This window comes from Proteus vulgaris (genome assembly GCF_023100685.1).
Taxonomy (GTDB): domain Bacteria; phylum Pseudomonadota; class Gammaproteobacteria; order Enterobacterales; family Enterobacteriaceae; genus Proteus.
In genome coordinates this window covers 1,557,129-1,611,461 of record NZ_CP090064.1, presented here as the reverse complement: position 1 = coordinate 1,611,461, position 54,333 = coordinate 1,557,129, and the positions used below count along the sequence as shown (strand labels likewise).

Below are 54,333 nucleotides of genomic sequence, written 5' to 3'. Positions count from 1 at the left end.
CTTGAACCGCATTATTCAATGGCATTTGTGCGACATGTTGCTCTAATTCACCTAATGAAGCTTTGAGTGTTTTTTCAGATTCACGCAATGCATTCAGTTCAGTTGCCATCTTATCTACTGCGGCTTTAGTTTCAGTGCTTAAACTACCAACTTTTTGGGCTTCTTTTAAGGCTTCTTCGGCTTTAGCATTAAATTTACCGTTGGCTTCTTCAATTTTTGCCGATAGATTTTTTAATAATTCATTTGTATCAGACATAATGTCTCCAATTAATTAGCTGTGGCGAAGGCATTTACCGCCTTTTCCAATTCAGAAAGAGTTTCAGGATTAATTTCAGAGGTAGCGCTTGGCGTACCGTGAGGATTGGAAGTAGCGCTCGGCATACTTCGTGTTAAAGCACTAATAAGTTTTCTACGCTCAGAGCGAGAGGTGTTCGCCTTAGCAAGTAACGCATCTAATTTACGAATGGCGGCTTGTGGGCTTTCATCACCATCATCAACGATATCTGCAGTAAGCAAATTATCAGCAAACCCTTTTTCAATCGCTTCGCTCGCACCAATATAGGTCTCGTCGTCCATCATCTGACTCACGACTTCATTAGATTGCCCACTACGTGCCACATAGATATCTGCCATCGACGTATCAAAAGGGGCGAGATCATTAGCTAATTTTGCAAAGTCATGCCGATTACCCACACCGACAGCCCAACAGTTATGGATCATCAAAAAGGCACCGCGACCCATTTGAACTTCATCACCAGCCATTGCAATAATGGACGCGGCGGAAGCAGCAATGCCTAAAATATTGACGGTCACTTTTCCACTGTGAGAGCGAAGTAGGTTATAAATGGCTAATCCTTCAAACATATCGCCACCTGGACTATTGATATTGACAACCACATCATTATTTCCAATGGCGCGAAGTGCGGCAGAAATACGTTTTGCAGTAACACCCTCTCCCCAATAATCTTCACCAATCACATCTAATATTGAGATGGTGTTATCTGTACTTGATGCACGAATACTGCTATTCCATTTATCCAATGCTTTAGATTTCAGCTCATAGCTAATCGATGCGCAGGGGCGATCCTCCAGCGCAACTGGCAAATGATTTTTTTTCATAAATTTACTCCTCAGAGTGAGGTTGGTTGGCTTGAGAATGTGGGGCTACGGGATTGCCGTCAGGAAATAACCAGTTGGTGATTTGCGCTTTAAGTTTTTCAGCTTCATTACTAGAGACTTCTCGTCCAAGCTGATCAAGGGGCGTTAAATTAAGCTGAACGGTATAAATATCACCACCCTCAATCGGCGGTAGATTCTCTAGCCTTCTCACATCATTTCGACTCATCCAGCCATTTTGTAATGCTGTTGTGTAGTAAGCAGAACGGCCTGCACTGTCAGCCCGTAATAAACCTTCAACAGAGAATTCAGCATAATAATCGTCGTCGCTATCAAGCAGGCATCGGTTGATTTCTTGTTCAATATTAACCAGTAGAGGTCTAAGTGTGTTAGTGAGGAATTGCATATTCATCCCCTCTACACTCGATGCCCAACTACTTTGCTTATCAGCATGCCCAACCATAAAGGGAGGAACCCGAAACCAACGGCAAATTTCCTCAATGCTATATCCTCGGCTTTGCAAAAGCTGAGCTGTTTCAGGATTCATTGTGACATTTTGAAAAGATAAATCTGCCTCAAGTATCATTACCTTTCCAGCATTTTTTGAGCCAGAAAAAGTCGTCAAATGTTTTCTTAAACGCTCTCGCTGATCTGGCTTTAATGCTGTTTTTGACGTGAGCAACCCACTGGTTTGTAACCCATTTTCGAAAACCTTTCCAGCAGCTTCATCCGTTGATAGTGCCGTGCCAATAACATCTCTCCCTACTTGAATAGGGATCATTCCACAAATACCATCCATACCAAACCCTCTGATATGCATTATATTTTTATCAGGAATAACTCTCTTGACTGATTTTGAATCAGTGTAAGTATATTCTAATCGTCCATTATCCAAGCGCTTTACTACCATATTTTGCGGTAGTAATGGGTTAAGGGAGACTAATTTAGATCCAATATATAACTTCTCAATAAAGGCGTTTCCTCTTAAGCATAAGCTGGCAACGACCATTAACATAAATCGAGAAGGTGTCATTTCTGAATTTGGTCTTCGGCACAACACAGTATAGGCAGGATGTTGTTTTGCTAGTTCTCGAGAGCCATCTCTATTTGCTTTATAGATTTTAAGCGGTAACGTTGAAATGGATTCACTAAGCAATCGAACACAAGACCAAACAGCTGACAACTGTAAGGCATTATCAGCCGTCACTGTCTTGCCACTACTACTCTTTCCTGACCACTCCCCCCAAAATGTACCGTCCGCTAAACTAATAGGGATGCCCATCCAATTAAGGATGGCGGACTTCACTCTCCCTGGTTTTTTTAATGTGCCCATCTAAATCCCCACTATAATTGGATCATCAAAGAATCCTTCAATATCTCCATCATCATCAACCTCACCTTCAGCAGTGCCAATCGCCATTGCAGAGGCCACTACTCCATCAATTCGACCGGTACTTTTCTTTTTAGCAAAAATACGATTTTCTTTTTGATCTGCCTCTAAAACGGCAGAAGCTGCATTCCACCTCAAACAAGGATTCGCATGAATGACTAATTTTTCATCATCTATGAGCCCTTCAAATAATTCGATTGAGTGAGGCATCCATAACCCTGAATCCTTAGCTTTGTAATATCCCTGCCCATGAGGAATGAGAGGTACTGTTACTGAAGCCTCGTCCAATTCAGGCTCGAGATATTTAATGCGATATTGGTCAAACCCAATTGCAAGTAAATTAACATGATGAGTTATTTCAGATAGACGCTCTGCAACAAATTCATATTTGACTGCTTTACCCGGTGTAGTATGAATAAACCCTTGCCTAACCCAAGCATCATAAGGAACCCTGTCAGTTTTAGCTCTTTCCAATAAAGTGTCTTTGGGTGTCCAAAATTCAACGTATAGGTGTTTGATGCGAGGAAAATAAAGCGCGAGCGCAGTTAAGTCTCGTGTTCCTGATAGGTCTAATCCGCCATAGCATTCTTCACCTTGTAGATCGTCCAAAGTAAAGAGTTTCTCTCTATTCATCCATGTATCACCATTGATCCACGGATTATCTGCATCTACCCATTGGCAAAAGTTAAGACGCCGAACAATACTTTCTTTTGCTGGCATGCCTTGGGCTTGTGTGACTTGCTCACGTAAATAGCGATCCGTGAAGGTATAACCTAGAGAAGGATTTGCTTTTCCCCAACACGATTCATCTTTAAACGGGTCGTCGCCTTCATCAAGAGAACAGATATAAGAAAAGAAACTGTCATCTTCAATGGTGCTTTCAGCAACTTTTCGTCCGTATTCATGGTAGTCATAGCACACGCTGGTTTTATCATGGCCACTGTTTGTGATCATGAATATCAGTGCCTGTCGCCTACCTTTTGTACCAGCACGCATCATTTCAACAGCAGTGTTATTTCGATGCTCATGAATTTCGTCGATAAGAGCGCAGTGTGGTCGAGGGCCTGATTGCCCATCATCAGAACTAATTGGCCTAAAGAATGAGCCTGTCTTTAAAAAAGCCAGATTCCACTCTTTGCCAGCACCGCCTGATTTAGTGATACGCTGACTAAGCGCAGGTGACTGATCAACCATTGCCACCGCATCACGAAACAAGATCATGGCTTGGTCTTTCTTTGTTGCTGCTGCATAAACTTCAGCACGAGGCTCACCATCAGCGACTAAGCAATAAAGACCAACACCACCAGCTAATGGAGACTTGCCTGAGCCTTTTCCTGACTCAACATACGCCATGCGAAATCGACGTGTACCATCTTCCATTTTCCACCCAAAGATGGAGCCGATAACAAAACATTGCCAAGGCAATAGGATAAATGGCTTCCCTTCATGCTCACCACCATTAAGCTTTAACACCTTTGCAAAGAATCCAATGGCTCTCTGTACAGCATCAACATCCCAGACTAAACCGCGCTTTTTAGCTTCATTTAGATCTTTGAGATGCCTTGCGCAAGAATTTCTGATATCAGGGCCAGCCAGTATCTTTCCACTATTAACGTCTTGAGCATATTGAGTTGCAGGATCAACCGAAGTATTGGTTGAGTGGGTCTTCCTCTTCTTCTCCACCATCTACTTTCACCTTTGAGCGAGATGCTGGTGTTAAACCAAACTCGACTAAATAACTTTTAAAACGCCGATCCGCATCAGCCAGCATGGCCACTGCAGGATTCGCTTTAATTAAAAAATCCCCTAATTGGGTTTTTGTTGTATATGTCCGACCTTCAATAGCAATGGTGTCTCGCAACTGAAGAATATCGGCATAAATATCACACAACCTTTCTAGCGCAAATACGTCAGCAATGGTAAGGACGCCCATTCCATCCAACAATAGCGTTAACTTTACCCATGCCATTTTCCCCCAATCCGTCAAATGTTCAGGTGGGCTTGGAATTTCACGTTTAGGTTGTGGTTCTTTATCGTTAAGTTTTCTTTTCCCCGGATTACCGGTGACCACCTTCAAGTGGGTCGGTTTCGGGCGCCTTCCTGCCATCGGAACCTCCCAGAAAAAAACTTTTCATTTCGCGGTTGTGCACACAAATGACGGGGCTAGGTAATCAAAACAAAAGGATTTGAACTTTTTACCCTCCCCTACCGTTATAATTACAATTGTTATTACTTATTTATTCCAATGAGAATTAGGATCAAGAGGAATGCCATCAGCATTACAGCCAACAACCTTGCCACTCTTTTCCATTCGCTGTTTTGTTGAGTTATGGTGAAGGTCACATAAGCTTTGAAAGTTTTTCTTATCCCAGAATAGGGCTTGTGCTTTTGTGATGAGAGCCTTATCACCAGATTGAATTGCATCTCTAAGACGATGCGGAGTAATGTGGTCAACTACCGTGGCAGCAGTAATACGTCCTTGTTCTTGGCACATAACACAAAGTGGATGTTCATTAAGAAATGCTAATCGCACCTTTGCCCATCGACCACCATAGACATTGCGTTTTTTCATTTTTTATCCCTGACTACACCACGTTCTGTTAGTTAACTCACTCACAGTTTGTGACCATGCTTGTTGCTGAGTTTCCATTACTCTTTTTAACTCATTGATAGCAACATCTTGTCGATCAATTTGCATTCCTAAATTTGTCAGTTGAGCCTTGGCATCCTGCTCTACCTTACCAATAGCAAGTACACCACTAAATACCGCATCACCTGACGCACTAAACTTAATTCTTGGTGAATTAATAACAGCATCTTTAATAAAGCAATCACCTAAGCCTGCAATAAATAAATCGTTACTTTGCTTTGGTTTAATGCTGATATTGATACCCATATCTTGCATCAGCTGTTTAATACGAATCAGTTGTTCTTCTAACTTATCTAACTCAGTTGTATCTACTGAGACTTTATAGATCAGCTCACCTATTTCTTTTTTAGGATGATTAATAGTTATCTTTTCAGGAGCCTTGCCACCTATTGAAAATTTTAAATTACCATTCGCAAAATAAGAGGCACTGTATGAGTTTGTCTTAATACAGACAGAACCATCATCATTAATTGTTATATTCATTTAACTTCTCCAATAAAAAAGCCACCAGCTATTAACTGATGGCTATCTATATAAACTCTATCAACGCCACTCAATGAATGATGTTTGTAGAATTAGATTATTATAATTACACCTACTAATTTAATAAAAAAACAATTCTTTGCAATAGATAATTACAGTATGTTATTTCATTGTAACCAAATGATTAATAAATAAATAATTCATTTTCATGATATTAGTTAGATCTACATCACTCTCAATAATTACTTTTAATGTTAATATATAAACTTATATTCTTACGTGAGGACGCTAATTTTTTGTTATAGATGTTTATTTCCCGCATGACCTTACATCAATAATAAAACCTCTCTGACACTCATTCAAACAAGGAGGTATTATGTATTTTTTATACACAATTATCGCTGTTATATTCTTAATTTCCCTCGCCACCACAAAATCTGACTCAAAGAATAAAAGAAAATAAAACTTATTAAAACAATAAGTTAAATAAATAATCATATCCAATATAGCTGAATATCTTGCGTTATTTTATTATTTTTATTCCTTTTGTAGTAAATTTCGAGACACCAACACACTAGCTGTAAAAATATTTTTTATCGCATCTTATTCACATTCACAGCATTATAAAAATAATGATATTCTGTTATAACTAGCTATTAGCCCTCACTTCACTGTGTTGGGCTTTTTTTAATTTACACACTCAGTTCTAATGTAATCTTGCAACCCTAGGATGACTTGCTCTGACTCTGCAATTCGCTCTCTGAGTAACCAATAATTTCTGATAGCGGTGTCAGTAGGTCTGGCGGTGATTGCATCATCCATGCCGGAGGTGGGATTACTGGTGCTCTTTGGACAGCTGGCTTTGATGTACACCCGCTCAGGATTACGCTCGCTAATATCACGTAAGCGACTAATTTCATTCTTTGCATTAGAAAGCTCCTGCTGATGATCACTATCGAGTTTATTTAACTTATCAATGCGTTCTTTATAGTTGCTATTAATATTAATTTGCTCAGACAAATCCTTGCTGAGTGATTCATTCTCGTTACTTAGCGTTTTTATTTTTGCATTTGATAAACTTAATGCCATTAATAGAGCACTTAAAAGTATGAGAAAAAACCATGGGATATATTTACTCATAGCAATAACCAAGCATCTTCATAGACCTTATCTGCATAAGGCTGATAGCCCAACTCAACGCCTACAATTGCTTTTGCTAAAGAGATAGCAACCTGTTTTGATTGAGTGTTTATCTTGTCATTAATACCAACACCAATCTCTTTTGATGCACGAGTGATATAACCAGTGGTATTGTTCTCAATTGGCGGTGCATACTTATTAATAATTGCTGATACTGAGTTCAAACCATATTTACGTTGATATGTTTGAGTTAGTTTATAAATTGCTCTGATGCCATACTCAGCCGACTCAAAGACACAGAATCGAGGGTTAGGCACTCCAGTTTCAATACCGACCAAACCTTTCCATTTATTACGTGGGTTATAGTCAATGTTGCCGGGGTTATTATTACGTTCACCGCGAGCCATCTTTGCCATGTCTAACACCTCTGAATATTTGCATTATGTTTCCGCGACTCAATAAAATGAGTATGCATAACGATAAATTGATACCGACCTCAAATGGGTCAGCATGAGAATAATCATCTGTTAAGATCCGCAATGGTACCGAACCCAATAAAATAATTAATATCCACGCAATGAATGACGCCCCAAATTTATATTGAGCACCATTACGTCGATAATTAATAAGTCGAATGACTGCGAGTAAACAAGAAAAGAAATTGATGTAAATCCAAAACATTGAGATGGTCATCTGCCACCCCCTCTGAATTTATCTATCAGATTATTAATAAACTTATTTATTCCGTCAGTCATTGCACCAGGTTTTGATATTGAGACCAAAACACCCACCAGTCCTGCTGACGAAAACATTGCCCCTACTGATTTATCAACATCACGGCCACCGGTTATATCGCTAAGAATACCCGACATAAAATCAGCACCATAAATACCAATAAGGAACGCAACCGCGAAATAAGTCCAACGCTTTAATAGACGAATATCATGAGCAGATAAAACAAAAATAACTGCTCCTGCAAACGCCCCAATAACAACGCCAGCATCCATACCAGCAAACAGGCCTACAATTGAAACGCCCGCTAGCGATGCTGTTGTAGTGCCCGTTAACGGCTCATTCATGTGTGTAGTCCTGTTATTTAGTTAAAAAGGTGCAGACACACAGCTCTTGTGTGAAGTGATTATTGTGTGATTGATACTGTGGTCTGCGTATTAGGAAAGGATAATTCTGGCGAAATTAACTCCGCCTAACTCATTTAGTTGTTCATAGAGAAATAGCTTCTTGCACGTTCTGTGCTGGTAGACTTTACTATCATATTTTTTAAATAATTTAGTTCCCCTCAAAAGAGAGAGAAAATAGATAATGTTTTGACCATGAAGAACAACATCAATATAACCATTTCCATGTTTAACGTATTCGCCAGATCCTGCCATTTGAAATATTTTTTTAGCCGAATTATATGTACTGGCTTTTTTCTCAGCCCTTTCAATAATCGCTTTTCTTCGCTCCTCGGCTACATACCGACCATTGATTGCTTTTAAATTATTAATCGTCATATAAGCCTCTAAACGAAATAATGTGAACCATCCGGAATTACCTGATAGTTGGATCACCACAATTCAGATGAGAATTTTTATTAAATATCAATAGGTTAATCGACATCCCCCTCATTATTAAGGAGTAACTAATTGTTAAGGATCACTAACCTAGATTTCATTGTATAATAATTGTTCTGTACAAAAATAAAGGTATTACAATGGCAAATAAAATATATCTACAAATAGACGATGAAATTGTCCAAGTACCTGACTGGAGCATTATAAAAAATAGAGAACATTATACTGAAGCACTTGACATAAAAGGAAAATCATTAGATAAAATAATAGGTTACTACGAACTTGATGAAAAAATATCTTGTGGTCTGAAAAATTGTAATACTCCTCATTTACGAGGGTATATTGTAAAAACCGATGCAGAAATAGAAACAAATATTGGTAATGCCTGTGGTAATAAATACTTTGATGTTATTTTTGGTGAAATGTCATCGGAGTTTTTAAATAAAGTCGAATATGAAAAATTAAAACAAAGTGCCCGACTAGCTAAACCAGAAATATTCACTTTGTGGAAGAAAATAAATGAATTAACTGTGGGTCCAAAAAACATTTTATGGGCAATACGTTTATTTAAAGATATATCCGACCCTAATATAATTGGAAGATCTGCTTATAATAGACTTCAAATTATGTATGGCAATAATGACAATAAAGTCTACTTAACCACGCTCACAACGGCTAAAGAAAAAGAGTTAGCCGAAGTTGCAGGCCGACGTATTGATGAAACAGTCGATATCGTTGTTGGGCAAATCAAGTATATAGATTTTTTATCAAAGGATGATAGCTTGGATTCTATCTTTTATTCTGAATTAAAAGCACCAGTATCGGAATTGGAATCCTGTGATCCCGAAAGAACATCAAGAACCAAACTAAAGAAAATAATGGTAAAAATAAACGCCATAAATACAAATATAACTAGATTGAAAGATAAACTGGAAATAGCGAGACTATTTTTCACAAACAAAAATTTATCACAATTACTTAAATGGATGGAAAAAGATGAGAATGTAAGTAATGCTGATATAGATCGGTATCAAACATTTTTGGAAAAGCTATAAATAAATAAGCCCCGCGCATTAGCGAGGCTTCAAATTCATTTACTGTGTTGCGTGTATAGCTTCGCACAGCATATATGAAAACTATAACTTTATCGGCAAAATAGTCAAGCTTTATTCAGAATAATGATACTCTCTATCAAATCTATCACACATCGGGCGATAGAGCATAAATTCAGCAACATTTAGCCATGCTTTAACTCTGTCTTGATATGTACGCAAACAATACCGACCATCTTTCTCACAAAGCTCTAATGCTATCTCATGTTTTGATTTTTTATAAACATAGTGCTGCTTAAGAATACTCAGCAATCCGGCATCTGCATTCATTACCTCACAAATAACCTTATCCATTTCACTACCTTCAGTATCAGAGCAAAACCACATACTGCTAAGTGTTTTTTTATCCTTAAACTCTTCTAGGAACATCAATAAAGTTTCTTTGGATAATCCTGATGTATACATTCTATTTATTGCATCTTTTAAAGATTTTTTTGTGATTGTTGGTTCTTCCAATAATTGATTAAACATGCTTGTAGCACTAGGAATCTTACTAAAAGCCGCCCATCTTCCCCACATTCTCAAACGCCCACGAATCCACACACTTTCCAGTGTACGTAATTTCAAATGCTCTTCACTTTTACCTACTGTTAATGGATAAATCATCTAATACTCCTCGTGCCGTACACACGTTAAATAAATGCACCGATACCTAATGAACGGTTTAAAAAATGAAATAACAATTCGATTTGATTACCGTGAGTGGCTTCCCATTGTTTTGGGTCACGATGTAACTCGTCATGATGAATGCGACATAATGGAATAGTGAACAAGTCGTGAGCTTTCATTCCCATTCCTCCCATACCATGACCGATGATGTGGTGCGGATCATCAGCCTGTTGCCCACACACGCAACACGGTTGAGTCTTTACCCATTGGAGCCAGTCGGGGCTTTCCCAACGTTGCATTTTAGGTTTAAGAAGAAATGACGCTGGTGGCTCAGGATCAACGACAACTTTAATAACCGGTTTTATCACATCTAAACGCTCATTCATTGCTGATAGCGCTGTCACGTTACTTGGAATGATGTCAGCTTCAGGAAAACCACCATGAACTCTGCGTTCTTCTTGTTTATCTGACCAATTTAAAATCTGGCGTAATATCGCTTCTGGCAATTCATCGACCAAGTTATGCATAACCGCAAATGAGAAAAAATCAGGTATTGTCAGCTGGTGGCCACTATCTAATCTCAAACGACTACGAATAGTATCTAACATCCAATTGATACGATTTTTATGAGCTAATTCAGCAATCCAACCCGAAGATGAATGGCGAATATGATTATCATGATGCCAGCAAGTGCGGATCACGCCAGCCTCGTGAAAGGTCGTCACTAATTCATGGTGATGATAATTGTCTTCATCGTTATCAATCTGACAGCATTTGATATTACTAATAACCCACGAATCCATCGGTGCAACCTTATCTATGGCGTGGATCACTTTTTTGCTATTAAGAAATTGAATGATGTGCTTATTGTTTAAAATTGGCTGTTCATCGCCAGTTAAAGCTCCTGAGGGCAACACATCTAAACTTTTCGGCACATCACTAATAATCACGCGATGGTACTTTTTAAATTGCTCGAGTAATTCCGCACCCGGCTTAAGTAATACAACACCAAGATCAGGCTGAATGTAGGGTGTTAACAGTAATTTCATTAGATGATATCCCCTACTTTATATTCAGCCCATAGCCCTGCGATCCACTTAACGCCTTTAGCAGTAAACCGTGATTGTGCAAATGCATGATTATTGGTTTGGTTAGTGCCTGTCTTTATCTCAAAGCGACCAAGATCTACATGGATTTGATAAGGCGTAAATGTATTATTCAAGCGATACATTATTTTCTTATCTATTAGAAAACAGCGAAAATCAGTTTCTTTCACCTGCAGTAATTTGCACACTTGGCGAAACGTCATAGAACCCGTGGATAAAACATAATTATCAACAAACTGAGCTTTAGGTGTAGCAATCGCCAATTCACTTTCCAGCTTTTGTTTTTCTTCTGCTAAGTCTGCAGCTAATCGCAATGCCTCTGGTAATGTTTGAGGAATGAGAGGTTGCATTTTTGACTCTAATTCCTGCCAGCGATCGACAATTTTCGCTGTGAACTGAGGTGATAATCGAGCCACCAGCACTAGTGAGTCTCTTTTATTAAAACGGTATTCAGTATATTGATTTCCGTTATGCTCAAAAGGGAACTCAGCCATTGGCTGGGTTAAAATTTGAGCAATAAAAAGCCTATCTGCAGAACGCTTAACATCTGAGTGATTACTGCCCGTTAAACTAGCAATCTCTCTACTCGACATAGTTAATTCGCGATTCATTGCAGGTAATGCTGAAACTTCCATTGTTCTTTGCATCATGCTATTTCTCTCCACGTTTTACTCGTGACCGTACATCACGTTATTAAATGAGCGGATAGTGATTTCTAACTTTCCACCCTTTACGACTTCCATTAGCATCACATCCATATGCTTCACTTGCTGATCATCTTCCCAAACACCCGCGTGTGTTAATGCATCAAACGGGGCCTTTAAAAAGTTATCGATGTCTCTACACTGTTTTGTTGGTGGATATAAGCGAACCAGGACAGAGACATTTTCTTTAATTGCTTTGGGTTTTCGTTTTAATTGCTCATACACAGACGCAATTGTGTTAATTCGAAACTTACGCCCTTTTTCACTGATCAGCGTTCTACCTTTAATGTTTCTCCAATATGAGTTAACGCTGGGTGGAAATGGCAATGTTAGGGTTAATTCAGGCATAAGTACCCCACAACCCAATCAGTAATGTCACAACGAACCAAAAACCAACAAACAGTGCGTATTTAGTTAGCATTGCTCACCTCTCTTTTATCCCAAGCCTTCAGAGCTTCATCCGCATTATTAGCAATAGGGCCTCTTGATCCACATTTCTGACAGCGAGTGAATGTATTGATCATCACTTGCATGACCTCTAGTTTTTTAGAGTTACAGAATGGACAGCTTTTATTGTTCATTATTGATTACCTCTTACAGCTCTCACTAATGAGTCATACGGCTCGGTTGGTAATTTACCCATTAATGAAAAATTAGAAGTGGCGCGTTTTACCCATTTAATGCTGGGAAAATCAAATACTTTAGCCTCTTGTTTCTTTAGTTTATTTAAGTAGTCTTGCTCTTTTTTTGCATCATTAATTCTCATCGTGTTTAACAACAAGGAAGCTGAAGCAGTAACTTGATATCGCGTGTATCGAGTTTTTTTGGGTGTTTTTATTTTTTTTATTCCACCTTGCTTGGATAAAATACCAAGTGCTGTTGCGACAACGCCTCTCTCTACATTCAAATCAAAACTAACGATTTTAGAATCAATAACTGATCCAGTATGGTAGCGTTGTAAGATCTTCTCTGTGATTTTCATGCAACACCTCTCGACACAAGCCATTTAGCCTGCTCAACAAATGTTTTACCGATTTGCTCCAGCTCACTACGTTGAATGTAATCAATGGCTTTACCATTCCACGTTTTATCAAACACCACGATAGCACCCGCAAAAAACGCACCCGTTGGCACTTGGTTTTCATCTGCTGGAACAAACCATTCCGGAACGTCAAAACCAATACGACCGCGAATAAAACAAATATGATCCGCTTCTTCACACCACCATGTTTCGCTTGTAGCCACTTTCAACAAGAAAACGTAGCGCCCGCCTTTTTCACGCATTGCTAACGCATGATTCATAATGTGGCGAACACCTGTAACAGCCTGTTTCTCATGATATGAACTACGAGAATAAGGAGGGTTGGCAAATGCTGAACCGCCAATTTCTTTGAGTTTTTCCGACCAGTCTTGGGTTAGCGAATTATCCTCAACTGTATAGAAATTAGGGCATTTGCTGTTTTGTGCATCAGTAAATAAATCTAGCGTGAACGGCCCATAGAGTGAATTGATACCCCAATACAGGTTTTCAGGTGTACGCCACTGATCGCCAATTTCTTTTAATTTATGGGCAGGTTGGCTTTTTAATTCCTGTAATTTCAGTGCGTAATCAATCATTGCTGAGCCTCCTGCGCGACTTGCTCTGTCGCCTGTTTCCAGATACCGCGGAATGAAGCTAAACCAGCAACTTCATTCATACGACCAAGACCATTTTTCTTTGCTTGCTCAACAGCTAATGCTTGAATACGACTCTCAGGCTTCCAACCGGATGTGAACATTTTTCTAAAAGTTTCATCGCGCTCAACTGTATTAATTTCTACCGAAACTTCACCGGGCTTTAACCAGCGACCATTCACACATTCAGGTCGTCCAGCATCACGCCATTTAATCGCCTTATCTTGATATTCAATACAGTTTTCAGGAATGAATAGCGTCTTAGGACGTAAGTAATCCTGCATCTTTGGATCTTTCTGCCATTTAGCTGTGAGATAATCGGTGATTAACATTAGGTCTTCAGAGGTAAATCCTTCTGCTAATCGAGCCCTGATATGACCTGTTGTGGTTTTACCTTCACGATATTTGGAATTTGTCGCCTTATTGAAATAATCTAAAATTAATTTTTCAGGCTGGCTGTCGGGTTCAGTAGGAACCTGACAAGAAGAGTTAGTCTCTGTTGTATTCTCTGAAGTAATCTCTGTTGTATTCTCTGTAAGATCAGGCCATTTTGACCCGTTCAGAACAGCGCATTTTGAACTGTTTGAAGGTTTCAATTTGCGCTTATCGATAAGGTCATTTTGAACTGTTCGATTAGATGAGTTATCACCGTTCGATTGGGTCATATTGACCTCATCGGTCAGCAAGTGGTGATCGTAATTAATCGCATAATAATTAGTACGGTCATGGTTAGATTTATTGATTTGCTCGATGCGTAAAACGCCCTGCTTTTTTAAATTAGTAAAAGCACGTTTAATCGTTGATTCAGAGAAAAAAGGAAATTGATTCTTCCACTCTTCGACGGTGTTATAAATCCAGCGCGAGCCGTCATATTCAACACCTGAAGTAGTTTCAGTTAGCCAATATTGAATTTGCTGTAACAGCATCGCCTCATTTAAACCAAGACGTACCGCTAATTCAGGAATAACGACTAAAGGGCGACTTTTTAGTAATAATAAACTCATCTTGCCACCTCATTACTTAACACGTGTGTACTTCTCTTTAAATCGTTGCAAGGGTTCACATTGCGGATCGTCACAACCATCAAGCATAAAAATGACTCGCTGTTTTTCTCTGTCATAACGAACAACATGAACAACGATACCCCTGTGATTTTTGTAGTAGCGATCAAGTTGGTTTGGGTTCTCATTGTTCATTGCCCCGCTCTCCACTTGAAAAATAAAAATCAGCCCATGCCTTTTTAAGCGATTGTCTATCTACCAAATATGCCGGTTTCTTGTAGTTGTCTGGTTGTTCGTCAGAGGCTATGATTTCTACATAGCGAAATGACTGACTACCCGAGACAGGTAAACAACGGAATTGCTTTTTAGGTATTAAATGCGCTAATCTACTCATGCTAATTTCTCTTCACACAATTGAAATTTGCAAACTGAAGCCAGAGGCCGTACACCTTTGGCTTCACCCTTTCTGGATATAGCCATCTTTAATTTCTCTTTTGATGTAACGAAACAAACGCATTCATAAATGTGCGGATCTGTGAAATTAATCCATCCAACATCATTTTTATCTTTTGCTCTTCTTCGTTATCAATAACGCCATCAGCTAAACTTTCTTTCATGTACAGAGCTAAGCGCCCTTGCATTACATCCACACCACTACGCAGTACAAACAATTCCGTTTCATCCAGTTCCGCAGGACTAATTCTGTCAACGAGTAAGCGATTTGATTCACGAGCGACAAATTCAGCAAATAAAACGGTCTTAGAAATATCTTGCATCGCTAACAGCTCGTTTAAATCAAACGAGCGACACCCATTTTTTTCGTAAAGCTTGTTATTGAATGAAGTCAGAGATATACCCAACGCCCCAGCCATAGCCTCACGTCCACCAGCTGTCATTTCACACATTTCTTTAACTACTTGTTTTATTGATTGATTACTCATTTCCTACCACCCTTGATGATTTCTTGTAGTTAACTGCTTTAAACGGTTTTGCTATTGTTTTAGTTGTATCTATTGAGCTAATAACTCACCTAATTCAGGAGAAATATCTTGAGCACGAACTTGGTGATTGGTCGCTTTTACAATTTTCACGACATACTTAGAGTCCATTCCACCGCCGTGGAGCCAGCGCCATACCGTTGGTTGAGACACCCCACATAAAGCAGCTAGCTTTTGTTGGCTTCCAACAATGCTTATTGCTTTTTCAATGGCTTTGTTTTTCATAAATAACCTCAAACGTATAAAAGATGGATAAATAATAGCAATGAGTATTAAAACATTCAATAGCAATTGCGATTTGATTTTCGATACTCAAACTTATAAATTTCGTGACATGAAAACGACAATTGCAGAACGCTTAAAATTAGCGATGAAAACAAGAGGAAATATGACGCAAGCTGCTTTAGCAGAAGCGTCAGGTGTTGCTCAACCAACAATTTGGAGATTGGTTAATGGCAATGCGAAAGGTTCTTCTAAATTAGTGGATATTGCTAATGCATTAGCTGTAAATATTGACTGGCTGGCTAATGGTGTGGGTGAAATGGAATCCCCTAATTCAACTCCACAGTTTAGGGCTGATAGATCACTAGAAATACCTGTGTGGGATGAAAATGGTTACACTGGAGAAGCAATATTGTCACCAGTAGGAAAGCCATTAAAAACATATAAAGCTTATATACTTAAAAAGAATAGCGGATGCTCAGAAGCTCCCGCTGGAAGCATTGCAATCGTTGATACTCAACTACAACCTGGTACTGATGATCTGGTAATTGCTCAAATAGGTAGCTCTTTCTCTGTTTATAAATTCCTTGAAGGTGGCGCTCAAGGTTTCCTTGCTGTTGATGATTCACGAGTTCCTTTAATTGACATTTCATCTAGTGTTTTTCTTGGGGTTATTGTTTTTCTTGTTCGTGATTTTAGAAGATAGTCTTCACACGCCATTCCGCTAACGACTATCTTCCTGTACGAGCCTGCTCCTACCCTTTCTAAAATTTCCACCATTCCATAATCCTTTAAGATACCATCACCACTGTTTATATATACAGTGGTTAACTATAATGCAAATATTCTTTATCAAAATCAAGCAATATTACCCTCAATAAAAATAATACTTTATGTTATTTTTCTCGTTATCAATACCTATATATCATTAAAAATCAATACGATAAATAAATTCACATTAAACGCTTAAAAAATAGCATTTGCTATTATTAATACTCATTGTTATATTTAATGCATACAGCAAATTGAGTTTCGCTTTCGGTGTTTAGAGGTGTACTTATGACAACTGAACCTTCAATCGTACTCCCGGATAATTTAAATGGTACCGATGCGGTTAAGTGGATGAGAGAAAAATTGCAGTCTATTGATCACTTATCTGAATTGTATGTAAGACGTGATGAGCTGGTGGCTCAACTTGAATGCGTTAAAAATGAAATAACGGAGTACACAAATAAAAGCGCTATTCAGATCCGATATAAATGATTTTTATGTGTGAAGAGAACGTGTGAAGAGAAACAATGGCTGGCTGAGTCTTAAACCATTAACGGGGGTGTGGTGATAATGTTCTGCTCAGTCAGCCATTTTTATAGAGTTAGTTTGAGGATTGGTGAATGCACAGGCTGATGTGCTAGGCATGAGGGTGACCAGGTTCCTAGGCTGGGTGTACCGATTGTGAGTATGTAGCTCAGTTGGTAGAGCGGTGAAAAAATCATGTGTCGCTGGTTCGATTCCAGTCATACAAGTAGGAGATAAGCACCTACCGCCAATCACTAAAACTAACTCAATAAGTAAGGGTACTGGCATTCATCCATGACAGTCCATATCAGGTATCCACTGTAGCTAGTGCCCTTTCTTATTGTGTGAAGTGATAACGTGAGGTTATAGAAATGAGCCAAGAAGATCGTAAGACAAATGTTCCCGACTTTCTTTCCGAATTGGACGCTGGCGTTTTTGAAAATAAAGTCTCTGCTGTTTTAAATGATGTGGCGTTAGGCGTTTTAAATAATGGTGGAAAAGGCAAAGTCACTATTGAATTAGATATTGCTCGCCTTAGTAATTCAATGGAAGAAAAACGAGTTGAAATAACTCATAAACTTAAATTCTCTGCACCAACACCACGCGGGAAACGAGCTGAAGAAGACACCACCAAAACACCAATGTACGTGGGTAAAGGTGGTAAGTTGACAATTATGCAAGAAGACCAAGGTCAATTATTTTCTTTGCAAGGTCAGCCTGACGGGAAATTAAAATCCGTTAATTAGTTTCCTTATTTTTAATTAAACCAATCCATTTAATTTAATGCTTTTAAATAAGTAGGAGTTTATTCATGTCTCAATTAGACGGTACAGCTATTTCGCAAATTCAAAATATGGCAGTGGCTTCATTAAGTCTCGAAGCAATAGAGAAGTCTCTTTGCCCTGCCATTGTTCTTCCGAACGACTTTAAAGTGAGTAGTTTGGAAAATTTACAAGAAGGTCGCTTCCGTTTTCGCGGTGAAATGAAAACAACCAGCATTAGTGACTTTGTTAAATATTCAATCAAAAATGCAGTTGAAGAAGGCGTTAGTTGCTTTATTGATGCTGATGAAATGAGTGCCGAAACTATTTTTAATATCGGCACAATTGGCGAACCTGGTCATGCTGATAACACAGCACTTGTAAAATTAAAACAAACCGCTCCATTCTCAGCGCTATTAAAAATTGATGGCGTTAAACACCGTCAAAAAGAATTAGCGGAATGGTTAGAAGACTGGCGTGATTATTTAATGGCGTTCGATGCTGACGGTAATGTTCTAGATATCAAACAAGCTATTTCTGCTGTTCGTCGTATTACGATTGAATCAACACGCTCTGCTGAACATGAAGATCACGATTTTAGTGCCAAACGTTCAGTATTAGAAAATGTTGAAGCAAGAAGTAAAGATGTTATGCCAACTGCATTCCAATTTACTTGTACTCCGTATGACGAATTAACGGAACGTAACATTAAATTGCGTTATAGCGTACTTACTGGCGGTGATGTTCCTACTTTAGTGCTCCGTATTGTCCAACTTGAAAACCTTGAAGAAAAAATCGCTCAAGAGTTTCGCAATCTGCTTTGTGATGAATTCGATGAAAGTGATATCGAAACATTCATTGGCAAATTTTCAGCTTAATTATTAATTAATCGCCATCTCATTGGTGGCGATATTACTCAAATAGGAATAACTGAAAATGGCTAACGGATCAGTAAACAAAGTAATTCTTATCGGCAATTTAGGGCGCGATCCTGAAATTCGTTATCTTCCTTCTGGTGGTGCTGTTGCTAATTTAGCTGTGGCCACAAGTGAAAATTGGCGTGATAAAAAAACAGGTGAAAGCCGTGAAAAAACAGAATGGCATCGTGTGGTCATTTTCGGAAAGTTAGCGGAAATTGCAGGCGGTTACCTGTGTAAAGGCTCACAAATTTATATCGAAGGTCAGTTACAGACTAAAGAGTGGGATGATAACGGAATTAAGCGTTATACAACTGAAATCATCGTCAATGTTGGCGGGAAAATGCAAATGTTAGGTGGTGCTAGTAAATCAGCAGGATCACAACCAGCACAGCAAAACAAACCACCTGCTCAACCTCAAGCACAAGGAAACCAGCAACCCCCAATGGACTTTGAAGATGATATTCCTTTTGCTCCCATTGGGCTTATGTATCCACGCCACGCTATTTATGTGATTTAACCAAAGGATATAACCATTACTCAGTGCAAGGATGCAAACAGGAGATAGATATGAGCAAGCAAATGTATTTACACGCATCAACTAACAATATCGGGTCTGAATGCAAAACTGAACTCGATATCACAGAAGACGAATGGAACAAACTTACGGAGAAAGAGCAAGATCAACTTATCGGCGAGTTCATTGCTAATGTTTGTGATTGGTGGGTGCAACCAGAGGAATGAATATGAAAGAACGCGGAATTATTTTTAATGCGGAAATGGTGCGCGCAATTCTCGATGGGCGTAAAACTCAAACTAGAAGAATTATAAAATCCGTACCAGCAACTCATAACTTTCATGGTTGGGTAATGTCTAGTACACGAGCTAAAGATGAAGGTAAGGCTTGCTGGGCTATCGGTGATTCACCGCTACTCAAAGAACCTATTCGCCTTAACTGCCCACTTGGTAAAGTTGGTGATCGCCTTTGGGTTCGTGAAACATTTGGTAATCGTGTTGTTAGAGATGCCTTGGGTGGTTATGGTGAATTTATAACTTATCGAGCATCAAAACCTGATGCTGTTTATTGCACCTGCGCCAGCGGTGATGTTATTCCGATGAAGTGGACTCCATCTATACACATGCCTCGTAGATATTCGCGCATTACGTTAGAAATTACTGATGTTCGAGTGGAACAACTGCAAGATATTAGCAAACAGGACGCTATCTCTGAGGGAGCACCACAAGGACATTACTCTATCGACGTAATTTCTAAGCAATTCGGATTTCCTGACTTCTCTCGTTCATGGTTTGCTCAGATATGGATGGATATATATGGCGAAGATAGTTGGGTAAATAACGAATGGGTATGGGTTATTGAGTTTAAAAGGATTTAATAATGGATAAATCAATAAACCAATTAAATCCCAATGATGTTATTAAAATTGGTAATAACTGGTATCGAATTAGGTATTTAAGATATTGGGGAAATGAAGCATCAATAGATCTACAAAAAGAAGAGGATCTATTATCTTATTATCATGACAAGACGTGTTTAAGATTATCGATAAATAAAGATTCAAATATTAAATTTGAGGTTAAGAGTGAAACCGATACTTGATATGTGTTGTGGCTCTCGTATGTTTTATTTTGATAAACAAGATGACCGTGTTTTATTTAATGATATTAGAGCCGAAGAACATATTTTATGTGATGGAAGAATTTTAAATATAACACCAGATGTTATTTCTGATTTTAAAAATCTTCCATTCCCTAATAATACATTTTACCAAGTGTTATTTGACCCACCTCATTTAATCAGGGTTGGTAAAAATAGCTGGATGTTTAAAAAATACGGTTCGTTAAATAAAGACTCATGGAAAGAAGATTTATCAAAAGGATTTGCTGAAGCATTTCGTGTGTTAAGGCCAAATGGAACCTTATTGTTTAAGTGGAATGAAACTCAAATACCCGTTAAACAAATATTAGCTTTAACTAATGAAAAACCAACGACCGTTCAGCGTGTAGGGAAAAACGATAAAACACATTGGATGGCGTTCTATAAAGGAAATCAGTAAATAATTACCACCAGCATTATTTAACGTGTGTACGGCACGAGTGGAGAGAGAATATGTCAGGAAAATTAATGAAGGCTAGCGCATGGGCAAAAAGAGAATTTGAAGTTGGTTCAATCCCAGATAATAGAACTATTAAGCGCTGGATCGAAATAGGAAAACTAAAAGGTCGAATTGTCGATGGATCTATTTTAGTCAACTCATCAGAAAGATGGGGGGTTGAATCAGTCATTTCGTCATGTGTTAATAATTTAATTAAGGCTTCTTAACATGGCATCACGACCAAGAAAAAGAGAGTTTAGGCATTTGCCTGACTTTCTTTACTATGATTTATCAATAAAACAATATCGATTAACGTTAGTTAATGGTAAACGAAAATGTGTTGGTGCAGACAAAGCTGTCGCAATAGCAATTGCTCGCGAATACAACAATATTATGCGTCCATCTAACCAGATCACTGTAAATACCCTAATTAATGAGTCTGGTGGGAAAAATGGGGAGTCTTTGCCGTTAACAGAGCATTTAGATAAATTATTTGAACGCGTAGTTAAGGATGAACAACCATCAAAAGATACTCAGGCTGACTGGAATAATAATATCTTTAGAATGAAAGAGTATTTTAAAGATATCCCAGCAAATGAAATAACATTAGAACATGTGAATGCTTTTATTTCTCAATATCATGAAACAGCATCAGCTAACGTTCAAAATAGGAAGGTAGGCTTTCTAAAGAAAATATTCTCTTACGCAATGGATGAATCGCTTATGTTTGATAATCCAGCTGAGCGTAAAAAAATGAAGAGAACCGATATCAAACAGCGTAGGAGATTATCCTATGATGATTTTATAAAAATTCGAACATTAGCTGACAAATGGCTCAAAACTGCAATGGATCTGGCTTTACAAACAACACAAGCAAGACTGGAAGTATCTAGAGTAAAATACAATATTAAAGCCCCTAAAGAGGGTACTTGTGGTTGCGTGTGGTATGAAGAGGAAAGAAATGGCATTTATGGAATGTTATATATCCATCGGCAAAAAGTACAACATAAAGAAGCGTCACATGTAGCGATCCCAATCGGGAAAGCGCTAAAGGAAATTATAGACAATAGCAGAGATAATATTGCTAGCCCGTATGTTGTTCATCGCATTCCTGAAAGGCTACCAAATAAAATAAGTCAAGAAGTAAACCACCCTACTCAAGTAGCTCCAGATTATTTAAGTAGAGCTTTTTCAAAACTAAGAGACAAAGCTGGCGTAGCATCTAACCTACCACCAGCTGAACGACCGACCTTTCATGAGATAAGAGCATTAGCTGCACACATGTTTAAAATGCAAGGTTTCGATCCGCAGGCAAGAATGGCTCATAGTGATGCTGAATCTACAAAAATTTATACTGAAAACCACGTTGAGTGGGTGGAGGTGCCACACTGTGAAATCGGGTAAATACACTGGTAAAATAAGATGTAAGCATTTGATTCTTATAGTGCAAATAATGATAAAAAAGCACTGTTTGTTTACACAGTCAAAGTAAATAAATATAATTATAATCAACATGTTATAGCAATTACAGCCGTTATCATGGGGTGTCGGGGGTCGTAGGTTCAAATCCTATCATGCCGACCAAAATTCTTTAGAAAAACCAACCTCTTACGGTTGGTTTTTTTATGCCTGAAATTTACGAGGGGTAAAATAGGGGTAAAACTGGGGTAAAACTACAATGGATTATCACTAAAAATCCCTCACTTATCTCTGTATATCCACATGCATAAATTTGCAATTTTAAACTTGCTATCCTACCCATTACCTTATATAAATCACTGTATAAAAACACAGTTAAATAGGTGGTGCAATGAATAAACTCGAAATAAATAATGCTGAATATATTGCTCAGTTAGAAGAGGCTCGTTTATCTGCAGATAACCCTTATGGCTATCTGTTTATGGATATTATCTTTTCTGATCCAAGGTTTGATGAGAATACATTTGAAATGAAGAACATTAGACGAGAACCGATGAGAACGTATATGACGGAGGATGTGGCGAGGGATTTATTCGAGAAATTGGAGAGGTATTTTCATAACGAATGAAATGTACTAGCCCCAAAGTATGGGGCTAATAATATTTATTTCAATGATTCCCATTTCATATCTACAAAACAAGGCCCCTGAGTTGCCTCTGAGAATTTAATATCATTATGTCCTGCATTCCACTCCATTATATTAACACTATTATTGATATCAATTATCATGTCCCAACCAATACAACGAACAAATGGATACTTTAGATGATGCTCTACTGCTAATTCACAACATTTTTGAAATTCAGGTATGATTCCACCAAATTTAAAATGTGTATCAGGATGTTCTGTAATAGTATTCCAATTAGTCAAAAAGCCTTTATCCGACATTCTGCCACTAACTATATCAACAGGTATTCTTATATGTGTACTCGATTTAACATGTGAGTCATTATTTCTTCCTACTCTAAGATAAACAGCCCTAACACGACATTTACCTTCATTATCAATTAATGTCGTTACTCTTAAAGTAGCTACTGAGTTATTACATATAGAATTAAAAAAATCATGTTGTTTAATAATTGATTGAAAAACTCCATTGATTCTTGGTATAGAATTTATAAAATCCTGTTTGTTTAAAAATTTTATACCAATACCTTGTTGTGATTGGTCGGGCTTAAAAATTACATTTTCATTCTTAGTAAATAATTCTATTAACGCTCTTTCTTTTGATAATACTTCTTTATTATCTACAGCTATATAATGTCCATTAACATAATAAAGAATATCTGGAATATACTCACTATTAAGTAATGTTTTACTTAATGATTTCAAATCAGATGGTTCAGCATAACCACCAGATATAACAGGGAGAATAATAGATGCATAATAATTATCTGGTATCCACCCTACTTTGAATTCTTTTGATATTGCTGAATATACATATAGCCAAGGAGCATATTTGATATTGCCTAATACAGTTATAGCGTACTCATTACATTGGTTATAAAGATCTTTACTTAGCTTTCCTTTTTGTGTTTCTATTGCATTTAAAATACTAAGCGCTTGATTTTTATGTCCTTCATGAAACTCTTTATCAGTGATGTGGCCATAATACCTTTTTATTTTTCTATTAATTGTTCCTGAAATCATAGTCCCTCCTAAAAATTTTGGTATTATAACCACATTAGCTTAATTATCATTATTTATGATGCACTATATTAATCTAAAACATAAATTCCTTTTGCTGCACCATATGTGCTATCAGTCATCTTTAGCTTTTTCCCATCACTAGATACCTGAAACTCCCAAAAAGCAGCTGAATGGACAGATACCGCAATCTTAATATTTGCTAACGGGGGAACAAGAAAACCAGTGTATGTATTACCACTTCCATCCCTTTGAACATAAACATACTTACCTAATATATTTTCGCTTAATGTAATCTCTGTTACTGCAGATGCACCATTAAAATCCCCGACTTTTCGCCATTGACGCCCTGTGCCTTTGCGGTCATATCGATTATCAGATTCATTTTTAGTATAGCTACTACCAGCGGGCGCATAGTTACCTTTTGGCTGATACTTACCATCCGATTCCGATTTTGAATAGCTGTAGCCAGAGGCTTGATAACTCCCTTTCGGTTGATACTTGCCGTCAGATTCTGCTTTCGTATATGACGCACCAGCTAATGCATAATTGCCAGCTTGTTGATAACTTCCTTTAGGCTGAAAAGCATCCGTAGAAGCCTTTTGGCTCATCACATGAACGGTGGATGTTCCTGTACTTTGAGTTACATTACTTTTATCAAATTTATTATTAAGCCCACTGTTTAGCGCTGTGTTGGTCGCATAATCGCCTGACGGTTGGTAACTTCCTTTTGCTTGATACCGTCCGTCACTTTCTGCTTTCGTATAGCTACTTCCTGCTGTCGCATAACTTCCCTTGGGTTGATATTTGCCATCGGATTCTGCTTTAGTATATGACGCACCAGCTAATGCATAATTACCAGCTGGTTGATAACTTCCTTTAGGCTGAAAAGCATCTGTAGACGCTTTCTGGCTCATCACATGAACGGTTGATGTTCCCGTTCCTTGGGCGATATTGCTCTTATCAAACTTATTATTAAGTCCACTATTTAGCGCTGTATTGGTCGCATAATCACCTGACGGCTGATAATTACCCTTTGCTTGATATCGCCCATCACTTTCCGTTTTTGTGTAACTATCCCCTTTATTGGCATAGTTACCTGCAGGGGCATAATTACCCTTTGGCTGATACTTACCATCCGATTCCGATTTTGAATAGCTGTAACCAGATGGCGTGTAATTACCTAACGGTTGAAAGCGTTTATCGGATTCCCCTTTTGAATATGCGCCCACATCGCTTGCTGTGGCATCCGCTTTTAACTCTGTCCATGTATTACCAGAAACCGGTTCGATATTGTTATTCTCAATCTTAGACTGCCAGACTTTATTTTTATGATACACAATAGCGCGTATCGCATACGGCTTACCGGCTTCACTCCATTTGGGAAAACCAAAGGATTGAATTTCGCCAATTGCTTCTGTGATATCGTGAAATATCCCATTCATTTTTTCACGTTCGATATCTTTCGCGGCAGGATCTGTGACTTGGTCACGTTCATAGTCATAACCATAGCCTTGTGTATAAGACACAGAGCCGTCTGGTTGGATTTCTACGGGTATAGAAGCCTTATCCCCTTGTGTTGCAAAGGGGGTTTTAAAAATAGTTGTCATAGGGATTATGCTCCGAAGTTACTGCTTAAGAAGTTTTTACGATGCTGACCAACGCCAAAGGCTTTTTTGGTCACAATGCGATATTTGACGCCAACACCTGAAGGGCGAGGCATTAAGTCGAAGTTTTCGAGAAGAACCCGTAGACGTTCGTCAGGGTTGAAGTTAAAGACGTAATACATATAAGTCATGTCTAGCGGATCAAGGACAAAAACTTTGCTGTCATCACGCCAAAAGAAACGTTTTAAAAACGCGTTAATATTGGTGACCGTAGGGCTTTGTGTCAGATTAAAATAACGCATCCGTACTAACATGCGTTTCTGTTCAACGGTCAGTGACAGGGTGTAATCCGCATTGCGTCTGAAATTGGCATTAAAATTGGCCTTCTTTTTACCAAAACCAAACCCAATTTTATTTTTATCACTGGGTGGAATATCAATGCCTAACGGCACATCCAGAATGCGTGACCAGATTGAAAGCCCAAAGTCATTCGCCGTATCGATATTAAACACATCTCGGTACCAGTTGTGCCAAAATGATACCATCGACTTTTCAAAATGAGAGGCTTTAAAACTAGCGAGTTTCTTTAAATTTTCGGCATCTTCATACTGCCAAAGGATCGCTTTTAATAGGTCTGAATGAAACTCAAATTGTTGAACGTTCATACAATCACCACTTGCACCGCCCCTTTTGGTAATCGGGCAATTTGATTAATCGCAATCGGAATTAACGCAACATTCCACACTTTCCCGTCCAGTGACAATTCAACTTTAGTCACAAATAAACGAGGCTCTACAGTATTAACTGCGGAAGATATCTCAAAAGGTGATACTTCACGCCCAACAATCAAACCGTTATCGCCATCTAGCTCTCCGCGCGTCCATTGTTCTATTGCACTGGGAATAATAGTTTGCGCATCAACAGCTGATTTTTTAACTGTCACTCGACAAAAAATGGTGATCTCTTTAGGGCGTGAAAATTGCACTTTATATTCCTGCCCACTCACCGGCTCTACAACCCCAATTTCGATCTCACCATTAAAAGCCGATCCAATGGTTTTGGTTCTAAGTAATGATTTAGCAATTTCGTTACTATCGCCCCCTTCCACACAAACGTAAATGCTATGAGGTAACAGAGAAACTCCATCAATAGTGAGTACCGCATCAGAGTAGTTCTCTCGAAAAGAAAGTGAGTTAACGCCCTCTAGCTCATAAAGTGAAGAGGTGATCGCTTCCGCAACACTGACAGTATTTTTAGCCAGTGTTTGTTTACGTCGTCGCCTTGCTTTGATATCAGATTCAGCATAACGGCCAACAACGGCATGAGTGGGATTATTGACTTTCTCCCAACCTAATACTGAGCTAGCCACAGAATTAAGTTGGCCGGCACCGCATTCAACAGGGCCATATTCAACCGCCCTCATATCCCCTGTTGCTTTGCCGGTATTATCAATAATCAAGGTAGAAACTGTTTCGAAGATAGCACCGGCAACACTGGATGCGAGTGAATTTTTTGGAATAATCGTGCCGGGTACGCCAAAAAATTCAACGCTAGAAAGATAAGAGTGAGTGGCATTAACGCGTTGGCCACCCATTAGCGCCCATATTGCATCAAGAAAAACACCACCAGCAATATCGGGATTGATTTGATTTGCTAACTCGGCATTATTCCTCACCATTGCATCACGGTTTTCAACTTCCATCGTCGCCAATGCCCCTTGTGGTGTTTCAGGGGAAAGGTTAATAGATTGACCAAACACCGCACGAAACTCGCTTTCAACCTCATCACGTATTGTGGCTGTGTCGGGAAGAATAACGCCTTTATTATTGATATAACGATAATCAGCCATTCAATGTAAACCCTCCGTATATCGTGCGAATTGTTGCTTGATACTTCAATTCGCCGTTTTCCACTATGGCGCTAAAATGAGTCACTTCAACCACCTCATCAATTTCGCTCATACGTTGTCTAAATGCGGTTTCAAACATCGGAACATCCGCTTGGCGACCAAATGTCGTTGGCCAGAAAGGAATACCTTTATCTTTTTTATGTAACATTTCACCACGCACGGCTTTAGCAAAGTGCTGACAAAGTTTTTTAACCGCTTCATCTTTTTCGCTAAATTGGAGATTTCCATCAGGGCCAATAAAGAGATCATTATTTTTATCAATTGAAAAGGTTCTCATAGAGGCGCTCCTGTATTCCCTCGGCCGGTTTCAACACCACTATGTTGGTGTGTAGAACCAATATCTTTCCCGTTATGTCGCATGGTTCCCCCTTGTGAATCGCTATTACCATTTACCGCGTAATTACCGTTCACTGTGACATTGCCGGTAAATATCGTTTCAGGGGCATTGACTTCATACTTCGGCGTTTCTAGTACCACTTTATCGTTATGCAGAGAGAAACAAACCGAACCATCCATTGATTGGATCACCAAAGCATCAATATTCTTTCCATCAATCACCCATCCCTTAATTGTGTCAGGGAAAAACATCGCATCACTAAATGAATGGAGACGCGCAGTATTGGGTTGATCCTCCAATCCTCCGCGCTGAAATATCAGGCTAATATCTCTGTCATTGGCTTTTATCCAGCCAAAATCACCGGGCTTAATCGGTGCGCGAATAAAGAAACCACCACCACCAAATCTAAAAACGGGAATGTTGGCCAATGGTGCTCGCCCTACTGTTCCTCCCTCGGTTGTTACCATCATCACCAGTGGTTTGATAACAGCACGATTGGTTTTATCGTCATAACTGACCACAGTGGCAGGGAGCATGTCCTCTGTATTCATCATCAAGTTACGAAATGCAGACGAGAGTGCACCTGCCAGCGAACCATCACTGGCAATATCAGTATTGGGTTTATTCATGATTATGCTCGTTTACAGGTAGCCTGATAAAAGAAAGGATCATCATGTGAAGCAACATCAAATTTCAGTTGTTCAATGATATAGTCGCCATTAAGTGCAGAGTTGAATTTACTCTCGAGTCTTAGCATCCCTCCTAGTTCTGAGGCGCCGTCAATCAAATAAGTGACAGATAATCCTTTTTCTGTGGCTTTCGGTATACCCACCATGCCTGATTTCATGCTAAGAATGCGCAAACGCCCTTTTAATGCTTTATCGTCGTCTTTTACAAATAATGTATCATCATCAATAAAAGCCTTAACATTTCCCGCTTCCTGCAGTCGCTGTACTTGTTGTAATGCTGAACCGCAAAAATACCAATTAGCAATATTCTTATCGGTAGCTTGAAAGTCCAATCTAACCTTGCAATCCTTCGCCACCGATGAAGCGATCTCGCTTATTTTCTGCATAGCGCCACCACTAGAAGAAACAATATCACCTGAGCTGGCATTATTAGTTTTAGCTTTAATGGTTAGCGTTACATCGGGAGGCGAGGCAATTTCCGCACTGACAATATCACCCGTAAAAATACGAAATAATCCCGTATTGACACGCCCTACTTCAAGGTAAAGACGGCGAGTTTGTTTGCTTTTATGATAAGGGCTGGTTTCAGTGAGAAGATAATCTCGAGTGTGGGCGTTTAATCCATCAATGCTAATTGTGCATTCATTTTGTAAGGGGTTTGCGTACTTTGTGCCGTTAGCTTTAATACGCAATCCCTCATACCACTGCAGTCGCTCCGCAACTTCAATCCCCACTCGTATTCGTCGTAAGTCCATCATCACTCCAAATAATTAATGATTGGGTTCTATCAAATGATTCATACCAGGGCAGATCATCATTTTCTGTTATAAACGCCAAATTAGTGCCATTGGCCAGATAGCGATAAGGAATAATAGGAGTGTTTGCAACAGCTCGCATACCAATTGCTATAACAACATTTTCACGTTCAATGTCGATATACATAGCATTACGACCGGCTTTTATTGTTAGTGTCCAATTAACACCTTCTAAATTGACGGATAAGCGCTGGTTTGGAATAGCTTTTAAAGGTATAACTTTCATTAGAAGAAGCTCCAATCACCATCCGCAATTTTTGTTGCAACAGAACCTTTTTTCTTGGTTTCAGAATCTGCCTCTTTTGTTTGCACATTCCCCCGATTTACCGTGGATGATTGAGTTGGCTTTTGTGTGGATCGAGGCGGTAGTTCTCCGTATTCAGGATCAACAGTGCGCCACTCAACAAACCGTAGTGACAGTTTTATCGCATCAATCATGTCGGGTATTTCATCATGATTAAAACCCGTTAATAACATTGGTTGGTAAGTTTTAACTCGGGTTTGAATGCCGACAAGTTTGTGTTCATCAAAAACCTGTTGCATAGATGAGAAGATGTTTTTTATTTCCCCTGTTAGCACTAAATCCATACCAATTTCGATGGGATTAATAATCACATGATCACTACGAGTTTCACCGCTTTCAACTTGAAACTGTGTCGCTTTATGCTCATCTCTGATGTTGATTTGAATTGGGTTAACACTATCAAACAATGTAGAAAACGACTCTAAATCAAAGATTTTGACTTCTGTAAGCACTTTAACCTCCCAAGCCACTAGAATGTTGTTGATTAACATTAGCTATTTCATCTTGTAGCGCATTGCTAAGTCCACTTGCGACACTCTGTACATCTGTGGCTTGAGTCTCAATCTTAATTTCGCCAATGCTTACGTTACTTTCATTCTTCACATTGGATCGATTACTGATTGCTTGACTCGTGATTGGGTTCATCGCATTGTTGGCAATCGCATCTAACTGTGCATTTGCTTGGGCAATGGATTGTCTCGTTGATATTTGTTCTGTGCTTTGCTTATCTTCGGGGATGGTATATTCCAGCTTTCCATCATCAGTCAGCTTTCGTTCTACTTTTTGAGTTACAGTGACTTCATTATCATCGTCACTGCTAAATAAATTTTTAGCTGACTCCCAAACACCTTTTACACTATCAATCCCTTTAGTTACCCAACCCAATATTTTTTCAACCTGTTTCCACATCCAATTAAACGCATCGACTATTGCATCAGTCACAGTAGTGAAAACGCCCGCAAAAGACTTCCCCCAACCTGCAATAACAGCAATACAGTTGATTAAGAATTTCACATAGTTTTTCAATGCTGATGCCATCAAATTCCAGCCAGCAACAACAATATCAGCAACAACACCGACAATAACTTTTAGATATTCAAATAGTTTTTTGAATGTTTCCCATAATGCAAGAATAACGATTTTTAAACGTGGGTATTTTTCAAGAATACGACCGATCATTGAATCATTGCCGTCGATAAAGTTCATGATGTCGTCATAAACAATTGCAAAAACGGTAGCTAATAGTGCAATAACAGCAATGATGGCAATAATAGGGAAAAGTGTTGTCCATGTGCTAATACTGGCTAACTTCATAGCATGGATATATTTTCCCATCAAAATAGTTGCAACAGCAGTAAAGAATCCCACTACAATGTTTTTGTTTTCCTTACAAAAAGTCACTAATTTTGTTAACCACTCTAATCCTTTAGATAAAGCGGGTATCACCATTTCTAAAAAGCTATTCTTCAATAACCCTGATGACTGTTGAAATTTTGCCATAGCACTATTAAATTTAATCGAACTTTCAATACTCTCCTTACTGATTCCAGAATATTCTTTTTGAATACCCATTGTGCGCTCTAATTCTTTGCGCCCCTTCATCATTAACTCAATGGTTTTATCGTCCGATACTCCCATACCTTCCAGCGTTTTCTTCGCTTTATCAAAGCTCATTCCTTGAACTTTGTCCGCAGTCTGAAGCACTTTTTCCATTAAGTCTTTAGTGTTGCCAAACGCATTGGCCATCGCAGATAAATCAGCCTGTGCGGATTCTCTAGAACCGCCTAATTCAGCCATTGCACCAGAAAACGCATCAACGTCTGCAGTCGCAACGCCGATTTTTTTACCCAGCTTATCCAGCGTTTCAATCTCTTGAGAACGAGAAACGGATTCGGCAAAAATACTGCCAATACTCATGACAATGCCAACTGCACCTAGCGCCTTTGTCGCAAATCCTGCAACAGAGCTTCCAGCTTCTTTATACTTAGCCTCTGTTTCTGAAAGTTCTTTTTGTAAGTGATCTTGAGCCTTTGATTCCTCGTCAGTGGTTTTAATCCCTTTTGTACGCATTGTTTCAATAAACTGCGTATAGTCGGCATTTAATGCAGTGAGAATGGCCTCAATGGCTTTTTTTCCCTCTCTATTCTTTTTCTCTGCATTAGTGAGCGTGCTTAACTCATTATTCAAAACCAGTAATTCATCTTGCATCTGTTGATATTGTGCATTTAACGCATCAGATGAAACATTGCTGTCATTCATCCCTTGTGATAGCTCATCACGTTGAATATCAAGCAAACTCATTGATGATTTCAGTTCATCAATTTTAGATGTAACAGACGTTATTTTTTCAGGTATGTCATTACTATTAAGATCAAGAGTAATTTCGCCATCCGGAATATTTGATATCTGAGAAATAATTGTTTGAATAAATCCACTAAATTTATTTTCAGTGTTATTTAATCCATTTTGAATGCTTTCAATTTCAGCGATTAAATTTGAAGAAATATCGGCATTATCACCCGTTGATAAAATTGTTTCCTTTAAGCTTTTCAGCTCTTCTATCGTCGACGCTATTTTTTGTTGTGCTTCATTTGTATTGATATCTATTTCAAGAGAATCATCTAATTGAATATTCCCAATATTATCAATAACACTTTGAATAACATTAGTTATTTCATCTGCGTTTGTGTTTGCACTTTCTTTAATGCGTTCAATTTCAGCAATGATGTTATTAGCAACTCCTGATGTGTCACTATTAACATTAATATCGACTGAGTTTGATGATAACTCTGTCAATTGAGCTGATAAGTTTTGAATAAATTGCGTAAACCCATCAGCTCCCATTGTTGCCGATTGTTGCGCTTTTTTCATCTCAGCAATAATGTCATCTGTCGATTTACTGACTCGATTAAAAGCATCATCAGCTTGTTGAGTATCAAACTCAAACACTTGTACAAACGTATCTAACAGCGACATGATTAACTATCCTTTCGATGAAGCCAGCGCTTCGTTATAACGGTTGGTAATTGCGATCTCCCACAAATCAAACGCCTCTTCTAAATCTATTGACGTTTTGAGTTCTGTGAGCGTGGCGAAACCGGCTGAGATGATGACGGCAAAGAATCCATCAGCGTTTTTATAATCGACGGGAGTGAACCGGTTATTTTGTTGAGCAGGAATTGGAGGAAACCTTGGCTCCCGTCTTTGCCGAAAAAACTGGTGTTATACTTCAGCATTTCGAGTTCAAGACGGATCAATGCTTCTCCATCAGGCACATGATTATCAATCAGAGTGCTAGTTTTTAAGTAGACTTCTTGCCCTTCTTTTTCTACTGCAACGTAAGCCATCATCTTAAGCATGGCTTCTTTGCTGACTTCATAGTCGCCAATTTTAGGCGCATTTGATAAAGGGTATTTCGCCAGAATTTCACGCCCAATCGTTGCTGGTAATCGGCTAATAATAAAAGTGTGCTCTTCACGGTCAGCATCGGTGATCGTAATTTCTTTCGGTTTAATCAACATGATTGATATCCATAAAAAAAGGCGGAAGAACCGCCTTGAATTAACGTGCGCGAGTGCGGTCGAAGTCTTGGAACACAAAAGTGTATTGCTTTGATTTGTGGCGTCCTGCACTTGCAACAGAACTACCGCGACTACCATTCGTAATTTTCCCATTACGCGCAGTGGTCGTTGAACCATCCCCGTATGAGGCAACCATCGTGATAATGTCACCAGCATGACGTTGTCCGCGACGAGCAGTATTAGAGTCAAGCAAGATAGCGAGGTTTTCATCTTCTTCACTACCGGCTAATACATTGATTGTCACCGTTTGAGGCGTAGGCGCTGACCAGCTGACTAGATTGCCATTTATGTCCATACCGGTTTGCGCTATATCGACCGCGGGTAAATCTAATGGATCGGCATCATCAGCGAACGTTGTTATTTGAATACCGGTCGGAAATGTTTTGTGTGCTTGAATAACAATACTCAAGCCGGTTGCTGATACATCATTCATATTGTGTTCCTTACACTAAGTTGTGAGAGCCTTCGACTTTACGAACCCAATCGCCTTTACCGTAAATTAATACGTACTTCATGACATATTCAGGCAAATCAGATGGGCCTGTGCTTTCGACAATTTGAGCGTTGTACCAATAACCCTTGTTTTGTACATCGTGCCATGCCAAATCATCACCAGAAGCGTCTGTCACTGCGATTTTTTGCACATCAGTTAATGTTTTGCCCGCTAGAATTGTACCGTTGTTAATCGCCTTAGTTACCGCCCCTGCAATCACCATCATTGCTCGTGCTTCACCGTCTTTATTAGCGGGTACTCCGCGTGTGGCCATTAACAAACTAAACCACTGTTGTGAGATATAGGCCTTTAACCATTGCTCGTTAGCATGGACACTCATATCTAATGGGTTAGCAACACCACCACATAAGAAACCACGTTGATAGAAACTAATATGCGAACCTGATACGGCCGTTTCTCCGTAATAATTCACTCGTAATTTATCTAAGCGATCTGCATCGATATCGGTCGTAATTTGAGATGGAAATGTGACACCAAATTGACGATACATATAGTTTGTTGTCGCATTGGTTCGGTCATAATCCGTGGCTGACATAATGGCCATAGGCAACGCATGAACAAAGAATTTATCCGCTGTTTTCAGGTTTAAGGCTGTTGAAGCCGTTCCCACCAGCGCCCCACTAAAATCTTCAGCATTTTTGTTAGTCACAGATAAATGAAGTTGGTACTTCACGTTTTCACCCGCAACATACTGTGCCAGCTCTACTGCATGCTCTAATGAGAGTTCCGTTAAAAACGTTGCACTACCAAATGAGTCTGAAATTGCTTCAGACGTGATGAACGCCTGTAATGGAGTCTGAGCAGGATTACCAGCAGATGATGTGCCGTGGCTAATATTCATCGCATCAGCAAGCACCGACTGGCGTACACTAATATCCGCACGCTCTTGTACGCCACCGCTAATAACAAAAGCACTATCTAGGGAATTAAACGTGACATAGGCGCTAGCAAATTGAGGCTCATTTTCTGCGTTTAATTTCGCTTGCACAGCTGTCGCAACATCCGCGTATGACGTACTTTCAGAGAGATCAATTCCTGTGATTGTTTTTGTCACTTTTCCAATAGTGATATTGAGTTCACCATCATTGATTAATTTTAAATCGGCTAAATCCCCTGTCTTTTCACCAAACAAAGTAGGCGCACGGCCAACCGGTTCATAAGATGCGATTTGCAGTTCTTTGGGCTTGCTTGCAGGTGCTGGACTGACATAGCTGAAATACTGTCGTGCAAAATGTGCCTCGGGTGAATCAGCACCCAATAAGTCATCGACTTGGCCACTGGCAAATTCAAGCACTTTACCTGCAGGGATTTTAGGGTTAGTTGAAAAAATACGAGCCGTGAGCTTGCGCATCGGTACAGCTGACGCGCCAATCACCGCACTCGCGATATCGACATAGCGAGTTTGTTTGATAGACATAACGTTCCTTAAATACGATAGATATCGGGATACAACGCACTCACGGCGTCAGTATCGGGATGAAGTGTGCGATTAAATGTCACATTGAAATCAAATGAGGGGTTTTGTTCGTAGTTGCCTTGGTCATTCAGAAAATAAGGCGTTCGAATACCGGTTGCCCGTTGAATGCCAATACCTTGTTTCCGAAGTGCCTCAACAAACGGTAATGAATTGGCGATCATTCTGACAATCGCGGTAATATCCTTGGCTGTATAATTGCCTAATTGCGTCACGAACGCTTGAACTTGGTACGTATTTTCGGATAACTGGTTTTCTTGGTGATTGGCTTTATTGCCTTGAACATTATATTTTCGCCCTTGCCAACCGAGGCCACTTTCATTGATGGGAAAAAACATCACCATATTATCTTCACGGCCCTGCTTGGTAGATTGGAAACCAGCTTTAACAGGGATCTCAATGCCGACTTCTTTTAACTGCAACAAGAGTTGTTTGCGAATAGCAACATCAACCTCATAATCCGTCATAAGTACCCGCCTCAATACAGATCACCGATTTCCAGCCATCTTGTTCGTACCAGTCTGCATCACCCACAACATCGTACTTCTTACCATTGAATACGAGAAAATCAGGGGATGTACCACGTTGCACAGCTTTAATATCATGAGAGGTATATAAACGCCGGTACACTTGGCTTGTATCTAATCCCATTGATTGAACATCTTGGGTATCGACCGCCTGCCAACTGCCACGAACTTCTACTGGATCGTAATAGTAATTCTGGTCATTCCCTCTATCATCAGGCCCACGTTCTTTAAATCGAAACCAGAGCACCTTTTGCTGTGGAATATAACGTGAAGCGATACGGTTTAAGTTACCAAACATTATTTATCCTCCACTGCGAAACTAACCGCTTGAAGCATTTGGCCAGTATCGACTAACGGCTTTTGTGTGGCTTTACCTTTACTATGACGACGTGCTCTTGCTTTGACCGTTGAATCATTCAGTGCCGGTGTTGTGACTGCTTTTATTGCCATTTTCACATCGCCCGCAACCGTCGCACCAATTTGAGTCAGCCCATTATCCAGCGTGATGTTGCCCTTAATAGTGGCTTTCACAGCACGAAAAATTAACTGACTATAATCCTGCTTTTTATCATTCATGGTCGGCCTTAAAAACGGGCGAGGAGGAATACCACCAGCCGGATATCCCAACTCTTGAATGGAGGCAACATAAGCAATAGGTGTTCCATCGGGATATTTTGCGTGCTCAAAGAAGCCAACACTTAATCGCTTTTTAGCCAATTCATCGTAAACCGCTTTTAATTGCGCTAATTTAGTCATTAACGTAATCGCCCTCCTCGTGTAAATCGCCCCCCAACACCCCGAAAGGCCGAACGTTCGCCACCACCACCAAAATATTGAGGGACGCTACAACGTTTGATCAGTGCTAGAAACTGCTGGCCAAAGGTGGTCATTTTAAACCAGTGCGACCAATCAGAACCGGCAGGCGGTGCCGTAAATGACACGCTTACCTTATCAATGGTTACACTCGTCACAACACCGGTGGGCGACTCATCATCAGCAATCATTTTTCTGAGTGTTAGCATGTGTGCAACAACGAGCATCCACAGTTCGTTAGTGCAAACACCCTTACAGGCAGAGAAATAGTTCAACGCAGATTGAGCAATGATAAATATTTCATCATCACCCACAGAGTTAAACTGCGGATAGAGCACACGGAATGACGTTAAAGGGAATGTGCTCGTATCCATAATCATTTACCTTTTTTGTTAGCTTTAGGAACGTCTAACTTTTCAGCTTCTAACGATTCAGGAGTGTCAGGAGCTGATTGGTCGCTAGCTTCCATATCAGTGGCAACTTTTTCGGGATCTTCTTTGCGATGCTCAACGGCAATAAAGCCATTCTCACAATGAAGATTAAAAACGTGATTTTCTTTGAGCTGTTTATATTGCTCGTCAGAAATTTCCGTCACACGGCCACGCGGTGTATACATGTGTTTGGTCATCACATTAGCTTGACCGGCAATAAACACTTTCCCGTCTCTCACGGTATAGTTCTGGTCATTTGATAATGTGCAATATGCGTAAAGAGGCATGGAGTGCTCTCCTATTGTTTAGATATAAAAAAGCCCTCAAATGAGGGCGCAAAAAGAGAAGTGGTAAGATTAAATGCCAGTTAAGCGTGTCACCGCCCACGGACGAGTTACAAACACACCTGCAGTCGCATTGGTTGCATCTTCCATATACCCTTTAATTTGGTTGAGTGAACCTAATAACTGGTATTTCACAGGTACAACTTGCAGGATCACCGCACTGGTTGCTGTTGAACCATCATCAATGCTATCTGCGAACATATAGGCCACATCAGCCCCACCATTTGCGCCAACAAATTCAGGAGAGAAAACCAGACGCATATTTGGATAGTTTTCATTTATCCATTGTTTGACTGTTTCACCTCGAGCCACCGGATTAGCCACATTCAGTGCAGATCGAAAGCCCAACGGCAATGTTAAGGTGATTGGCGTATCATCTTTGATAATACCGCCAGAACTCGTTTCAATACGCGAGAACATATCGGTAATATCAGCAGTAATATCTGCAAATGTTCCGCCTTTCCATTTGCCTTTTGCTGTTTCATAGGCAGGCAAGTTAGGCTCATTCATCAAACCAAAGACGCGCGTTTCAGGGCTGTTAAATCCGTAATAACCCACACGCTCACGGCCTTGCTCTAATGATTCAGTCACTGAATTACGCTTTTCTTCCATCGCAACAAAGCCTGCAGAAGATTGGCGCGCTTCTTCTAATTTACCAACTTGGAAACCTAATTCGAAACGGACAAGACCACGGCGCTCTTGGTCTTGCGCATAAGACGCTAATGGCACATTGGTATGATCACCATAAAGCTCGGCTTTACCAGTTGGTGTCGCCACATTCAGAATGATTTCTTCATCATGCCATTCACCTGCATTGACGATACCGGTGATTTCATCTAGCACACGAACTCGCGTTGCGGTACGAATGACACCCGGTAAAACGTGTTGCAACATTTCACGTTGAATTAAGCCCCCTTGCATTGCACCACCGCTAATCGCGGAGTCCATCGCAGAAAAACCACCAAAGCCGATTTGCGCTAATTCCCCGTATGTCCATTTCTGGTCAGGGTTAATATTCAGTTGGCCATGTTTTTTGACATCACGGCCAGACATGTGAAATTTAATGTTACTAACTGGCATTACTCACCTTCCTTTGGAGATACTGGATATGGGATTTCTGTTAAACGAATAATGCCCAAGTGAGCACTCTCTGTGGATTCAAGGTGTCGGCTGATAAAACCAATAACGCGATCACCAGCACTAATGGTGGCTTTAGAAGATAGCGAACCGTCAGCTTCATCGAACACAACCGGTGCGTTGATTTTTCTAGCCACTTCTTTTAGCTCGACAAAAACTTCACCCATTGTCAAGAACTCGCCCTGTGTGCCGTTAAGCGCAAATTCTTTTTCGATACGATAGGCTTTAGGGTTAATCATGATCCCTGCAAATGCGCCTTTACCACCTACCTGAACAGATTCCACCGAATCATCTTTGTATGTATAGGCACGACCGAAAATATTTAGCTCTTCATCCGCTGAACTAAGAATTGCTGAAACAGCGCGAATAGGGCCAGCATGACTAATTTCACCGACAACGCCGGAAATTAGTCCATTTGCGACTGAATTAGGAATTGCCATTATTTAGCTCCCCATTTATCCATAATTGATTTATTGCTCACTACAGAGTCCATTGTTGAACTCGGTTTTTGAGAGTCAGGAACACGCCCTTGCATCCAAGCATCGAGAGCAATGGCTTCTGTACCTTTACTGCATTGAATACCCAGCTTCTCAACACCGTATTCTGCGACTTGTTGTTGAGTCATAGCGGAATGATCAAACACACCAAGGAATGGCGTTAACTTATGCGCTAACGAATCACGCGCACCAATTTGTTTGAGTAATTCACCCGTATCCATTGCCGGTTTTGCTTTCTCTAATCGCTGAATTTTACGTTTCAGTGATGCCATTTCGTCCATCGCAGTGATGTTACGGTTTAGGCGTTTTAAACGACGATTAAGGCCATCAGTAGTTGCTTGGTCAAGATGCTCTTTTGCTTCTTCAATCGCTTCGACTGCAGTTTCAATAGCGACCTCGGCTTTCTCAACTGCCTCGGGTTCACCTGATTCTGCTTCTTCTGTTGCGATTTCAGCCTTTTCTACTGCTTCTTCTGCTTTCTTTTCTTCGTCAGGGTCAGTATCAGTAGAAGACTTTTCCTTTTCTTCTTGATCATCATCTGTTACAGGTTTAGCACTGGTGATCGCTTCTTTGATAATGGCTTTTAACGCTTCCAATTGCTCAGGCGTAAAGGCACCTTCATCAGTTGTTTGTTTCTCTTTGTTATCTTCTTCGTTCATGCGAATAAGTTCCTTTGTGTCTATGGTAATAACGGAATGGTCTTGCACAGCAACATCAGCGCCAGTGCGCCCTTCATCAACTAACGCAAGATGGTTGGCTCTAATATGCCGTTGTATGGCGTCATAACGTTCACCGTTAAATTCGCCCGGTGTGAAATCGTAAACACAGCGATAACCAGGAGATAATTCAATTTTCCCTCCATCAATTTGGTTAAGCGCTGAATTAGACAGGATTTTGATATTGCCTCTGAGGTAGGGATATTCAAAATAAACCCGTTCCCCGATGACTCCTTGTATCCCTTTTTTCTCTGCAGGAGTGCCGTCTTTCCCTAACATTTCATGCTCATCAACAAAGGGCATTAATTTGAAAGAGTTAATTGTCTCTGTGCTGGCTAGTTCTTCTTGTGGCCGATACACCTTATAAATTTTGTCGGGTATTGGTGCGCCAATTTCACACCCCAAATAATCAAAAACCCCAACTTTAGAGATGGGGTTATCTTTCACTTCCAGCCAGCCGTTTAAATCATATTGTCGCTTTGTCATGTCTCCTCACCGAAATCTATTACTGGTGTCCAGAAGCACTTACAACCCGGTTCTTCCCCCGGAAAACCTCGCCTTCCTGTTTTTTTGTTAATTATAGGAGGATTGTCTAAATCAAACTCCTCACCATCTAACTCAAGATGTAGTTCTCTAGGTTCTGCACTACCGTTTGAATGATGCCAAACTGCTTTACGAATACCGGCAGATTTCATGCGAGCATAATTACATGCAGTTGTAATTTTTCGTGTCTGGTCAACAGCAATAAAATTTGCCCTACTTTCTGTAACGCTACCTATATCCCTAATTTCCTCTAATAGAGTCTTTGCACCTTCGCCACCTTGGCTAATAGAGCGCAAAGCTACACTTTCAATGCGTTGATGAAATTGCAGTGGAATTGATTTAATGAGTGATACGTTTTCAGCAGTAGAAGCAATGATTTTGTCTTTAAGGAGTTGTGGCATATCAGGGGTTTTAATGGTGATACCGCCCGATAACACTTTAAGAGAATCATCTAAATTACGCTGTGCACCTATATCGACCTGAGATACAAACTTATCCGCAATCTCTGTGGATTTTTGTTTAAAAATCTTATCCCATTTACGTTTTAGCCGGTTAAGCCAGATACGTGTTTGACTTGCAAAGCTAGCATCCATCGTAAAACCCTCAAAGTCGTCATTTAATTCACTAAACACTTTTTCATAGTCTTTAATCATTGAATTAATGAGTCGTGACATGTCACCTTGATAACGACTAGACGGGGCTACTGAATACTGCAGAGGTTTTCCCTTCATTACCGCCTTCCGCGAGGTTGCCCATTGTGCTCGCTTCGTTCGTACTCGTATTCGCCTCGACATAATCTGCCTCGTTCACTTCAATGCCGTAATAGCTGGACGCCTTATCACTAGCTAATTTCTTACGGATATCTAGTCCATCAATAGCCCCCGTAGTTGCATAGGTTGAGTCGGCTTGTGCTTGCTTAAGCTCAATATCTGCACTCTCAACAGCCGTTGGGCTATCAAGTGGTGCCCATGTGATAGAGATTTCTGTCGCTGGTAAACCATCGCTACGCATTAGCATGTCGTAATGGCGCTGTAATAGCTCTTCAAGGTCGTTTGATTGAATGCTCTCAAGCTCTTCGCGGTAATTAGCCTCTTCGTATTCACCCGTTGAGTTAAAGCCTTTCGGTGTGGTGCCTAATAACTTTGTCGCGGGTACATTTGAAGCCGATGCCACCAGCTGATATTGCGTCATAATCGTGGCGTCTAAATCCGCTAATGACGTATCGAACTGTTGAACAGTGTCACCACTACCTGTCATTTGCACACCGTAGTTATCGCGCATCTCCATAAAATAGAGCATGTTTTCATTGATGATGCTTTTATCTGCCGATTCAAGGTCTGCGATACCCATCGTAAGTAAGCGCTTAGTCATTGCCAGTTGTGGGGCTTCATTTGCGGTGCGTTCTGAAGCATAGACACGCTCATAAATGCGTTCTGGCACTGATACACCAAAGTAGTTGTACATTGGCTTCAAGACATTCGGCACAGGAAACGGCACAAACTTAATAAAGTGAGACTTATGATATTTACGCCCACCAATCACATAATATGTCGGCTCGTAGAAGTCCATACTCGCAGGGTCTTGAACATTCGCGTCCGTTAAATCGGCTGTTACCCATTGTGGATCAATCTGCTTAATCCCCTTGTACATGCCTTTCGTCACTCCATCGATATTAAACGGGTTTTCGTACCACTCTTTCGGGTTAGATGTCTCAACAACAAATAACGCTAAACGACCGCCATATACACGCCCGAAATGAACCAGTTCTTTCAGCTGATGTGTAATGCGGTATTTTTTATCACGTTTGCGGAGCTTTTTGCTGATAGCGCGATCATCGTCGTTATCACAATCAATATCGTAGCCTTGGCGTATCGCATCACGCGCGGGCATATTACAGGCTTTATCCACCAGCCAGTGTTTAGCGATAACCGCACACATATTGTTGCCGATAAACATTTGTGAGGCATACCAAGAAGCCTGTGACTCTGGTACACCGTAAACCTGCTCACCTTTAAATGAGGGTACATAACTATCAATGCTGTCCATCGCAACACCTGCAATTGTGGGTTGCGGTAAATCAATCCCATCAAAGCCCCGTTCTCGCGCCAGCGCAGGATATAAGTCAGTTGTGAATGCTGACCGTTTAACCGGTGCGAGTGGTTCTGTTTTTCGCCTCTTAAACGGCCACCACATAGATCATCTCCTAGTTGTGAAGAAACTACCTTTTTTCTTCTGATATAAATCGCGTAATGCTTGAGTCATGGCATCCACTGTGTCGTCATGGCCAGCAAACGGGAATGTGGTAATTTCCTCCACGGTTTCTACAATCCACGGCGCAATGTCTTTGTGGGGGAGCCACACATTTCCAGCCTCCCACTCAGCAGTACACGCATGAGCACGAGCAACCTTGCTACCATCTGGCTCGACAGGAATTAACCCTGAGACGGTTGATTTGAGAGAGTCGATTACAGCGGGACCATTAGCTTTGTCTTCCACCAGCTTACGTCGCCCTTCAGGGAATTTTTCAGCTAACCATTTCACCGACTTTAAGGTTTCAGTAAAACTCATGCGTTTTCTAACTTGATACAGTAGATAAGCATTTGCGTCTTTCTTGCCCCATACCTGCCCCACCACATAGTCAGTACCGTCGCTGTCTTTAAAGGTCATATCCCAACTATGAATAACCTTGTCGAATTTATCAGGTAGGTCTTTCGGTAAGTAATACTGAGCGAATTCTTCGTGGAAGATTTGACCATCACCAGGCTTAGGTTTTTGTTGGTACATGGCAGACCAAAAGTAATCACCGAGGATTGCTTTTGTCTCAAGGAGTTTGTCGATTGGGTGTAACTCTGGTACCAACGCTTCTCCTTTCTCATTAATGGCAGGGAATGCAAGCACCTTGGTTTCAGGCGCTTTTTCTTTTAATTGGCCAGATAAATCATCAGTTGCCCACCGAGTGGCCATGATAATTTCACCGCTATTTTTTGATAAACGGGTCTTAAATGTCGAAACGTACCAGTTCCAAATTGATTTTTTAACAGTCTGGCTAAGCGCTTCTTTTGAGTTCTTTATCGGGTCATCAATAATACCGAGGTCAACTTTTTTACCCGTTAATGGGCCACCTACCCCCGCACAAACATAGCCTCCTTTGTGGTTGGCAAGACCAAACTCATCAGAATTACGTTTAACTGCAATGCCATTCTCAGGCCTGTTGCCTAACCAAGTTTTAGGAAATAGCACACGATATTCATCGGACATCATAATGCGCTGAACATCGGTATTCATATCACCGGCTAAATCTGAGGAGTACGACAGCGCACCAACACGCATATTTGGGTATTTACCAAAGAAATAGGCTGGAAGGTAACGCGAAACAATATCAGACTTACCATGCTGTGGAGGTGCCCCTAATATTAACTTGGGCCGTTTACCATCCATCATGTCTAACAAAAACTGGTCTAACGCATTACATACCGTTTCTGAAAAGTGGCTTGTAATGTATTCAGGGTTTATATACTGAATAAATTCATGCAAACTACGCCTAGCTATCTCTCTCCTGACCTCTTCATCAAACAAGTCGAAATTGACATCCATAGAGATACCTAAAGTGACAAAAACAACCCTTCCATACCGTAATTGGTACGAAATGATTTTCATGTTTTTGATAACAATTGATTAACAATAAAAAAGAGATTAAACAGAAAGAAGATTGTTACTTTTAGCGGTTTAGGTTGTGTTTTTAGTTGAGTTCAAAAGTGAAGGGGCGCATTAGCATCATTATGTTAAATAGAACGATAATTGGTACAATTTATACTATTTACAGACCAGGATATAATTGCCCTTCATCAACAAAATAAACCTGCGTTAAATACCATCGCCCGTCCTGAAAAATTAAATAATATTCATAAATAGGTGAGTAACCATCAGGTACAATATATTGCGTTGTGACAACAGTGATATTGTTAGTGCTCTTTACTACCGACAATATTTTCTCTTTTTTGGGGTCATGACTTGATTCAGAACCAAATGCAATGGGTTCTCCTACAAAATCAGGTAATGTGTATTTAGTTAATAGCCTACGCCACGCCTTATCTGCTAACTCCGTATACTCATCAGGCTTCGAACCCATAAGGCTAAATGCGTAGTCATTCCATTCCATGTAATCTTGTTGAAATTGTCTAACCAAAATTTCAGGTGACTCATTAGACATGGCAACAGATTGATTCATAAATAATCCACCTAAAAAAAGAACAGTAAATAAATACAATGCATAAAATCGATATTTAGACATATTCCCTATCTGCTCGATGCAATATTTAAATATGTTGTTATATCACACTGACTAAAATCTTACTGCTTTGATTTTACTCTTAATTGCATAAGTTGCTCGAAACTCAAATGACTTAAATCTATTCCTGTTGTTTGAATAGGTCCACCATCGGCACCCGTTAATTCCGTCTTGTTCTTCAGCATACCTAAATGCTGTGCAACCATCTTAAGCGCTTCATCTTGATTACGAGTAATAACCTCGACACCAAACTTCCCTTCTTTCACGCCAGCAAATACTCGACGCGCTGGCCCTGTTAAATCACGCGTATCATGAAAGTACGCACGACCAATACCAGCACCATTACAACGCGGACAATCAGGATTTGGATCTAATGTTTCATCGTAACCGTAACCCCCCACATCTTGTGGAGGTGGTTTCTTTGCTACGACTGCTTTTTTAATAGCATCTTCAAACTCTATCGAATCACGCCACTGATAATTGAAACCAAAGCCCCAGCAATGACGGCAACATAATCGACGGTATTCGGTCAGCTCGTTAACGTCTGCAGTTGCGATATCCCACCATATTTTTAATACGGCATCTTGGGTTATCTCTGTTCTGCGTTCCCGTTCTGCTAATGCGTCAGTGATTGCTCGTGAAACCTTAGCATTTCTTAGCATGCGAGTAGCATTTACATAAGCTGTATTTCCTTCGCCTTTATAACCGGCTCGCTTATATGCTCCCGTTCGATTTAAATCGATAAGGTATTCACTAACAAATTTAATCTGTTGTTCTGTTAGCCCGTAATTGCGCAGACTAAAGGTGTTTTCATTATCGTGCGCATTACTTGATTCATTACTCTGCGCATCGGGTATATCACTATTGCGCATTGGCTCTTTTGCGCATTCTTTTTTCTGCGCAGTGCGCAATTTCTTGTGCGCAGTTTTTTGCGCATTCTGCGCACTGGATATTTTGATATATCGTCGTGCTGTTGAGTATTTCAGTCCTTGCGATTCGCACCACTCTTTAGGGAATATTCCTGTTATAGCATGTTCGGCGAGGAACTGTTGTTGTAGCATCCCCCAATCCGGTTTTGCCATCGTGTTTACCTCCTTTTATAACGCTGTGATGCCCTAAAATTTATATGCATGCTTAAAAAGTTCCACCAGAGCTCATATGTATTTTTATAGCTCGTATCTTGTATTTTTTAAATTACCCCCAATATACTGGTACGAGGTCAAATCACCTTTGACTGTAGTTGTTTTTACATTTCATAACTTAGTAAATTTAGGAATCTATATGAGCGGAAACGGTTGGATCGATGACTTACAAAATGTACAAGTTTCTTGTGACCCTAGCCTGAACATTATTGATGTACTACGTGATTTGGGCAATTCAGGTAAGCTAAATGGATGGATCATTCAGCCTCTAGGCATTCCTGGTGCTAACCCTTGGTGTTTAGCATTTAATGACATAAAGGTTGCACTTTCCATTATCTATAGCAACCAAGCTATGACAAGTAATGTTATTCCTACTGATAACTTACAAAATGCAGCTGCATCCAATGCGGTTACAAAAACGCTGTATCAAATATTTCTAAATAACTCCCAAACTATCACTGCATTTATTTCATAAGTTATTTTAGTACAATATCAATATGAGCAACTCATTTCTACATACCCCTGCAACCCCAATATCATTTGCTCTGATTCTGCAATTCGTTCTCGGAGTAACCAATAATTTTTGATAGCGGTGTCAGTAGGTCGGGCGGTGGTTGCATCATCCATACCGGAGGTGGTAACGCCTTCGGATTTTGGACAGTTGGCTTTGATGTACACCCGCTCAGGGTGACGCTCGCTAAAATCACGTAACCGGCTAATTTCAGTTTTAGCATTATTTAGTTCCTGCGTATGTTTTACATCGAGATCATGAAGGGATTTTATGCGTGCTTGGTAATCTTGATTGATATTGACTTGCTCATTGAACGAATTAGTAAGTAATTTGTGATTAGCTTTTAACATTCCATAGTCATCTATTACCCACCAGAGCCAAAACGCCAACACCACACAACTACCAGCGAGTAATTTGTTGATATTCATAGACATTACACCGGATATGATTTCCACGTTAATTGAAAATGAGGACCATCTTTAAATGAATCCCAGTTACCGCCCCACTCAACATCAATACCTAATTCTTTACCTGCTTGGATCATCACATCAGCCACTTTTTTAAAGTATGACCATTCTTGCCAAGGTATTGAGCCATTCACGATAGGAGCACAATCCACAGCATGACCAGTAAGATGCCGACTATTCATCGTTCGACTTTTACCATTAATGACCAGCTGACGTTGACGAGCTTCATTGCGCTTTCCTTCAATAACCATAAAATCGACATCGGTTAATTCAAGTGCTCGTCGAGTTACTTTGACTAAATCAGGATGAACACCCTGCATATTCTTTTCACTTCGTGTGCTAAATACAAATTTACTCACCGCTAACCTTCCTTAAAAACCGTTTTTCTAGTGTTTTAATTAACTCAGCTCCAGACCAACCAGCAAATCCTGCAGCTCCACCAGCTATTTCAGGAACCCATTCATAATAACTAGATGCTAGAAATACAATTGAGCCTGCAAATACAGCAACAATTGCCTGAAGAATGAATGTCCGCCAACTAAACTTTTCACCGTTTAAAACTTTATATGCATAGCTGGCAGCCACACCGAGCATGGTCATCAATAAGATAAGCACCTCGCGGAACCAGCTATAGTTATTTGGATCTCTATGTGGCATACGCATATCCACCCCCGATGGAGTGTTCCTGTAAGGTCAAAATTTGAATATTTATGAAGTAAATTTATGGAATAAAAAAACCGCTATATTTAATAGCGGTCAATAATACTAGAAAATTTCATATTAAGATTACTACTTTCTTTTAGATAATGACTCGATTAGTGATGCTAGTTGTTCAAGGCCATCAAAAGTTGATGGTATATTATTTTCATTAGGTTGAATATTTGAAAATATAATATTTTCAAATTTCTCTAATGCGTCACGATTATCTTTTGTTTTGGAAAAATCAGAGTAGTTATCAATAAACATACACAGATTTTTTCTTAAATTTATTTGAGTTAGCTCTGCTTTTATAGAATTATAATTTTGTAGTGCAACCCTGAAAAAGTATAATGAAATAATAGTTAAAGCTGAATAACCTATGTATTTAAACACCATAACATCATTAAACTCATTAGTTTTTTCCGTGATTATCTTATATCCTATTGGGCATATAGAAACAAAAGCTAATAAAAATAAAATAGCTAAAGAAATCCATCGTTCTTTATTTTTAGAACTATAAATATCATGATAGGCCTTTGTTAATCCAGCGAAATTATACCCAGAAGATAAATTTTCCAAATATTTTTTTAATTCATCAATCTTGGTTTGTTTAACATCTAAATCATTTTTTATAACTTTAGATTTCTCATTAAATAAATCTTCAATCTCATTATTAAAATCAGAAACCTTATTATCAATCAGGACAATTTCATTATATTTTGAATTTATATTATTTTCTGTTTCAGTTAACTTTTCAAACTGACTAAATTTAGATTCAAATAAAACTCTCAAGTTATCGATCAAAATACTATATATATAACCTGAATATTCATCTATTGAATATTCCAAATAGTATCGAACTTTATCATTAAGAAATAAAAATAAATTCCTATTTTTCTTTAAATAGCGAAGCTTTTCAGATAACGTATCATTGTAAATTCCATCTGGAACAACAATTAGGTATTCTACTATGTATCTTATAATTATCATATAAGATAACATTATATTAATTGGCGTGTCAGTTTTTATAGGCAACTTGAAGTTACTGGTAACCTTACAATACTCATCGAAACTATTAATTCTATCTAATGCAATATCTATTGTTTCTCTTATTTCGCCAATAAATTTTACTAAATAAGACTTCGTTTCTTGATCTAAGCTAGTTGTTTCATCAATCAAAAATAATTTATATAAAGCATCGTCTTTCTCTAAAAAATTTTTAATCTCTATCAATGAGTTTTGATAAGACTCTAAATGCCCTAATTTCCCGCTCATTACTTTCCTTAAAATATAAAAAAAACAAATCAATAGATTAAGTATAAATGAAGAGTAAACTTTTAAGAATTCTTATATCACAGAATAGAGACATTCCCTGAAATATTTTTACCATAACTAACAAAAAACCCAGCGCTTAGGCTGGGTTAGTTGGTCACTGTATAAAAACGGCAACTTATACTTAAATAGTGGATCATTGGCTCAAAGAAGTCAACACGTTCTTGCTATTATTTTTACTTTTCCACTCTTTTTCACGTTTTTTAAATGCATCTTTTAAATATGGGTAAATTAAATATTCAGCTGAACTAATTATGTCCTCAATTTCTCTTCTGCATGTAGACATAGAGGGTTTTCTGTATTCTACCGTTCTATTGCGCCTAATCATTTGTCGCGGTTTTGCTATATTGTGGTAATAACGAGCAATAGCGCGATCTGAACTACCAAAGGCATAACGCAGTAATAAGAGCGTAAAGGCTATTCTGTCTATGTGATAAATTTTATCGACCACTTTAGCGATCAACATACCGTCGTCGTCATTACACATTTCTCGCTCGGGATAATCGCGCCTTTCTACTGTCGCCATAAATTCAGCGATAATACTGCTTTGCCTTTTTTCTATCCTCCCTGAATAAACCCATGCTCCAAATTTTGATAACCAAGGCTGAATCCATGCGACCTGATCATCATCAAGTTTTAACCCATCAGATATACTCTTTATACTCGACATGCTCGTAACTCCATTACTTCTTGCTTAGTCTGTTCTAACAACTCAATTTCGGTACCATGAATTTCTTGCCACGATTTAGGCGAAGCGTGAAAGCCGGTTTCGTAACACGCTCTATGATGTGGAGGACACAGTGGTAAAACATCCGTATGACTAGCCCGTTGTGCCATTCCTTGCCCCGTTCTAACATGGTGGATCTCCGCTCTACTTGCCCCAAACCCCATATTGCGACAACAAATACAACCCAGTTCCGCTACATCTGATAGCCACTGTCTTTCTTCTTTGGTCTTTGATTTGATCATTGGTCTTGCCTCTATGTGAAACTTAATAATTGAGATACTGCATTTTCTACAGTTTTTTGAGTAGGGAATTGCTTACGAAGGATAAAATTCCAAAGCACATCGAGTGTGGCTTTGTAGAGTTCGCTAAATGCTAAGTCGTCCATATTTGCAAAGCTGATTGATTTAGCGACACGACGTAAACTGCCGTCAGGCATTTCAAACGTGTCGTAATAACCGGCTTGCTCTACAACCCAATAGCGAAAAGCATCAAATGATTTTGTTGCTGAGATATTTTGTGCACGATTTTGTGCAACTTCTTCTAGATAGATATCGGATGCTGATAACAGCGCGTCAGCATTATCCGTGTAATATGAAAGGAATTTGATGTAGCCACGCACAAGCTCTTTTTCTTCTGGTGAAATGGTACCGCCAACTGGCTCCCAATATTCATAGCCTAAGTTGAGTAATGCGAAGTATTTACGATGGAATCGAGGGTTACGAGCTTTCTTAAAATTCGCTGAAAGCACATCACCACACTTGATTTTTGAATGTAAAAAATCTCTCGTAACAGGATTAGCCGGTACAAGAGTATCGTTAGACATTTTGATAAAGCTATGCTGTGCCATACTTGACTCTCAGTTGACACAGCAAATGTTTAGGATTGGGTGTTCAGGCCAATAGCGTTATTATACACTTATAAATAAATTAAGTTAACTTACTTTAAGGATGTATTATGGAAAATAGATTGGATGAATTAATCGCCCATATTGAACAATCTAAAATGAATGATTTTTATATTAATATAAAAAATTGTTTTAATTGGTTTAAAAATCACATGGGAGATACTGAATGGAACACAAGAAAAAAATCACTCATTAACTATTTTAAAACAATGGAAGAAGGATTTTTTAAATTTAATAACTCTAAAGACTCATCTGAAAATAGAATGATATATCACTACGATCTAATAACATGGTACATGTACTTGGCTGATATTTATCTTGATAGTTTAGTAGAGAATGAGCCAAACCAGTCTGCGCGAATACTTCCAATTTTAGCTGAAATAGGTCGCATGATCAATGAACTGAAAAACTGTAATGGTATAGACATTAAGTTAAACGACCTTTTGATAAAAAAAAGTAACCAACCAGACACACTATTATTTGAATTACTAGTCGCGTGTTGCTATATAAGAAATGGGTGGAATGTAAAGTTTATTCCAGAAACACCAAAAGAAAAAACACCAGATTTATTAATTAGAAAAAATGATTCACATTACTTTGTAGAATGTAAAAGGCTCAACAAAGTCACTGATTACTCGGAAAAAGAAAGAAATGAATGGCTAAAGCATTGGAAATATATTTCGTCTACAATGTTAAATTTTGATGAATCCTTAATACTTGATATAGTATTTTTAAATGAAGTGGAAAAAGTAAAAACTACTGATATTTGTAATTCATTGTCTAATTTAATTAAAAATTTCTCTAAGGACAGAAATATAAAATATTTATCACATACAGATTTCATTCTTAAAATAAATATAATTGATATAAGTAAGATAAAATTACATTTAGATGATAATAATGTGAAAATTCCGTCGCCATTAATTTTTTCATTAATTGATCCAGATTATAGCACTGATGCTAATTATACTTTTATAGGAGATATAACTCTCTGTAAACTTCATGAAAAGAATGATCACGATCAAGAAAACAGAGTACTAAATACCTTTTTAGATAGTGTACGAAAAATTGCTTGTGCCAAATGGGAATGTATATCAAATATTTCTTTAGATAAGAAAGCTAGAGATATAAAAAATTTACTTAGCAAAGCAACTGACCAAGCCCCTGAGGATGCAACTACAATTATTCATCTTGGATATGAAACATTACATGGCCCCACTATAGAAAAAATTCGAGAGCAGAAAATCAAAGCAACTATAAGTAAATTTGATTTTGGAACAAAAGAAATTGGAATCATATATTTACATGCACTCCAAGCGATATGCCCTCCTAATGAGAAATTTGATTTTATTGAAACAACTCAATGGTTGGCAAAAGATCAATACAAAGATATTATTTTAGCTGATGACTTATTAATAAATTTTTCAGATAGTAATAAGCAAAACAAGACCCATTGGTGAATTATTTACAACTTAGAGTAATTTCATAAGAAAAGAAATTACTCTAAAAGACATTACAATACTAAATAATAGATTTTATAATAACTCCTCTAATATATTCCTATGCTCAAAAAATTATCATATAAACACATTTGAACACTATTTTAGCTAAAATGCTTTTTCTGCGTAACGACGGCGTTTATCACTTTGCTGTGGTTGCTGTTGCATTTTGGACACTTCTGACGCTGTAATTTGGTCGGTAGGCAGATAGTGGCCATTCTTAAATTCTTGATAGACTGTGCCGGTTTCTCCGTGTCTAAATTTATCAATAATGATCTCGGCATAATTTTTCGCAGGGCTATTGGGGTTATATACAGCCTCCCTATAGGTAAATAAAATTAAGTCAGCGTCTTGCTCTAAGCTACCAGAATCGCGTAAATCAGCAGAAACAGGACGGCGTTGATTAATAGGTCTTTTATCAACATCACGAGATAGCTGGCTTAACGCAATAGTTGGCGTGTGTAACCTCTTTGCTAATCCTTTTAAAGATGCAGATATTTTCGCAATTGCTAAATCATTACGTTCTGCTTTAGGTTTTTTAATTAACCCTAAATAATCAACAAAAATTCCTTTCAAATTTGGATATTTACGTTTGTGGTTTTCACTGATTGCACATATTTGTTCAATAGTTAGATTACTCGCATCGATGATATGAATATCTCTATCCATTAAATGGCCTAGTGCTGAACTTAAACGCCCCCATCCTTCATCATCTAATCGCCCACGATGTCTCAATGTTGATATTGGTAGTTGAGCAGAACCTGCAACTAGACGCTCAGTAATTTGCTGATTGGACATTTCCATCGAGAAGAATAATGCACCGCCTCCATCTCTGGTCATTCCCTCAGTCATCGTTAGTGCAAGCTCTGTTTTTCCCATCCCCGGACGACCACCAATAAAAACTAAGTCTGTTGGATTAAAGCCTCCAATTTTGTCATCTAAAGCTTCAATACCACTTTTTATCATCCCAACAGCATCTTCCCCTTTGTTTCTGCGTTCTAAAACATCTACATATCCTTCAAGTAGTGTATTTAAATGCACAGGAAGTAGGTTCTGATTACCAATTGTCAGCTGGCCAATTTGGGTTGCAAATTGATGAATAAATTCTTCAGCTTGTTCATGATTATTTGCAGTAGTAATATCATTTTGATACTTGGAAATTAATTGAATTACTTCTCTAACACGATAATAACTATAAACTTTTGAAGCATAGCCTTTTAAATTCGCTGTCCAAATAGGTGTTTTAGATAGCTCAAGTAAATTTGCTAAATCGCCCTTTTCACCTAGAGCGTCAGCAATAAAAAAAGGATCTATTAGAGAGCTTGCTAGTGCTTGTTTTTTAATTTCTTTGTAGACATTACGGAAATATCCAGAGCTAAACGCATCTTCAGGTAATGTAGCTAATACCTCATACGCATCTTGACTAGCACCACCAGCTAACAAACCACTAATCACCGCATATTCTAGTTCTTTCTCATGCATGATGATTGCCTCTGCGATATGTTGGCCAGTTAAATGTTAATACCGTTCCACCCTGTAATAATCTGTCCACGGCTCGTTCACCAAGCATTTCTTGTAGATCAACAACGGGCAAGTTGCTTATCAAAATTGTAGGTAGCAAATCTTCGTAGCGATCATTAATCACCTCAAACAAGATATTACGTTCAGAATCAGTGCCATACTGAACACCAATTTCATCAATAATTAACAAATCAGGTGTGCAATATTTTTCAAGTACATCAAGTTCACTGAATTCTGAATTTCCAGCCCATGTTCTTCGAAAAGCGCGAATGATACGTGAGGCTGTGGTAATAAATACCGTTTCTTGCAATTCTCCGGCAATCTGACGGGCGATTGATACTGCAAGGTGTTTTTTACCAGTTCCGGGTGTTCCACACAGTACAAGCCCCTCTCCTGCGTTTTTTCGGTCACTCCAAGTTTCAACGTACTGCTGACAAATTTTTAAATTATGTTTTGCTGTTGGCGTTGAGGCTACAAATGATTCAAATGTCGCATTAGTAAAGCGAGGTGGAATATTTACCGCAGTTAGTAAATTTTGTTCAGACATTTCCACCTCCCACAAACCAATGCGGATCTTGAGACTGGTAATTTTTTTCGCTAAACCCAGTGTGAGAATTTACTTTTTGAGTTTGTACAACCGGTCTTTCAGGAAATAGCCCCTGCCAACCGTTGGCAATTGAATTACAAATCACAGCATTGGCGTCTGTGCAAAGCGATAATTTTTTTGCTTGTTGCTTGCACATGGTTTCTGTCAGCGGTTTTTTAATTTCTTTCCTGAAGTTAATCCAATCCTGCCAAACCTCATCACTCACATTTGACGGTTTAGATAATTTTGGATCGAATTTATTTTTCGATTTTTTCCCCTCGAGTAATTCTTGTGGATCATGTTTTGAATTTACTTGTGGATCATGTTTTGAATTTACTTGTGGATCGCCTCCAGATTCTGGAGGGTGAAAACCCCCTTGAACGCCAGATTCTGGAGGGTCAAACCGTATATTTTTATCGTTTTCTG

At 39.1% G+C, this 54,333-nt stretch carries 75 protein-coding genes (2 of these 75 running past the window's edge); 15 read left to right on the top strand and 60 right to left on the bottom strand.

Annotated features, from left to right (window positions below; genetic code table 11):
- The 12 genes from LW139_RS07810 to LW139_RS07755 form a co-directional block, all read right to left on the bottom strand.
- A protein-coding gene (locus LW139_RS07810) for a phage major capsid protein (RefSeq protein ID WP_247850993.1) crosses the window boundary here: on the bottom strand, window positions 1-256 show its beginning. The gene continues 959 nt to the left of window position 1, outside the view; 256 of the gene's 1,215 nt are visible here — the first part of the coding sequence; its start codon is at window positions 254-256; the stop codon falls past the left edge of the window.
- Between the two features lie 11 nt (window positions 257-267).
- A complete protein-coding gene (locus LW139_RS07805) occupies window positions 268-1,119 on the bottom strand; it encodes a head maturation protease, ClpP-related (RefSeq protein ID WP_247850992.1) in 852 nt (283 codons plus the stop codon).
- A gap of 4 nt (window positions 1,120-1,123) precedes the next feature.
- A complete protein-coding gene (locus LW139_RS07800; protein WP_247850991.1) occupies window positions 1,124-2,449 on the bottom strand; it encodes a phage portal protein in 1,326 nt (441 codons plus the stop codon).
- Window positions 2,450-4,192, bottom strand: coding sequence for a terminase large subunit (locus tag LW139_RS07795; RefSeq protein WP_247850990.1), 1,743 nt, complete (start codon window positions 4,190-4,192; stop codon window positions 2,450-2,452).
- Window positions 4,146-4,613 (bottom strand): phage terminase small subunit P27 family, encoded by a 468-nt coding sequence (locus tag LW139_RS07790; protein WP_064720837.1) that lies wholly within the window; start codon window positions 4,611-4,613, stop codon window positions 4,146-4,148. The genes LW139_RS07795 and LW139_RS07790 overlap by 47 nt, the downstream gene beginning before the upstream one ends.
- Before the next feature lie 126 nt (window positions 4,614-4,739).
- Window positions 4,740-5,078, bottom strand: a complete 339-nt coding sequence (locus tag LW139_RS07785; RefSeq protein ID WP_247850989.1) for an HNH endonuclease — start codon at window positions 5,076-5,078, stop codon at window positions 4,740-4,742.
- Between the two features lie 3 nt (window positions 5,079-5,081).
- Complete coding sequence (locus tag LW139_RS07780) at window positions 5,082-5,639, bottom strand: hypothetical protein (protein WP_247850988.1); 558 nt, start codon at window positions 5,637-5,639, stop codon at window positions 5,082-5,084.
- A gap of 687 nt (window positions 5,640-6,326) precedes the next feature.
- Window positions 6,327-6,728 carry a lysis protein gene (locus tag LW139_RS07775; RefSeq protein WP_247851211.1) on the bottom strand — a complete coding sequence of 134 codons (402 nt, stop codon included), beginning with the start codon at window positions 6,726-6,728 and terminating at the stop codon, window positions 6,327-6,329.
- Between the two features lie 47 nt (window positions 6,729-6,775).
- A complete protein-coding gene (locus LW139_RS07770) occupies window positions 6,776-7,195 on the bottom strand; it encodes a structural protein (RefSeq protein ID WP_247850987.1) in 420 nt (139 codons plus the stop codon).
- Window positions 7,173-7,472 (bottom strand): phage holin family protein, encoded by a 300-nt coding sequence (locus LW139_RS07765; RefSeq protein WP_198632004.1) that lies wholly within the window; start codon window positions 7,470-7,472, stop codon window positions 7,173-7,175. The genes LW139_RS07770 and LW139_RS07765 overlap by 23 nt, the downstream gene beginning before the upstream one ends.
- Entirely contained in the window at window positions 7,469-7,858 is a 390-nt protein-coding gene (locus tag LW139_RS07760) for a putative holin (protein WP_109373189.1), read from the bottom strand. Before LW139_RS07760 ends, LW139_RS07765 begins: the two co-directional genes overlap by 4 nt.
- Window positions 7,859-7,948: 90 nt before the next feature.
- Complete coding sequence (locus LW139_RS07755; RefSeq protein ID WP_247850986.1) at window positions 7,949-8,293, bottom strand: hypothetical protein; 345 nt, start codon at window positions 8,291-8,293, stop codon at window positions 7,949-7,951.
- 200 nt (window positions 8,294-8,493) lie between these two features.
- Here LW139_RS07755 and LW139_RS07750 point away from each other — a divergent pair, with 200 nt between their 5' ends.
- Complete coding sequence (locus LW139_RS07750; RefSeq protein ID WP_247850985.1) at window positions 8,494-9,408, top strand: hypothetical protein; 915 nt, start codon at window positions 8,494-8,496, stop codon at window positions 9,406-9,408.
- A gap of 111 nt (window positions 9,409-9,519) precedes the next feature.
- On the opposite strand, the gene LW139_RS07745 is transcribed toward LW139_RS07750, so the two are convergent.
- The 12 genes from LW139_RS07745 to LW139_RS07690 all read right to left on the bottom strand — a co-directional run bounded on the left by LW139_RS07745 (window position 9,520) and on the right by LW139_RS07690 (window position 15,782).
- The gene (locus tag LW139_RS07745; protein WP_247850984.1) at window positions 9,520-10,071 is read right to left on the bottom strand and encodes a DUF1133 family protein; all 552 of its coding nucleotides are present in this window, start codon (window positions 10,069-10,071) and stop codon (window positions 9,520-9,522) included.
- Between the two features lie 26 nt (window positions 10,072-10,097).
- Window positions 10,098-11,123, bottom strand: a complete 1,026-nt coding sequence (locus LW139_RS07740; protein WP_247850983.1) for a DUF968 domain-containing protein — start codon at window positions 11,121-11,123, stop codon at window positions 10,098-10,100.
- Window positions 11,123-11,830: a phage antirepressor KilAC domain-containing protein gene (locus LW139_RS07735; RefSeq protein ID WP_247850982.1), complete on the bottom strand. Its 708-nt coding sequence runs from the start codon at window positions 11,828-11,830 to the stop codon at window positions 11,123-11,125. The genes LW139_RS07740 and LW139_RS07735 overlap by 1 nt, the downstream gene beginning before the upstream one ends.
- 18 nt (window positions 11,831-11,848) lie before the next feature.
- The gene (locus tag LW139_RS07730; protein ID WP_247850981.1) at window positions 11,849-12,232 is read right to left on the bottom strand and encodes a RusA family crossover junction endodeoxyribonuclease; all 384 of its coding nucleotides are present in this window, start codon (window positions 12,230-12,232) and stop codon (window positions 11,849-11,851) included.
- Between the two features lie 62 nt (window positions 12,233-12,294).
- Complete coding sequence (locus LW139_RS07725) at window positions 12,295-12,465, bottom strand: Lar family restriction alleviation protein (protein WP_247850980.1); 171 nt, start codon at window positions 12,463-12,465, stop codon at window positions 12,295-12,297.
- Window positions 12,465-12,866: a hypothetical protein gene (locus LW139_RS07720; protein WP_247850979.1), complete on the bottom strand. Its 402-nt coding sequence runs from the start codon at window positions 12,864-12,866 to the stop codon at window positions 12,465-12,467. Before LW139_RS07720 ends, LW139_RS07725 begins: the two co-directional genes overlap by 1 nt.
- Window positions 12,863-13,501: a phage N-6-adenine-methyltransferase gene (locus LW139_RS07715; RefSeq protein WP_247850978.1), complete on the bottom strand. Its 639-nt coding sequence runs from the start codon at window positions 13,499-13,501 to the stop codon at window positions 12,863-12,865. Before LW139_RS07715 ends, LW139_RS07720 begins: the two co-directional genes overlap by 4 nt.
- Window positions 13,498-14,562: a conserved phage C-terminal domain-containing protein gene (locus LW139_RS07710; protein WP_247850977.1), complete on the bottom strand. Its 1,065-nt coding sequence runs from the start codon at window positions 14,560-14,562 to the stop codon at window positions 13,498-13,500. The genes LW139_RS07715 and LW139_RS07710 overlap by 4 nt, the downstream gene beginning before the upstream one ends.
- Window positions 14,563-14,574: 12 nt before the next feature.
- The gene (locus LW139_RS07705) at window positions 14,575-14,754 is read right to left on the bottom strand and encodes a DUF4222 domain-containing protein (protein ID WP_099660103.1); all 180 of its coding nucleotides are present in this window, start codon (window positions 14,752-14,754) and stop codon (window positions 14,575-14,577) included.
- Window positions 14,744-14,953, bottom strand: a complete 210-nt coding sequence (locus LW139_RS07700) for a hypothetical protein (RefSeq protein ID WP_098943307.1) — start codon at window positions 14,951-14,953, stop codon at window positions 14,744-14,746. The genes LW139_RS07705 and LW139_RS07700 overlap by 11 nt, the downstream gene beginning before the upstream one ends.
- A gap of 88 nt (window positions 14,954-15,041) precedes the next feature.
- Window positions 15,042-15,500, bottom strand: coding sequence for a YmfL family putative regulatory protein (locus LW139_RS07695; RefSeq protein WP_247850976.1), 459 nt, complete (start codon window positions 15,498-15,500; stop codon window positions 15,042-15,044).
- Between the two features lie 69 nt (window positions 15,501-15,569).
- Window positions 15,570-15,782 carry a YdaS family helix-turn-helix protein gene (locus tag LW139_RS07690; protein WP_247850975.1) on the bottom strand — a complete coding sequence of 71 codons (213 nt, stop codon included), beginning with the start codon at window positions 15,780-15,782 and terminating at the stop codon, window positions 15,570-15,572.
- Between the two features lie 40 nt (window positions 15,783-15,822).
- On the opposite strand from LW139_RS07690, the gene LW139_RS07685 reads away from it, so the two are divergent.
- The 12 genes from LW139_RS07685 to LW139_RS07630 all read left to right on the top strand — a co-directional run bounded on the left by LW139_RS07685 (window position 15,823) and on the right by LW139_RS07630 (window position 22,914).
- The gene (locus tag LW139_RS07685) at window positions 15,823-16,485 is read left to right on the top strand and encodes a helix-turn-helix domain-containing protein (RefSeq protein ID WP_198801337.1); all 663 of its coding nucleotides are present in this window, start codon (window positions 15,823-15,825) and stop codon (window positions 16,483-16,485) included.
- A 353-nt stretch (window positions 16,486-16,838) separates the two neighbouring features.
- Window positions 16,839-17,042 carry a hypothetical protein gene (locus LW139_RS07680; protein ID WP_247850974.1) on the top strand — a complete coding sequence of 68 codons (204 nt, stop codon included), beginning with the start codon at window positions 16,839-16,841 and terminating at the stop codon, window positions 17,040-17,042.
- 404 nt (window positions 17,043-17,446) lie between these two features.
- Window positions 17,447-17,821, top strand: a complete 375-nt coding sequence (locus LW139_RS07675) for a hypothetical protein (RefSeq protein WP_006533955.1) — start codon at window positions 17,447-17,449, stop codon at window positions 17,819-17,821.
- Between the two features lie 65 nt (window positions 17,822-17,886).
- A complete protein-coding gene (locus tag LW139_RS07670) occupies window positions 17,887-18,714 on the top strand; it encodes a YfdQ family protein (protein WP_247850973.1) in 828 nt (275 codons plus the stop codon).
- A 58-nt stretch (window positions 18,715-18,772) separates the two neighbouring features.
- Window positions 18,773-19,273: a single-stranded DNA-binding protein gene (ssb, locus tag LW139_RS07665; RefSeq protein WP_247850972.1), complete on the top strand. Its 501-nt coding sequence runs from the start codon at window positions 18,773-18,775 to the stop codon at window positions 19,271-19,273.
- Window positions 19,274-19,323: 50 nt separating this feature from the next.
- Window positions 19,324-19,497, top strand: coding sequence for a DUF7167 family protein (locus tag LW139_RS07660; protein ID WP_175223886.1), 174 nt, complete (start codon window positions 19,324-19,326; stop codon window positions 19,495-19,497).
- A 2-nt stretch (window positions 19,498-19,499) separates the two neighbouring features.
- Complete coding sequence (locus LW139_RS07655) at window positions 19,500-20,147, top strand: hypothetical protein (RefSeq protein WP_247850971.1); 648 nt, start codon at window positions 19,500-19,502, stop codon at window positions 20,145-20,147.
- 2 nt (window positions 20,148-20,149) lie between these two features.
- Window positions 20,150-20,371 (top strand): hypothetical protein, encoded by a 222-nt coding sequence (locus tag LW139_RS07650; protein ID WP_006533963.1) that lies wholly within the window; start codon window positions 20,150-20,152, stop codon window positions 20,369-20,371.
- Window position 20,372: 1 nt separating this feature from the next.
- Window positions 20,373-20,828, top strand: a complete 456-nt coding sequence (locus LW139_RS07645; protein ID WP_432652210.1) for an SAM-dependent methyltransferase — start codon at window positions 20,373-20,375, stop codon at window positions 20,826-20,828.
- Window positions 20,829-20,881: 53 nt separating this feature from the next.
- Window positions 20,882-21,094 (top strand): hypothetical protein, encoded by a 213-nt coding sequence (locus LW139_RS07640; RefSeq protein ID WP_247850970.1) that lies wholly within the window; start codon window positions 20,882-20,884, stop codon window positions 21,092-21,094.
- A 1-nt stretch (window position 21,095) separates the two neighbouring features.
- Window positions 21,096-22,271 (top strand): tyrosine-type recombinase/integrase, encoded by a 1,176-nt coding sequence (locus LW139_RS07635; protein ID WP_247850969.1) that lies wholly within the window; start codon window positions 21,096-21,098, stop codon window positions 22,269-22,271.
- Window positions 22,272-22,677: 406 nt separating this feature from the next.
- Window positions 22,678-22,914, top strand: coding sequence for a hypothetical protein (locus tag LW139_RS07630; RefSeq protein WP_247850968.1), 237 nt, complete (start codon window positions 22,678-22,680; stop codon window positions 22,912-22,914).
- A 35-nt stretch (window positions 22,915-22,949) separates the two neighbouring features.
- On the opposite strand, the gene LW139_RS07625 is transcribed toward LW139_RS07630, so the two are convergent.
- The 26 genes from LW139_RS07625 to LW139_RS07500 form a co-directional block, all read right to left on the bottom strand.
- Window positions 22,950-23,996, bottom strand: a complete 1,047-nt coding sequence (locus LW139_RS07625) for a sugar-transfer associated ATP-grasp domain-containing protein (protein WP_247850967.1) — start codon at window positions 23,994-23,996, stop codon at window positions 22,950-22,952.
- Window positions 23,997-24,064: 68 nt separating this feature from the next.
- On the bottom strand, window positions 24,065-25,603 hold the full coding sequence (locus tag LW139_RS07620; protein ID WP_247850966.1) for a hypothetical protein: 1,539 nt from the start codon (window positions 25,601-25,603) through the stop codon (window positions 24,065-24,067).
- Between the two features lie 5 nt (window positions 25,604-25,608).
- On the bottom strand, window positions 25,609-26,265 hold the full coding sequence (locus LW139_RS07615; protein ID WP_247850965.1) for a DUF2612 domain-containing protein: 657 nt from the start codon (window positions 26,263-26,265) through the stop codon (window positions 25,609-25,611).
- Complete coding sequence (locus LW139_RS07610) at window positions 26,262-27,449, bottom strand: baseplate J/gp47 family protein (RefSeq protein WP_247850964.1); 1,188 nt, start codon at window positions 27,447-27,449, stop codon at window positions 26,262-26,264. The genes LW139_RS07615 and LW139_RS07610 overlap by 4 nt, the downstream gene beginning before the upstream one ends.
- Entirely contained in the window at window positions 27,442-27,786 is a 345-nt protein-coding gene (locus LW139_RS07605; RefSeq protein ID WP_247850963.1) for a hypothetical protein, read from the bottom strand. The genes LW139_RS07610 and LW139_RS07605 overlap by 8 nt, the downstream gene beginning before the upstream one ends.
- Complete coding sequence (locus LW139_RS07600; protein ID WP_235409921.1) at window positions 27,783-28,475, bottom strand: Gp138 family membrane-puncturing spike protein; 693 nt, start codon at window positions 28,473-28,475, stop codon at window positions 27,783-27,785. Before LW139_RS07600 ends, LW139_RS07605 begins: the two co-directional genes overlap by 4 nt.
- A gap of 2 nt (window positions 28,476-28,477) precedes the next feature.
- Window positions 28,478-29,293: a baseplate hub protein gene (locus tag LW139_RS07595; protein WP_193014301.1), complete on the bottom strand. Its 816-nt coding sequence runs from the start codon at window positions 29,291-29,293 to the stop codon at window positions 28,478-28,480.
- Entirely contained in the window at window positions 29,259-29,576 is a 318-nt protein-coding gene (locus tag LW139_RS07590; protein WP_247850962.1) for a phage baseplate plug family protein, read from the bottom strand. The genes LW139_RS07595 and LW139_RS07590 overlap by 35 nt, the downstream gene beginning before the upstream one ends.
- Window positions 29,576-30,106, bottom strand: a complete 531-nt coding sequence (locus LW139_RS07585) for a phage baseplate protein (protein WP_247850961.1) — start codon at window positions 30,104-30,106, stop codon at window positions 29,576-29,578. The genes LW139_RS07590 and LW139_RS07585 overlap by 1 nt, the downstream gene beginning before the upstream one ends.
- Before the next feature lies 1 nt (window position 30,107).
- Window positions 30,108-32,630 (bottom strand): hypothetical protein, encoded by a 2,523-nt coding sequence (locus tag LW139_RS07580; protein ID WP_247850960.1) that lies wholly within the window; start codon window positions 32,628-32,630, stop codon window positions 30,108-30,110.
- Window positions 32,631-32,716: 86 nt separating this feature from the next.
- A complete protein-coding gene (locus LW139_RS07575) occupies window positions 32,717-33,175 on the bottom strand; it encodes a hypothetical protein (protein ID WP_196560522.1) in 459 nt (152 codons plus the stop codon).
- A 40-nt stretch (window positions 33,176-33,215) separates the two neighbouring features.
- Window positions 33,216-33,668, bottom strand: a complete 453-nt coding sequence (locus LW139_RS07570; protein WP_193014298.1) for a phage tail fiber protein — start codon at window positions 33,666-33,668, stop codon at window positions 33,216-33,218.
- Between the two features lie 10 nt (window positions 33,669-33,678).
- Window positions 33,679-35,166 carry a DUF3383 domain-containing protein gene (locus tag LW139_RS07565; protein WP_247850959.1) on the bottom strand — a complete coding sequence of 496 codons (1,488 nt, stop codon included), beginning with the start codon at window positions 35,164-35,166 and terminating at the stop codon, window positions 33,679-33,681.
- Between the two features lie 8 nt (window positions 35,167-35,174).
- Window positions 35,175-35,690, bottom strand: a complete 516-nt coding sequence (locus tag LW139_RS07560; RefSeq protein WP_161706920.1) for a phage gateway protein — start codon at window positions 35,688-35,690, stop codon at window positions 35,175-35,177.
- Entirely contained in the window at window positions 35,677-36,048 is a 372-nt protein-coding gene (locus LW139_RS07555; RefSeq protein WP_161706919.1) for a phage collar protein, read from the bottom strand. Before LW139_RS07555 ends, LW139_RS07560 begins: the two co-directional genes overlap by 14 nt.
- A complete protein-coding gene (locus LW139_RS07550; RefSeq protein WP_247850958.1) occupies window positions 36,048-36,506 on the bottom strand; it encodes a hypothetical protein in 459 nt (152 codons plus the stop codon). The genes LW139_RS07555 and LW139_RS07550 overlap by 1 nt, the downstream gene beginning before the upstream one ends.
- Entirely contained in the window at window positions 36,506-36,937 is a 432-nt protein-coding gene (locus LW139_RS07545) for a DUF4054 domain-containing protein (RefSeq protein ID WP_193014293.1), read from the bottom strand. Before LW139_RS07545 ends, LW139_RS07550 begins: the two co-directional genes overlap by 1 nt.
- A gap of 2 nt (window positions 36,938-36,939) precedes the next feature.
- Window positions 36,940-37,281, bottom strand: a complete 342-nt coding sequence (locus LW139_RS07540; protein WP_098943504.1) for a hypothetical protein — start codon at window positions 37,279-37,281, stop codon at window positions 36,940-36,942.
- 69 nt (window positions 37,282-37,350) lie between these two features.
- Complete coding sequence (locus LW139_RS07535) at window positions 37,351-38,418, bottom strand: major capsid family protein (RefSeq protein ID WP_036937879.1); 1,068 nt, start codon at window positions 38,416-38,418, stop codon at window positions 37,351-37,353.
- On the bottom strand, window positions 38,418-38,915 hold the full coding sequence (locus LW139_RS07530; RefSeq protein WP_099660762.1) for a structural cement protein Gp24: 498 nt from the start codon (window positions 38,913-38,915) through the stop codon (window positions 38,418-38,420). Before LW139_RS07530 ends, LW139_RS07535 begins: the two co-directional genes overlap by 1 nt.
- Entirely contained in the window at window positions 38,915-40,174 is a 1,260-nt protein-coding gene (locus LW139_RS07525; RefSeq protein ID WP_099660763.1) for a DUF2213 domain-containing protein, read from the bottom strand. Before LW139_RS07525 ends, LW139_RS07530 begins: the two co-directional genes overlap by 1 nt.
- On the bottom strand, window positions 40,171-40,884 hold the full coding sequence (locus LW139_RS07520; protein ID WP_099660764.1) for a phage minor head protein: 714 nt from the start codon (window positions 40,882-40,884) through the stop codon (window positions 40,171-40,173). Before LW139_RS07520 ends, LW139_RS07525 begins: the two co-directional genes overlap by 4 nt.
- A 37-nt stretch (window positions 40,885-40,921) precedes the next feature.
- Window positions 40,922-42,424 carry a phage portal protein gene (locus LW139_RS07515; protein WP_247850956.1) on the bottom strand — a complete coding sequence of 501 codons (1,503 nt, stop codon included), beginning with the start codon at window positions 42,422-42,424 and terminating at the stop codon, window positions 40,922-40,924.
- Between the two features lie 3 nt (window positions 42,425-42,427).
- Window positions 42,428-43,825: a phage terminase large subunit gene (gene terL, locus LW139_RS07510; RefSeq protein WP_247850955.1), complete on the bottom strand. Its 1,398-nt coding sequence runs from the start codon at window positions 43,823-43,825 to the stop codon at window positions 42,428-42,430.
- 223 nt (window positions 43,826-44,048) lie between these two features.
- A complete protein-coding gene (locus LW139_RS07505) occupies window positions 44,049-44,459 on the bottom strand; it encodes a hypothetical protein (protein ID WP_161670942.1) in 411 nt (136 codons plus the stop codon).
- A 122-nt stretch (window positions 44,460-44,581) separates the two neighbouring features.
- Window positions 44,582-45,601 (bottom strand): terminase small subunit, encoded by a 1,020-nt coding sequence (locus LW139_RS07500; protein WP_247850954.1) that lies wholly within the window; start codon window positions 45,599-45,601, stop codon window positions 44,582-44,584.
- Between the two features lie 199 nt (window positions 45,602-45,800).
- On the opposite strand from LW139_RS07500, the gene LW139_RS07495 reads away from it, so the two are divergent.
- Complete coding sequence (locus LW139_RS07495) at window positions 45,801-46,136, top strand: hypothetical protein (RefSeq protein ID WP_247850953.1); 336 nt, start codon at window positions 45,801-45,803, stop codon at window positions 46,134-46,136.
- Window positions 46,137-46,153: 17 nt separating this feature from the next.
- Here the strand turns inward: LW139_RS07495 and LW139_RS07490 are convergent, their stop codons facing one another.
- From LW139_RS07490 to LW139_RS07460, 7 genes are all read right to left on the bottom strand, one after another.
- Window positions 46,154-46,600 carry a lysis protein gene (locus LW139_RS07490; RefSeq protein WP_247850952.1) on the bottom strand — a complete coding sequence of 149 codons (447 nt, stop codon included), beginning with the start codon at window positions 46,598-46,600 and terminating at the stop codon, window positions 46,154-46,156.
- A gap of 5 nt (window positions 46,601-46,605) precedes the next feature.
- The gene (locus tag LW139_RS07485) at window positions 46,606-46,959 is read right to left on the bottom strand and encodes a M15 family metallopeptidase (RefSeq protein ID WP_247851209.1); all 354 of its coding nucleotides are present in this window, start codon (window positions 46,957-46,959) and stop codon (window positions 46,606-46,608) included.
- A gap of 31 nt (window positions 46,960-46,990) precedes the next feature.
- Window positions 46,991-47,302 carry a phage holin family protein gene (locus LW139_RS07480; RefSeq protein WP_348983675.1) on the bottom strand — a complete coding sequence of 104 codons (312 nt, stop codon included), beginning with the start codon at window positions 47,300-47,302 and terminating at the stop codon, window positions 46,991-46,993.
- Window positions 47,303-47,428: 126 nt separating this feature from the next.
- Window positions 47,429-48,613 carry a hypothetical protein gene (locus LW139_RS07475; RefSeq protein WP_247850951.1) on the bottom strand — a complete coding sequence of 395 codons (1,185 nt, stop codon included), beginning with the start codon at window positions 48,611-48,613 and terminating at the stop codon, window positions 47,429-47,431.
- Between the two features lie 193 nt (window positions 48,614-48,806).
- Window positions 48,807-49,340 (bottom strand): antiterminator Q family protein, encoded by a 534-nt coding sequence (locus LW139_RS07470; RefSeq protein ID WP_247850950.1) that lies wholly within the window; start codon window positions 49,338-49,340, stop codon window positions 48,807-48,809.
- Complete coding sequence (locus tag LW139_RS07465; protein ID WP_247850949.1) at window positions 49,328-49,639, bottom strand: Ref family recombination enhancement nuclease; 312 nt, start codon at window positions 49,637-49,639, stop codon at window positions 49,328-49,330. The genes LW139_RS07470 and LW139_RS07465 overlap by 13 nt, the downstream gene beginning before the upstream one ends.
- Before the next feature lie 11 nt (window positions 49,640-49,650).
- A complete protein-coding gene (locus tag LW139_RS07460; protein ID WP_247850948.1) occupies window positions 49,651-50,244 on the bottom strand; it encodes a DUF1367 family protein in 594 nt (197 codons plus the stop codon).
- A 107-nt stretch (window positions 50,245-50,351) separates the two neighbouring features.
- Here LW139_RS07460 and LW139_RS07455 point away from each other — a divergent pair, with 107 nt between their 5' ends.
- Complete coding sequence (locus LW139_RS07455; protein ID WP_247850947.1) at window positions 50,352-51,761, top strand: hypothetical protein; 1,410 nt, start codon at window positions 50,352-50,354, stop codon at window positions 51,759-51,761.
- Between the two features lie 147 nt (window positions 51,762-51,908).
- Here LW139_RS07455 and LW139_RS07450 read toward each other — a convergent pair whose 3' ends face one another.
- The 3 genes in view from LW139_RS07450 to LW139_RS07440 are tightly spaced (each overlapping or abutting the next) and all read right to left on the bottom strand, a layout consistent with a single transcriptional unit that may run on beyond the window.
- Complete coding sequence (locus tag LW139_RS07450) at window positions 51,909-53,282, bottom strand: replicative DNA helicase (protein WP_247850946.1); 1,374 nt, start codon at window positions 53,280-53,282, stop codon at window positions 51,909-51,911.
- Complete coding sequence (locus LW139_RS07445) at window positions 53,275-53,868, bottom strand: ATP-binding protein (protein WP_247850945.1); 594 nt, start codon at window positions 53,866-53,868, stop codon at window positions 53,275-53,277. Before LW139_RS07445 ends, LW139_RS07450 begins: the two co-directional genes overlap by 8 nt.
- Window positions 53,861-54,333, bottom strand: partial view of a helix-turn-helix domain-containing protein gene (locus tag LW139_RS07440; protein ID WP_247850944.1) — the 3' portion only. The gene runs 379 nt beyond the window's last position; the window shows 473 of its 852 coding nt (coding positions 380-852); the start codon falls outside the window, past its right edge; it ends in the stop codon at window positions 53,861-53,863. Before LW139_RS07440 ends, LW139_RS07445 begins: the two co-directional genes overlap by 8 nt.

Excerpts from the sequence above, each read along its gene's own strand:
- LW139_RS07760 (WP_109373189.1), bottom strand. The coding sequence starts at position 7,858 with ATGAATGAGCCGTTAACGGGCACTACAACAGCATCGCTAGCGGGCGTT.
- LW139_RS07800 (WP_247850991.1), bottom strand. The coding sequence starts at position 2,449 with ATGGGCACATTAAAAAAACCAGGGAGAGTGAAGTCCGCCATCCTTAAT.
- LW139_RS07710 (WP_247850977.1), bottom strand. The coding sequence starts at position 14,562 with ATGAGTTTATTATTACTAAAAAGTCGCCCTTTAGTCGTTATTCCTGAA.
- LW139_RS07530 (WP_099660762.1), bottom strand. The coding sequence starts at position 38,915 with ATGGCAATTCCTAATTCAGTCGCAAATGGACTAATTTCCGGCGTTGTC.
- LW139_RS07735 (WP_247850982.1), bottom strand. The coding sequence starts at position 11,830 with ATGATGCAAAGAACAATGGAAGTTTCAGCATTACCTGCAATGAATCGC.
- LW139_RS07490 (WP_247850952.1), bottom strand. The coding sequence starts at position 46,600 with ATGAATATCAACAAATTACTCGCTGGTAGTTGTGTGGTGTTGGCGTTT.
- LW139_RS07525 (WP_099660763.1), bottom strand. The coding sequence starts at position 40,174 with ATGACAAAGCGACAATATGATTTAAACGGCTGGCTGGAAGTGAAAGAT.
- terL (WP_247850955.1), bottom strand. The coding sequence starts at position 43,825 with ATGGATGTCAATTTCGACTTGTTTGATGAAGAGGTCAGGAGAGAGATA.
- LW139_RS07785 (WP_247850989.1), bottom strand. The coding sequence starts at position 5,078 with ATGAAAAAACGCAATGTCTATGGTGGTCGATGGGCAAAGGTGCGATTA.
- LW139_RS07705 (WP_099660103.1), bottom strand. The coding sequence starts at position 14,754 with ATGAACAATGAGAACCCAAACCAACTTGATCGCTACTACAAAAATCAC.
- LW139_RS07645 (WP_432652210.1), top strand. The coding sequence starts at position 20,373 with ATGTGTTGTGGCTCTCGTATGTTTTATTTTGATAAACAAGATGACCGT.
- LW139_RS07570 (WP_193014298.1), bottom strand. The coding sequence starts at position 33,668 with ATGAATGATGTATCAGCAACCGGCTTGAGTATTGTTATTCAAGCACAC.
- LW139_RS07790 (WP_064720837.1), bottom strand. The coding sequence starts at position 4,613 with ATGGCAGGAAGGCGCCCGAAACCGACCCACTTGAAGGTGGTCACCGGT.
- LW139_RS07550 (WP_247850958.1), bottom strand. The coding sequence starts at position 36,506 with ATGACTAAATTAGCGCAATTAAAAGCGGTTTACGATGAATTGGCTAAA.
- LW139_RS07495 (WP_247850953.1), top strand. The coding sequence starts at position 45,801 with ATGAGCGGAAACGGTTGGATCGATGACTTACAAAATGTACAAGTTTCT.
- LW139_RS07610 (WP_247850964.1), bottom strand. The coding sequence starts at position 27,449 with ATGGCTGATTATCGTTATATCAATAATAAAGGCGTTATTCTTCCCGAC.
- LW139_RS07715 (WP_247850978.1), bottom strand. The coding sequence starts at position 13,501 with ATGATTGATTACGCACTGAAATTACAGGAATTAAAAAGCCAACCTGCC.
- LW139_RS07755 (WP_247850986.1), bottom strand. The coding sequence starts at position 8,293 with ATGACGATTAATAATTTAAAAGCAATCAATGGTCGGTATGTAGCCGAG.
- LW139_RS07465 (WP_247850949.1), bottom strand. The coding sequence starts at position 49,639 with ATGATCAAATCAAAGACCAAAGAAGAAAGACAGTGGCTATCAGATGTA.
- LW139_RS07740 (WP_247850983.1), bottom strand. The coding sequence starts at position 11,123 with ATGAAATTACTGTTAACACCCTACATTCAGCCTGATCTTGGTGTTGTA.
- LW139_RS07700 (WP_098943307.1), bottom strand. The coding sequence starts at position 14,953 with ATGAGTAGATTAGCGCATTTAATACCTAAAAAGCAATTCCGTTGTTTA.
- LW139_RS07765 (WP_198632004.1), bottom strand. The coding sequence starts at position 7,472 with ATGACCATCTCAATGTTTTGGATTTACATCAATTTCTTTTCTTGTTTA.
- LW139_RS07605 (WP_247850963.1), bottom strand. The coding sequence starts at position 27,786 with ATGAGAACCTTTTCAATTGATAAAAATAATGATCTCTTTATTGGCCCT.
- LW139_RS07590 (WP_247850962.1), bottom strand. The coding sequence starts at position 29,576 with ATGAAAGTTATACCTTTAAAAGCTATTCCAAACCAGCGCTTATCCGTC.
- LW139_RS07660 (WP_175223886.1), top strand. The coding sequence starts at position 19,324 with ATGAGCAAGCAAATGTATTTACACGCATCAACTAACAATATCGGGTCT.
- LW139_RS07485 (WP_247851209.1), bottom strand. The coding sequence starts at position 46,959 with ATGCAGGGTGTTCATCCTGATTTAGTCAAAGTAACTCGACGAGCACTT.
- LW139_RS07685 (WP_198801337.1), top strand. The coding sequence starts at position 15,823 with ATGAGTATTAAAACATTCAATAGCAATTGCGATTTGATTTTCGATACT.
- LW139_RS07615 (WP_247850965.1), bottom strand. The coding sequence starts at position 26,265 with ATGAACGTTCAACAATTTGAGTTTCATTCAGACCTATTAAAAGCGATC.
- LW139_RS07505 (WP_161670942.1), bottom strand. The coding sequence starts at position 44,459 with ATGAATCAATCTGTTGCCATGTCTAATGAGTCACCTGAAATTTTGGTT.
- LW139_RS07520 (WP_099660764.1), bottom strand. The coding sequence starts at position 40,884 with ATGATTAAAGACTATGAAAAAGTGTTTAGTGAATTAAATGACGACTTT.
- LW139_RS07535 (WP_036937879.1), bottom strand. The coding sequence starts at position 38,418 with ATGCCAGTTAGTAACATTAAATTTCACATGTCTGGCCGTGATGTCAAA.
- LW139_RS07555 (WP_161706919.1), bottom strand. The coding sequence starts at position 36,048 with ATGTTTGGTAACTTAAACCGTATCGCTTCACGTTATATTCCACAGCAA.
- LW139_RS07625 (WP_247850967.1), bottom strand. The coding sequence starts at position 23,996 with ATGATTTCAGGAACAATTAATAGAAAAATAAAAAGGTATTATGGCCAC.
- LW139_RS07600 (WP_235409921.1), bottom strand. The coding sequence starts at position 28,475 with ATGAATAAACCCAATACTGATATTGCCAGTGATGGTTCGCTGGCAGGT.
- LW139_RS07640 (WP_247850970.1), top strand. The coding sequence starts at position 20,882 with ATGTCAGGAAAATTAATGAAGGCTAGCGCATGGGCAAAAAGAGAATTT.
- LW139_RS07675 (WP_006533955.1), top strand. The coding sequence starts at position 17,447 with ATGAGCCAAGAAGATCGTAAGACAAATGTTCCCGACTTTCTTTCCGAA.
- LW139_RS07780 (WP_247850988.1), bottom strand. The coding sequence starts at position 5,639 with ATGAATATAACAATTAATGATGATGGTTCTGTCTGTATTAAGACAAAC.
- LW139_RS07745 (WP_247850984.1), bottom strand. The coding sequence starts at position 10,071 with ATGATTTATCCATTAACAGTAGGTAAAAGTGAAGAGCATTTGAAATTA.
- LW139_RS07725 (WP_247850980.1), bottom strand. The coding sequence starts at position 12,465 with ATGAACAATAAAAGCTGTCCATTCTGTAACTCTAAAAAACTAGAGGTC.
- LW139_RS07545 (WP_193014293.1), bottom strand. The coding sequence starts at position 36,937 with ATGGATACGAGCACATTCCCTTTAACGTCATTCCGTGTGCTCTATCCG.
- LW139_RS07670 (WP_247850973.1), top strand. The coding sequence starts at position 17,887 with ATGTCTCAATTAGACGGTACAGCTATTTCGCAAATTCAAAATATGGCA.
- LW139_RS07730 (WP_247850981.1), bottom strand. The coding sequence starts at position 12,232 with ATGCCTGAATTAACCCTAACATTGCCATTTCCACCCAGCGTTAACTCA.
- LW139_RS07695 (WP_247850976.1), bottom strand. The coding sequence starts at position 15,500 with ATGAGTAATCAATCAATAAAACAAGTAGTTAAAGAAATGTGTGAAATG.
- LW139_RS07460 (WP_247850948.1), bottom strand. The coding sequence starts at position 50,244 with ATGGCACAGCATAGCTTTATCAAAATGTCTAACGATACTCTTGTACCG.
- LW139_RS07500 (WP_247850954.1), bottom strand. The coding sequence starts at position 45,601 with ATGGCAAAACCGGATTGGGGGATGCTACAACAACAGTTCCTCGCCGAA.
- LW139_RS07455 (WP_247850947.1), top strand. The coding sequence starts at position 50,352 with ATGGAAAATAGATTGGATGAATTAATCGCCCATATTGAACAATCTAAA.
- LW139_RS07655 (WP_247850971.1), top strand. The coding sequence starts at position 19,500 with ATGAAAGAACGCGGAATTATTTTTAATGCGGAAATGGTGCGCGCAATT.
- LW139_RS07770 (WP_247850987.1), bottom strand. The coding sequence starts at position 7,195 with ATGGCAAAGATGGCTCGCGGTGAACGTAATAATAACCCCGGCAACATT.
- LW139_RS07575 (WP_196560522.1), bottom strand. The coding sequence starts at position 33,175 with ATGTTGATTAAACCGAAAGAAATTACGATCACCGATGCTGACCGTGAA.
- LW139_RS07630 (WP_247850968.1), top strand. The coding sequence starts at position 22,678 with ATGAATAAACTCGAAATAAATAATGCTGAATATATTGCTCAGTTAGAA.
- LW139_RS07565 (WP_247850959.1), bottom strand. The coding sequence starts at position 35,166 with ATGTCTATCAAACAAACTCGCTATGTCGATATCGCGAGTGCGGTGATT.
- LW139_RS07635 (WP_247850969.1), top strand. The coding sequence starts at position 21,096 with ATGGCATCACGACCAAGAAAAAGAGAGTTTAGGCATTTGCCTGACTTT.
- LW139_RS07445 (WP_247850945.1), bottom strand. The coding sequence starts at position 53,868 with ATGTCTGAACAAAATTTACTAACTGCGGTAAATATTCCACCTCGCTTT.
- LW139_RS07470 (WP_247850950.1), bottom strand. The coding sequence starts at position 49,340 with ATGTCGAGTATAAAGAGTATATCTGATGGGTTAAAACTTGATGATGAT.
- LW139_RS07540 (WP_098943504.1), bottom strand. The coding sequence starts at position 37,281 with ATGCCTCTTTACGCATATTGCACATTATCAAATGACCAGAACTATACC.
- LW139_RS07475 (WP_247850951.1), bottom strand. The coding sequence starts at position 48,613 with ATGAGCGGGAAATTAGGGCATTTAGAGTCTTATCAAAACTCATTGATA.
- LW139_RS07580 (WP_247850960.1), bottom strand. The coding sequence starts at position 32,630 with ATGTCGCTGTTAGATACGTTTGTACAAGTGTTTGAGTTTGATACTCAA.
- LW139_RS07680 (WP_247850974.1), top strand. The coding sequence starts at position 16,839 with ATGACAACTGAACCTTCAATCGTACTCCCGGATAATTTAAATGGTACC.
- LW139_RS07650 (WP_006533963.1), top strand. The coding sequence starts at position 20,150 with ATGGATAAATCAATAAACCAATTAAATCCCAATGATGTTATTAAAATT.
- ssb (WP_247850972.1), top strand. The coding sequence starts at position 18,773 with ATGGCTAACGGATCAGTAAACAAAGTAATTCTTATCGGCAATTTAGGG.
- LW139_RS07515 (WP_247850956.1), bottom strand. The coding sequence starts at position 42,424 with ATGTGGTGGCCGTTTAAGAGGCGAAAAACAGAACCACTCGCACCGGTT.
- LW139_RS07775 (WP_247851211.1), bottom strand. The coding sequence starts at position 6,728 with ATGGCATTAAGTTTATCAAATGCAAAAATAAAAACGCTAAGTAACGAG.
- LW139_RS07805 (WP_247850992.1), bottom strand. The coding sequence starts at position 1,119 with ATGAAAAAAAATCATTTGCCAGTTGCGCTGGAGGATCGCCCCTGCGCA.
- LW139_RS07595 (WP_193014301.1), bottom strand. The coding sequence starts at position 29,293 with ATGATGGACTTACGACGAATACGAGTGGGGATTGAAGTTGCGGAGCGA.
- LW139_RS07620 (WP_247850966.1), bottom strand. The coding sequence starts at position 25,603 with ATGACAACTATTTTTAAAACCCCCTTTGCAACACAAGGGGATAAGGCT.
- LW139_RS07690 (WP_247850975.1), bottom strand. The coding sequence starts at position 15,782 with ATGAAAAACAAAGCCATTGAAAAAGCAATAAGCATTGTTGGAAGCCAA.
- LW139_RS07560 (WP_161706920.1), bottom strand. The coding sequence starts at position 35,690 with ATGACGGATTATGAGGTTGATGTTGCTATTCGCAAACAACTCTTGTTG.
- LW139_RS07450 (WP_247850946.1), bottom strand. The coding sequence starts at position 53,282 with ATGCATGAGAAAGAACTAGAATATGCGGTGATTAGTGGTTTGTTAGCT.
- LW139_RS07795 (WP_247850990.1), bottom strand. The coding sequence starts at position 4,192 with ATGGTGGAGAAGAAGAGGAAGACCCACTCAACCAATACTTCGGTTGAT.
- LW139_RS07750 (WP_247850985.1), top strand. The coding sequence starts at position 8,494 with ATGGCAAATAAAATATATCTACAAATAGACGATGAAATTGTCCAAGTA.
- LW139_RS07720 (WP_247850979.1), bottom strand. The coding sequence starts at position 12,866 with ATGAAAATCACAGAGAAGATCTTACAACGCTACCATACTGGATCAGTT.
- LW139_RS07480 (WP_348983675.1), bottom strand. The coding sequence starts at position 47,302 with ATGCGTATGCCACATAGAGATCCAAATAACTATAGCTGGTTCCGCGAG.